The sequence below is a fragment of the Hyalangium sp. genome (assembly GCF_045802625.1).
Taxonomy (GTDB): Bacteria; Myxococcota; Myxococcia; order Myxococcales; family Myxococcaceae; genus Hyalangium.
The window spans coordinates 1-41,476 of record NZ_JBJMQP010000032.1; the positions used below are offsets into that span (position 1 = coordinate 1).

The 41,476-nt window shown below is 68.1% G+C and carries 38 protein-coding genes and 1 tRNA gene; 22 read left to right on the top strand and 17 right to left on the bottom strand.

The window, feature by feature from the left end; translation table 11 throughout:
- Both ACJ8AT_RS05235 and ACJ8AT_RS05240 read right to left on the bottom strand, forming a co-directional pair.
- A partial coding sequence (locus ACJ8AT_RS05235) for a hypothetical protein (RefSeq protein WP_407736468.1) occupies positions 1–362 on the bottom strand: 362 nt, incomplete at its 3' end.
- Positions 359–2,602, bottom strand: a complete 2,244-nt coding sequence (locus tag ACJ8AT_RS05240; RefSeq protein ID WP_407736469.1) for a glycosyltransferase — start codon at positions 2,600–2,602, stop codon at positions 359–361. The genes ACJ8AT_RS05240 and ACJ8AT_RS05235, both read right to left, overlap by 4 nt.
- Positions 2,603–2,643: 41 nt before the next feature.
- Here ACJ8AT_RS05240 and ACJ8AT_RS05245 point away from each other — a divergent pair, with 41 nt between their 5' ends.
- Positions 2,644–3,735: a glycosyltransferase family 4 protein gene (locus tag ACJ8AT_RS05245; RefSeq protein ID WP_407736470.1), complete on the top strand. Its 1,092-nt coding sequence runs from the start codon at positions 2,644–2,646 to the stop codon at positions 3,733–3,735.
- Between the two features lie 39 nt (positions 3,736–3,774).
- Here the strand turns inward: ACJ8AT_RS05245 and ACJ8AT_RS05250 are convergent, their stop codons facing one another.
- The gene (locus ACJ8AT_RS05250) at positions 3,775–4,191 is read right to left on the bottom strand and encodes a hypothetical protein (RefSeq protein ID WP_407736471.1); all 417 of its coding nucleotides are present in this window, start codon (positions 4,189–4,191) and stop codon (positions 3,775–3,777) included.
- 290 nt (positions 4,192–4,481) lie between these two features.
- Between ACJ8AT_RS05250 and ACJ8AT_RS05255 the strand changes: the two genes are divergently transcribed.
- The 3 genes from ACJ8AT_RS05255 to ACJ8AT_RS05265 all read left to right on the top strand — a co-directional run bounded on the left by ACJ8AT_RS05255 (position 4,482) and on the right by ACJ8AT_RS05265 (position 8,332).
- Complete coding sequence (locus tag ACJ8AT_RS05255; RefSeq protein ID WP_407736473.1) at positions 4,482–5,738, top strand: myxosortase-dependent phytase-like phosphatase; 1,257 nt, start codon at positions 4,482–4,484, stop codon at positions 5,736–5,738.
- A 45-nt stretch (positions 5,739–5,783) separates the two neighbouring features.
- Positions 5,784–7,604, top strand: coding sequence for a bifunctional metallophosphatase/5'-nucleotidase (locus ACJ8AT_RS05260; protein WP_407736474.1), 1,821 nt, complete (start codon positions 5,784–5,786; stop codon positions 7,602–7,604).
- A 227-nt stretch (positions 7,605–7,831) separates the two neighbouring features.
- Positions 7,832–8,332 carry a hypothetical protein gene (locus tag ACJ8AT_RS05265; RefSeq protein ID WP_407736475.1) on the top strand — a complete coding sequence of 167 codons (501 nt, stop codon included), beginning with the start codon at positions 7,832–7,834 and terminating at the stop codon, positions 8,330–8,332.
- Positions 8,333–8,437: 105 nt separating this feature from the next.
- On the opposite strand, the gene ACJ8AT_RS05270 is transcribed toward ACJ8AT_RS05265, so the two are convergent.
- Complete coding sequence (locus ACJ8AT_RS05270; RefSeq protein WP_407736476.1) at positions 8,438–11,215, bottom strand: Hsp70 family protein; 2,778 nt, start codon at positions 11,213–11,215, stop codon at positions 8,438–8,440.
- Positions 11,216–11,466: 251 nt separating this feature from the next.
- Here ACJ8AT_RS05270 and ACJ8AT_RS05275 point away from each other — a divergent pair, with 251 nt between their 5' ends.
- Positions 11,467–12,891, top strand: coding sequence for a hypothetical protein (locus ACJ8AT_RS05275; protein ID WP_407736478.1), 1,425 nt, complete (start codon positions 11,467–11,469; stop codon positions 12,889–12,891).
- 351 nt (positions 12,892–13,242) lie between these two features.
- Positions 13,243–14,301 (top strand): response regulator transcription factor, encoded by a 1,059-nt coding sequence (locus ACJ8AT_RS05280; protein ID WP_407736479.1) that lies wholly within the window; start codon positions 13,243–13,245, stop codon positions 14,299–14,301.
- 42 nt (positions 14,302–14,343) lie between these two features.
- Here the strand turns inward: ACJ8AT_RS05280 and ACJ8AT_RS05285 are convergent, their stop codons facing one another.
- Together ACJ8AT_RS05285 and ACJ8AT_RS05290 are read right to left on the bottom strand one after the other, a co-directional pair.
- Positions 14,344–14,994: an iron-containing redox enzyme family protein gene (locus tag ACJ8AT_RS05285; RefSeq protein WP_407736481.1), complete on the bottom strand. Its 651-nt coding sequence runs from the start codon at positions 14,992–14,994 to the stop codon at positions 14,344–14,346.
- Between the two features lie 116 nt (positions 14,995–15,110).
- On the bottom strand, positions 15,111–15,914 hold the full coding sequence (locus tag ACJ8AT_RS05290; protein ID WP_407736483.1) for a GNAT family N-acetyltransferase: 804 nt from the start codon (positions 15,912–15,914) through the stop codon (positions 15,111–15,113).
- 277 nt (positions 15,915–16,191) lie between these two features.
- On the opposite strand from ACJ8AT_RS05290, the gene ACJ8AT_RS05295 reads away from it, so the two are divergent.
- The 8 genes from ACJ8AT_RS05295 to ACJ8AT_RS05330 all read left to right on the top strand — a co-directional run bounded on the left by ACJ8AT_RS05295 (position 16,192) and on the right by ACJ8AT_RS05330 (position 23,963).
- The gene (locus tag ACJ8AT_RS05295) at positions 16,192–16,797 is read left to right on the top strand and encodes a hypothetical protein (protein ID WP_407736484.1); all 606 of its coding nucleotides are present in this window, start codon (positions 16,192–16,194) and stop codon (positions 16,795–16,797) included.
- Entirely contained in the window at positions 16,784–17,161 is a 378-nt protein-coding gene (locus ACJ8AT_RS05300; RefSeq protein ID WP_407736486.1) for a hypothetical protein, read from the top strand. The genes ACJ8AT_RS05295 and ACJ8AT_RS05300 overlap by 14 nt, the downstream gene beginning before the upstream one ends.
- Entirely contained in the window at positions 17,158–17,892 is a 735-nt protein-coding gene (locus ACJ8AT_RS05305) for an ImmA/IrrE family metallo-endopeptidase (RefSeq protein WP_407736488.1), read from the top strand. Before ACJ8AT_RS05300 ends, ACJ8AT_RS05305 begins: the two co-directional genes overlap by 4 nt.
- Before the next feature lie 2 nt (positions 17,893–17,894).
- Positions 17,895–19,070 (top strand): hypothetical protein, encoded by a 1,176-nt coding sequence (locus ACJ8AT_RS05310; protein WP_407736489.1) that lies wholly within the window; start codon positions 17,895–17,897, stop codon positions 19,068–19,070.
- 168 nt (positions 19,071–19,238) lie between these two features.
- Positions 19,239–21,260: an ATP-binding protein gene (locus ACJ8AT_RS05315; protein ID WP_407736490.1), complete on the top strand. Its 2,022-nt coding sequence runs from the start codon at positions 19,239–19,241 to the stop codon at positions 21,258–21,260.
- A 113-nt stretch (positions 21,261–21,373) separates the two neighbouring features.
- On the top strand, positions 21,374–23,008 hold the full coding sequence (locus tag ACJ8AT_RS05320; protein ID WP_407736491.1) for an adenylosuccinate synthetase: 1,635 nt from the start codon (positions 21,374–21,376) through the stop codon (positions 23,006–23,008).
- Positions 23,005–23,682, top strand: a complete 678-nt coding sequence (locus tag ACJ8AT_RS05325; RefSeq protein WP_407736493.1) for a DUF7002 family protein — start codon at positions 23,005–23,007, stop codon at positions 23,680–23,682. The genes ACJ8AT_RS05320 and ACJ8AT_RS05325 overlap by 4 nt, the downstream gene beginning before the upstream one ends.
- Positions 23,683–23,759: 77 nt before the next feature.
- Complete coding sequence (locus ACJ8AT_RS05330; RefSeq protein ID WP_407736494.1) at positions 23,760–23,963, top strand: YjzC family protein; 204 nt, start codon at positions 23,760–23,762, stop codon at positions 23,961–23,963.
- A 314-nt stretch (positions 23,964–24,277) separates the two neighbouring features.
- Here the strand turns inward: ACJ8AT_RS05330 and ACJ8AT_RS05335 are convergent, their stop codons facing one another.
- The 3 genes from ACJ8AT_RS05335 to ACJ8AT_RS05345 form a co-directional block, all read right to left on the bottom strand.
- Positions 24,278–24,451, bottom strand: a complete 174-nt coding sequence (locus ACJ8AT_RS05335) for a hypothetical protein (RefSeq protein WP_407736495.1) — start codon at positions 24,449–24,451, stop codon at positions 24,278–24,280.
- A 79-nt stretch (positions 24,452–24,530) separates the two neighbouring features.
- Entirely contained in the window at positions 24,531–24,986 is a 456-nt protein-coding gene (locus tag ACJ8AT_RS05340) for an immunity 26/phosphotriesterase HocA family protein (protein ID WP_407736497.1), read from the bottom strand.
- Between the two features lie 3 nt (positions 24,987–24,989).
- Positions 24,990–26,021 (bottom strand): hypothetical protein, encoded by a 1,032-nt coding sequence (locus tag ACJ8AT_RS05345; RefSeq protein ID WP_407736498.1) that lies wholly within the window; start codon positions 26,019–26,021, stop codon positions 24,990–24,992.
- Between the two features lie 1,005 nt (positions 26,022–27,026).
- On the opposite strand from ACJ8AT_RS05345, the gene ACJ8AT_RS05350 reads away from it, so the two are divergent.
- Positions 27,027–27,977: a hypothetical protein gene (locus ACJ8AT_RS05350; RefSeq protein ID WP_407736499.1), complete on the top strand. Its 951-nt coding sequence runs from the start codon at positions 27,027–27,029 to the stop codon at positions 27,975–27,977.
- A gap of 56 nt (positions 27,978–28,033) precedes the next feature.
- On the opposite strand, the gene ACJ8AT_RS05355 is transcribed toward ACJ8AT_RS05350, so the two are convergent.
- The 3 genes from ACJ8AT_RS05355 to ACJ8AT_RS05365 form a co-directional block, all read right to left on the bottom strand.
- Complete coding sequence (locus ACJ8AT_RS05355; protein WP_407736500.1) at positions 28,034–29,887, bottom strand: Hsp70 family protein; 1,854 nt, start codon at positions 29,885–29,887, stop codon at positions 28,034–28,036.
- A gap of 26 nt (positions 29,888–29,913) precedes the next feature.
- Positions 29,914–30,507 (bottom strand): DUF2760 domain-containing protein, encoded by a 594-nt coding sequence (locus ACJ8AT_RS05360; protein WP_407736502.1) that lies wholly within the window; start codon positions 30,505–30,507, stop codon positions 29,914–29,916.
- Between the two features lie 95 nt (positions 30,508–30,602).
- Positions 30,603–30,678: transfer RNA gene (locus tag ACJ8AT_RS05365), tRNA-Ala, on the bottom strand.
- A 178-nt stretch (positions 30,679–30,856) separates the two neighbouring features.
- On the opposite strand from ACJ8AT_RS05365, the gene ACJ8AT_RS05370 reads away from it, so the two are divergent.
- Genes ACJ8AT_RS05370 through ACJ8AT_RS05385 form a run of 4 tightly spaced genes read left to right on the top strand, consistent with a single transcriptional unit; the run spans position 30,857 to position 36,573 of the window.
- Complete coding sequence (locus ACJ8AT_RS05370) at positions 30,857–33,253, top strand: tetratricopeptide repeat protein (RefSeq protein ID WP_407736503.1); 2,397 nt, start codon at positions 30,857–30,859, stop codon at positions 33,251–33,253.
- A gap of 44 nt (positions 33,254–33,297) precedes the next feature.
- On the top strand, positions 33,298–34,182 hold the full coding sequence (gene cyoE / locus ACJ8AT_RS05375; protein WP_407736504.1) for a heme o synthase: 885 nt from the start codon (positions 33,298–33,300) through the stop codon (positions 34,180–34,182).
- A gap of 29 nt (positions 34,183–34,211) precedes the next feature.
- Complete coding sequence (locus ACJ8AT_RS05380) at positions 34,212–35,018, top strand: carboxypeptidase regulatory-like domain-containing protein (protein WP_407736506.1); 807 nt, start codon at positions 34,212–34,214, stop codon at positions 35,016–35,018.
- Between the two features lie 55 nt (positions 35,019–35,073).
- Positions 35,074–36,573, top strand: a complete 1,500-nt coding sequence (locus tag ACJ8AT_RS05385; protein WP_407736507.1) for a lipase maturation factor family protein — start codon at positions 35,074–35,076, stop codon at positions 36,571–36,573.
- Here ACJ8AT_RS05385 and ACJ8AT_RS05390 read toward each other — a convergent pair.
- The 4 genes from ACJ8AT_RS05390 to ACJ8AT_RS05405 all read right to left on the bottom strand — a co-directional run bounded on the left by ACJ8AT_RS05390 (position 36,521) and on the right by ACJ8AT_RS05405 (position 39,481).
- Entirely contained in the window at positions 36,521–37,858 is a 1,338-nt protein-coding gene (locus ACJ8AT_RS05390) for an ATP-binding protein (protein ID WP_407736508.1), read from the bottom strand. The genes ACJ8AT_RS05385 and ACJ8AT_RS05390 overlap by 53 nt on opposite strands.
- Before the next feature lie 128 nt (positions 37,859–37,986).
- Positions 37,987–38,667 (bottom strand): response regulator transcription factor, encoded by a 681-nt coding sequence (locus tag ACJ8AT_RS05395; RefSeq protein ID WP_407736510.1) that lies wholly within the window; start codon positions 38,665–38,667, stop codon positions 37,987–37,989.
- 15 nt (positions 38,668–38,682) lie between these two features.
- A complete protein-coding gene (locus ACJ8AT_RS05400; protein WP_407736512.1) occupies positions 38,683–38,943 on the bottom strand; it encodes a hypothetical protein in 261 nt (86 codons plus the stop codon).
- Positions 38,944–38,980: 37 nt separating this feature from the next.
- Positions 38,981–39,481, bottom strand: coding sequence for a Spy/CpxP family protein refolding chaperone (locus tag ACJ8AT_RS05405; protein WP_407736513.1), 501 nt, complete (start codon positions 39,479–39,481; stop codon positions 38,981–38,983).
- Between the two features lie 269 nt (positions 39,482–39,750).
- Between ACJ8AT_RS05405 and ACJ8AT_RS05410 the strand changes: the two genes are divergently transcribed.
- From ACJ8AT_RS05410 to ACJ8AT_RS05420, 3 genes are all read left to right on the top strand, one after another.
- On the top strand, positions 39,751–39,954 hold the full coding sequence (locus ACJ8AT_RS05410; protein WP_407736514.1) for a cold-shock protein: 204 nt from the start codon (positions 39,751–39,753) through the stop codon (positions 39,952–39,954).
- A 119-nt stretch (positions 39,955–40,073) separates the two neighbouring features.
- The gene (locus ACJ8AT_RS05415) at positions 40,074–40,250 is read left to right on the top strand and encodes a hypothetical protein (protein ID WP_407736516.1); all 177 of its coding nucleotides are present in this window, start codon (positions 40,074–40,076) and stop codon (positions 40,248–40,250) included.
- Positions 40,251–40,428: 178 nt separating this feature from the next.
- A complete protein-coding gene (locus ACJ8AT_RS05420) occupies positions 40,429–40,794 on the top strand; it encodes a cupin domain-containing protein (protein WP_407736517.1) in 366 nt (121 codons plus the stop codon).
- 86 nt (positions 40,795–40,880) lie between these two features.
- Here the strand turns inward: ACJ8AT_RS05420 and ACJ8AT_RS05425 are convergent.
- A partial coding sequence (locus ACJ8AT_RS05425) for a hypothetical protein (RefSeq protein WP_407736519.1) occupies positions 40,881–41,476 on the bottom strand: 596 nt, incomplete at its 5' end.

Consider the following 41,476-nt stretch of genomic DNA (forward strand, 5'->3'; position numbering starts at 1 on the left):
CGGCGCAGGCGGAGGACCTCGGCGGAGAGCTGGGCGTAGGAGTCCCGGACGTGGCCGTTGAAGACGCGCTGGCGGGCGAGCGTCTCGTTGATGAGCACCTGGCACGTGGTGCGGAAGGCCCACTTGGCCACCACGACGAGCTGGCCCACCCCGCCCCGGTGCGTGTGGAGCGGCATCGGCCGGGTCGGGTCCGTGTGCTCCTCGAGCGCCTGGAGGTTGAAGGACAGCGGATCCACCCGGGGCTCGACGCCTTCCTCGGGCACTTCGGCGGCCTCGGAGGTGGGGAGGCCGCGCACGCGCAGGCGCTCCTCGATGCGGGAGATCAGCTCACGCGCGGGGATGTCTCGGCCCAATAGCTTCATCGGCGCTTCTCCTCGAGGATGCGATCCATCTCTTCCTGATAGGCGGCTACGACTTTGGGCCACGAGTACCGCTTCGCGTAGGCGAGGCCCTTCTTGCCCAGGGCGTTGCGCTCGTTGCCCACCTCTCGCAGGCCGGTGATGAACGAGTCGAGATCCTTGTACGCCCGGCCCGCGCCGCTGCGCTCCACCTGACCCACCAGCACGTCCGAGTGTCCATTGACGAGCACTGGCGTGGACTGGGCGAAGGCCTCCAGCGTGAGCAGCGACAGGCTCTCGAAGCGCGAGGGCACCACCACAGCGAGCGCGCCCGCCAGGGCGTCGTGCTTGTCCTGCTCGTCGATGCGGCCCACGTAGCGCACGCCCTGGCCGGTGACGTCCATGTGAGCCTCGCCCGCGAGCACGAGGTCCGGCGCATCCGCGTACCGGGCTCGGAGCGCGCGGTGGTGGGAGAGCAGCTCGGGGATGCCCTTTCCGGCCTCCAGGCGGCCCACGTAGAGCAGGTAGGAGCGGTGGATGCCGTGCCTCTCGCGGAAGCGCTTCGGAGTTGCGGCCGGGCGATCCACGCCCACGCCCACCACGCGGGCGCGAGCGTGCTTCGGGTAGTAGCGCTGGATGAGGGAGATCTCCTCCGGGGTGTTGCACATGAGCGCGCGGGGGCGCTCGAAGACGTCCGCGTACACGCCGAAGCGGATGGGGGGCTCGTCGTGCGCGGTGGGCACGAGCAGCGAGCGGTCCGCCACCATGGGCAGGCCCCACACGGTGGGCGCGTAGAGGTAGGTGAAGAAGACGAAGCCGTCGTACTCCTCGCGCGCCGTCTCGAGGTGGGCGAGCAGCCCCGGGCACAGCGGGCCCTGCTCGGCCACCCAGTGCTCCTCGCGCAGCCGCTCGAGGCTGTGGTTGAACACGCTCTTCGACAGGGTGTTGAAGGGGCGGATGTTGCGAGTGCGCGTCACGGGGAAGCGCAGCACCGGCAGCCCGTCCACGCGATCCGGCCCCGGAGGGAAGACGTTCTCCCAGGAGAGGTGATTCTTCGCGCAGGTGGTGAGCAGGGTGAGGTTCCAGTGGGGCGCGAGGTGCTCGGCGAGCTGCTGGGCATGGCGCTCGGCGCCTCCGGTCACCTCGCCGTAGCGCTGCACCACGATGGCCACGCGCGGGCGCTGGGGCTTGCGTACGGTCCGGCGCGGCTTGGAGCGGGAGGGGGCCTCTTCTCCGAGCGCCTTCGCCAGCGCCCGCTGGGTGTTCTCCGCGGAGAAGTGGGCGAGGCGCCGGGCCTGGCCCGTGATCAGGCGGTGGCGCAGGTAAGGGTTGTCACTCACCTCGGCGACCAGCTCGGCGAGGAAGGCGAAGTGCTTCTGATCGAAGGCAATGCCCGCGCCACCGAGCGTCTCCGGGACGGCGGCGGCGCCGAAGGCGAGCACCGGCACCTTGGCGGCCATGGCCTCGATGAGCGGGACGCCGAAGCCCTCGTGCTCGCTCATGGAGACGAAGACCTGGGCGGAGCGGTAGGCCGCTACGAGCTCAGCGTGGTTCAGCCGCCCCAGGAAGTGGACGCCCGGCAGCTCCCGGGCGGTGCGCAGGAGGGACTTGAAGTAGCGGCTGCCGGCCTCGTAGCCGCCCACCAGCAGGAGGCGAGCCTGGGGCCGTAGGCGTAGCAGCTCCCGGTGGAGGGCGAGGAGATCCTCGAAGCGCTTGTGGGGCGCCACCCGGCTCACGCTCAGCACGGTGGGGCGGGCACCCTGCAGACGCTGGTGCATGGCCGGATCCGCGTAGGCTCGCGAGAAGCGCTCGGGCTCGATGAAGAGGGGGACGGTGTGGACGTTGCGGTAGCCGGCGGCGCGCAGCTCGGCGGAGTTGAAGTCCGAGACGCCGAGGGCCACCTCCACGAAGGGCGCCATCGCGGCGAGCTGGGCCCGTCCGGAGACGAGCGCCTCGGCCAGGGGAGTGCCGGTGTAGAAGCGCGCGGGGCTGATGTTGTGGAAGACGAGCCCTCGGCGGCAGGGCAGGTGCATCAGGTGGCTGCTCAGCGGCGAGGCGATGCCATGGTGGTAGAGGACGAGATCCTCTGGAGCGGGGCGCAGCGCGGAGACGGGGTGCGCGAGGGACTCGAGGCCGGAGCCCACTTCGCCCGCGTAGAGCTCGCCGAAGTGGCCCATGCGGCGCAGGAGCAACTGCAGGTGCAGCGCGGCCTGTCCGGAGGCATCACCCGCGACGAAGCTGGGAATCAACTGATGGACCGCCATGGGGCGCCTTGCCTATCACAGCCCGTGGTATGAGGCGCCCCGTGTCCATCGGCCCCATCGCTTTCGACGCGAGCCTCTGGGACGAGCCAACGACGGGGATCGGCCTCTACACCCGGTGTCTGGCCTCGGCCCTGGAAGGGGAGGGCGTCCAACTGGAGCGCTTCGGCGCGCGAGTCTCGGGAGAGCACCCGCGAGGGCGGATGGGGCGCACGGGCTACACGTTGGCCCGCCTGCCGAGGGACTTGAGGGGCTCCCAGGCACGGCTCTTCCACGCGCTCGGCAACTTCAACCTCCCGCTCACGCGAGCGCCGGGCAAGGCGTACGTCGTCACGGTGCACGATCTGATCCCATTGACGATGCGGGAGACGGTGTCCACGGCGTTCCGGTGGCAGTTCCGCCTGTGGCTGGCACGGAGCCTGATGGTCGCGGATCGGGTGATCTGCGTGAGTCGGCACACGCGCGACGAGCTGCTGGCGCGCTTCCCGGAGGCGGCCGGGCGCACGGAGGTGGTGCACAACGGCGTGGACCACGTGGATGCCGAGCGCCTGGACGTCACGGGCGAGGCGTTCGTGCGAGCCCTGGCGCTGCCCAAGGACTTCGTGCTGTACGCGGGCTCGCTGGACGTGCGCAAGAACGTGGGGCTGGTGCTGGACGCCCTGGAGCGGTTGCGGGCCCGGGGGCGGACGGCATCGCTCGTGCTGGCGGGACAGAGCTGGTTCGGCTCCGGAGCGGTGGAGATGCGTGTGGGGCGGATGCGCGCCGAGGGCTTCGACATCCGTCCGCTGGGTTACCAGTCCGCGCCGGTGTTCTACGAGCTGATGCGGCGCGCGGCCCTCTTCGTCTTTCCGTCGCGAGGCGAGGGGTTTGGGCTGCCCCCGTTGGAGGCCATGCGGCTGGGGACCGCCACCATCGTCTCGAACGTGGGCTCACTGCCCGAGGTGTGCGGAGCCGCGGCTCCCGCGGTGGGCCCAGACGACGCGGAGGGATTGGCGGAGACCATCGACCGGCTGCTGCGCTCTCCGGAGGAGCGGCGGAGCTGGGCGGAGAAGGGCCGACGCCGTGCTGCGGACTTCACCTGGAAGCGCGCCGCGGAGCAGACACTTGCGGTGTATGAGGCTGCACATCAGGAGTGATGCCCGAAGGAGAGCACCACTGTTCGTAGGGCTGCCTCTTCAGTGCGAGTGAGCGCGAGCGATTCGTTGGGCGGTGCGGAAGAGCTGAGAGCAGGAGAAGTCCAGAGGCGCATCGGGCCCCTGAAGGGAATGGCGGGCGCGGAGGAAGGGCAGCCAGGCCTTGTCGCCCACCACCACCGCAGCTTCCTCCAGCTTCTTGCGCGGCAGCCAGCGCCCTCCGAGGACTTCCACCAAGTAGCGGCCGAGGAAGGCTCCCAAGGCGGCGACAAGCGTTTCCCGTTGCTCAGGGGAGAGGTTCTTAAGCGGATCGGTGCTCAAGCAGAGATCGGTGAAGCTGTGGCCCAGGCCGAAGGTGAGGGGGAGGCGGGAGGCGAGAGCGCGCACGAAGGAGACGAGGTGCTCGGCGCGCCGCTCACCCTGTTCCGGCTCGCGGAGGAACGCGAAGGGGCTCAGCATGATCTCCACAGAGGAGATGGGCTGGGTGTCATGCTCCCAGCCATGAAGCGAGACAATGACTTCGAGAGCGCTGGGTCCTCTCTTCCTACCTTCTGGGAGTGCATGCCGTGGACGGGGTGCTCTCGGCCGCCCCTCCACTTCAGAGGATCCGGAGTCGCCCCAAGTGTCTCCTGAGGCGAAAGCCGCCCGCCCGGGCCCGGCGCTCTGACTTGCGCCAACTCTTGGCACGGCGGATCGCTTGCGCCCCCCCTCCCACGTGGCTAGGTAGGTGCGCACCCCAGGAGGCCGTCATGCGCATCCCTACCGCTCTCGCCGTGCTCGTGGTCCTGGCTGGACTGCCCGTCGCAGCTCAGCCGGTCAACGTCGGGCCCGTGGCCGAGACCCAGCCGGTCGTCCGCGGTGGCAATGCTGCCCAGGATGTCGCCCTCTGGACCAACTCGGGCACTCCAGGCCAGAGCCTCGTCATCGTCGCGGACTCCGCGGTGGGCCTCATCACCTTCCGGCTCGATGGCAGCGAGTGGCAGGCGCTCCTGTCCGACGGCGTGGCCTACGGCGTGGACGTGCATGACGGCTTCTCCCTGCCCGGAGGCACCGCACCCCTCGTGGTGGTGGCCAATGGCACCCTCCAGGCGCTCACCGCGTACGTGGTGGATCCGATCTCACTGCAGCTGCGCCGGGTGGATACGGGCACGCTGATCGTGCCGAGCTTCGCCCCCCGCACGGTGACGCTGTACCGCAGCGCCGCCACCGGCACCTTCTATGCCTTTATCTCCAACACCTCCGGCACCATGCAGCAGCTCGAGCTGCGCCCCAGCGGGGATGGCGGCGTGGACGCGGTGCCCGTGCGCAGCTTCGACGTGGGCGGCGCCATCGCGGGCGCCGTGGCGGATGATCAGCAGGGCTTCCTCTTCGTCGCCCAGCAGAACCAGGGCATCTGGCGCTACTCCGCCGAACCGGATGCGGGCACCGCGCGCACTGGCGTCGCCACGGCCACCTCCCCGCTCACGGCGCCGCTCGGGGGGCTGGGGCTCTATGCGCTCCCCAACGCGAAGGGCTATCTCCTCGCCGCGAGCGCCGGCGGGGACCAGGTCCTCGTCTACGATCGCCAGCCACCCCACGCCAACGTGGGCTTCTTCGCGGTCGTCCGGGATGGCGGCATCGACGAGGTGACCGGCCCGACCACCGTGGAGGCCACCGCCCTGCCGCTGGGGCCGAACTTCCCCGCCGGGCTCGTGGCCGTCCACGACGCGATCAACGAGCCCATGCAGAACGACAAGCTCGTGTCCTGGGCGAACCTGGCCAACGCCTTCACTCCCTCGCTCCAGACGAGCCAGCTGGACGGTGGCACCGATGGCGGAACCACCGATGGAGGCAGGGACGGCGGCACGGACGGCGGCACCGGTACGGGCACCCTGCCGGGCTCGGGGCAGACCTTCCCTCCCTCGGACACGGGCGGCAGCTGCGGGTGTGCCACGGCCTCGGTGCCTGGCACCCTCCTCTTCGTGGTCGTGGGCCTCGCGCTGCGCAGCCGCCGGCGGCAGGCGTGATGGCGGTTGCCAGCGGGCAGGCTCCGCGCTGAAGTGCCCGCCCCCATGCTTCGACTCCGTCTCCTCTTCGTGACGGTGGCCCTCGCGGCCGCCTCCTGCCGTAGCGCTCCCCAGCCCGCCGAGCCCTCGACGGCCGCGCCGACTCCGGCCGCCGCCGCCGCTCCCTCGGGGCCCATCCGGCTCACCATCGTGGGCACCAATGATCTGCATGGCTGGATTGCTCCCATGCGCACCCCGCTCAAGGCGGGAGGGGAGGTCCAGGAGGGAGGCGTCGCCACCCTGGCGGGCTATGTCACCCGGCTGCGCGCGGACAATCCGGGCGGCGTGCTGTGGCTCGATGGCGGCGATCTCTTCCAGGGCACGCTCGCGTCCAACCTCACCGAGGGCTCCATCGTCATTGACGCGTACAACCGCCTCGGGGTCACCGCCGCGGCGGTCGGCAACCACGAGTTCGACTATGGCCCCGTGGGACCTTCCCCCGTCCCCGCCAAGCCCGGAGATGATCCGCTGGGCGCGCTCAAGGCCCGCATCCAGCAGGCGCGCTTCCCCTTTCTCTCCGCCAACATCCGCGAGGCCGATACCGGCAAGCACCCGGCGTGGCTCGGCAATGACGGCACGTTCCTGGTCACCGTCCAGGGCGTGAAGGTGGGCATCGTGGGGCTGTCCACGCCGTCCACTCCGACGACCACCAACCCCACCAACGTCACCTCCCTGCGCTTCGAGCCCCTGGCCCCCGCCGCCGTGGAGGCCGCTCGGAGCCTGCGCGAGCGGGGCGCGGAGCTCGTCCTCGGCGTGATGCACGCGGGCGGCAAGTGTCCGCGGCTGGAGAACCCGAGGGATCTCTCCAGCTGTGACATGAAGGATGGGGAGATCTACTCGGCCATGGATGCGCTGCCTCCGGGCACCCTGGACGCGGTGATCGCCGGGCACACCCACCAGGTCATGGGGCACTTCCTCCACGACGTGCCCGTCATCGAGACGTATGGACTGGGCCGGTCCTTCGGCTACCTCGAGCTCTTCGTCGATCCGAAGACCCACAAGGTGCTGCCGGAGCGCACGCAGATCCACGCGGGCATCCCCCTCTGCGCCCAGGTGGACGCGGCGAGCGGCTCGTGCGATGGGCGCAAGCTCAAGGACAAGGCGGACGTGAAGCTCGGGCCCGCCACCTTCCTCGGCGCGCCGGTGGTGCCGGATGCCTCCATCGAGGCGCTCATCGCCCCGGCGCTCGCACGCGTGGAGCAGGAGCAGCACCGCGAGCTCGGCGTCGATGTCCCGGTGGCGCTCAAGCGTGACTACCAGGGCGAGAGCGTGCTCGGGGACGTGCTCGCGGACGCGCTGCGGGAGGCGGCTCACGCGGACGTGGCGCTGGTGAACCCGGGAGGTCTGCGCGCGGACATCGACGCCGGCCCGCTCACCTTCGGGGATGTCTACGAGGTGCTCCCCTTCGACAACACCCTGTCCATCGTCACCCTGTCGGGGGACGAGCTGAAGCGCCTGCTCCAGGTCGCCTACGGCGGCAGGAAGGGCCTGTTTCAGATCTCCGGCCTGAAGGTGACGGTGGCCCGCTGCCAGGGACCGGAGCGCTTCCAGGGCGCCACGTTCACCGACGGCAAGCCCCTGGAGCCGGCGAAGCTCTACCGCGTCGCCATGCCCGACTTCCTCGCTCGGGGTGGAGATGGGCTGGCCCCTGGCCTCGATAAACTCCCCCCCGGGCGGATTGATCTCGGTCAGACGCGGCCCGGGACGCTCCGGGATGAGCTGATCACCTACTGGCAGAGCCGCAAGGCGCCGCTCACCGCGCCCCCCCTGGGGCGTATCTCCTACGTGGGCAGCGCCGCGGAGTGCCCACCGTCCCAGGAGCCGTAGCGGATCCGAACTCCCTGCCGGGTAGGGCGAGGGAGCGAGCGGGGGTGGGAGTTGCCCCGCAACTCGGCGAGATTTCAGTGGAATCGTCCCCCGGGCCGATTTTTCGGCCTGGGAGCAGTTTCCAAAACCTGATTTCCTCCTTACTCTAGGGCATGCCGTGCTCGGTCGGAGGGTTCTGTCCGAGCCTGGGAGACCAGGGCACGTGCCGGTAGTTCGGGAGGGATGACATGCTTTACAAGGTGACCCCGATGATGGCGCCTCCGGCGCCTGAGAAGGCCAAGCCGCGCGAGCCGGGTCAGCCGCGCAAGAAGCGCAAGTCGGCGGTCTATGACGCGGAGGGGCACGAGGTGCTCATCTCGCTGATGTGCCTGAAGTGCCGCACGCTCAAGCCGCTGGCGCAGTTCGGCCTGCGGAAGATGGCGGATGGCGCGATCCGGAACCAGCCGTGGTGCCGCACGTGCCGCTCGGGCGCCGGGACGAAGAAGCCCAAGGGCAAGGCGGGCGAGGCGGAGGCCGTGGTCGAGACCGCCCCCGAGGCTGCCGAGGCCCCTGAGGTGACCGCGACCGCCGCCGAGGACGCCTCGGTCGCGCTCCAGGCCATGGCCGCCGAGGCCGAGCTCCCGGAGTCCGCGATCGCCGGCGTCGCGCTGGCGGACTCGCAGCTGGAGGAGGCTGGGGGCGAGGAAGAGCCCGCGGCCGAGCCCGCTCCGGCCCCGTCCGAGGGCTGAGCGCCCACGAGCCCTGATCCCCTCTGAGGTGGAAGCTCGCTTCCACTTGCGGGAGGGATCTGCCCGCGCGCGAGGCACCCAGGCGGAGCCGATCCGCCGGGGTGGCTACATCGACAGCCGGAGGCCCGCGGGCAGCGTGTCGCCCAGGGCGCGCGACTCGTCGGCGGCCTCCAGCGCGAGCACCTCGTTCACCATCCGCACCCAGGTCTCGGCCGCGTTCGCCGCGGTGAGCGCCTGGGCGGTCCGGGCCCGGAGCGCTGGATCGATGTCTCGCGTCCTGTCTCCGGTGAGCCGCGCCAGCTGCGCCGCCGCGAACGGGGCGCCGTCGATGCGCCGAAGGTCCAGCTCCAGCAGCAGCGTGAGCCAGGCCTCGGCCGTGGGCACGTCCACCACCTTGTGGCTGCTGCCATAGAGGGGTACTCGCGCGCCTAGTCGCCCGAGCGACCATGCCCAGGGGCCCCCGGACTTCGCCTCGGCGCGCAGCCGCGAGGCCACCCAGCCGCCCAGCTGCGCCTTGTGCTCGGCGGGCAGGTGCTCCAGCGAGGCGGCCGCGCGCACCATCTCGTCCAGGCCCTCGGGCACGATGCCCTTGAGCTTGCCCCCGGGCGGCGCGTCCGGCGGCACTTTGCGCGCCAGGTGCGGCTCCAGGTACGTCCAGAGCTTGGCCTGCTGGGCCTCGGTGAGCCCGCCGGAGATGCGCCGCCACATGACCCAGAACTCGATCCACACCGCCTTGTCCGTGTGGAACTGCACGAGCTGCTCGAAGAGCCCGAAGGTCTGCTCGGCGCGCCAGTGATCCAGCGGATAGCCGAAGCCGGGGCGCAGCGTGTAGCCCGCGAGGCTGTAGAAGACGCGCTCGTGGTCCGCCGAGCGGCGGCGCTTGCTGGCCCCCGCGAACAGGGAGCTCCACAGCTCGCGCAGCACGGGCACGCGCCACGTCTCGCGCGGGCCGAGCACCTTCTCCAGCGTCTTCGACAGCTGCTTCACGTCCTTGGGGCCGATGGGCAGCGGCTTGTTGCCGTAGACGCGCTCCACGTTCTCCTTGGCCTCGGCGAAGCGCGCGGGCATGGACTCGGTGACGGTGAGGTCCTGGCCCGAGCCCGAGCCGCGCAGCTCGAACTCGAGCCGCCAGCGCTCATCCGCCACGTTGGAGACACAGAACAGCTCCAGCGTGCCGATCTCCGTCAGCGCCGCTCGCAGGTGGACGGGCACCTCCGCCGTCTTCCCCGAGGCCCCCTTGAGCAGCGTGTGGATGGGCGGCAGCGGCTTGAGATCCTCGGCCAGCGGGACGATGTCTCCCGGCTTGTCGATGCGGTCGCTCGTCGTCGAGTAGAGGGTGAACTGCACGGGCCGCCCGAGCGTGAGCGTGAAGGGGCGCTCGCCCAGGTCCACCGCCTGGCCCTCCTCGAAGCCGCGGGGGATGAGGCAGAGCACGGGCTGCTCGCCGCTGTCTGCTGGGCGCTCCAGGCCCACGTAGTAGGCGCGCGCCGCGCCGCCGCCGATGCGCAGTCCGTGGCCGCGCCGCACCAGCCCGTAGTACGCCGCCCCGCGCGCCACCGCCTTCTCCAGCGAGTCATGGCGCAGCAGGGGGATGCGCGGCGCGTTCGGCCACCACGCGGAGATGGCGTCCACCAGCCGCTCGGAGATGCGGGGCGAGTTGAAGACGCCGCCGTTGAGGAGGATGGCGTCGGGGCGGGGCAGGGCGCCCTCGGAGGCAGGAGCCTCGCCGAGCGCCGCGAAGCCTCCCGCCGCGTGCTGGGCGAGGAAGGCGGCCAGGTGGCGCGTCACCGCCGCGTCCTGAGCGTAGGGCAGCCCCAGCTCCTGCAGGGCCATGCGAGCCGCGCGCCGGGGCCTGTCGGCCGAGCTGGACAGGGGGAAGAAGCCATCGAGCACGAGCCCCTCGGCCTCCGCCCGAGTCAACTCCGTGGACAGCGCGCCGCCGAGCAGCCGGCTGCCCTCGGCCACCAGCGAGATGCCGTAGCGCTCCGGCGGGTTCGGGCCGAGCAGCGCCTCCTTCGCGGTGCGCGCGGACTGGATGGCCTGGGTCCACTGGGTGGCGGACAGGCGCCGGCCATCGGAGAGGAGCTTCTCCTCCACGCGGCGGGCGAGCGCGGCGTCCATGTTGTCGCCGCCGAGCATCAGGTGCTCGCCCACGGCGAGCCGCCGCAGCATGGGGCCCTCGGGGGAGACACCCGCGTGCACGAGCGTGAAGTCCGTGGTGCCACCGCCCACGTCCACCACGAGCACCAGGCGCACGTGGGCGAGCACCTTCGCCAGATCCGTGCGGTGGCGAGCGGTGTAGTCGTAGAAGGCCGCCTGCGGCTCCTCGACCAGGGTGAACTTCTCCAGGCCCGCCTTGCGCGCGGCGCTCACGGTGAGGGCGCGCGCCGCCTCGTCGAAGGAGGCGGGGACGGTGATGACGACCTCCTGCTGGGCCAGCGGGGCCTCCGGGTGCGCGAAGTCCCACGCCTTGGCCATGTGCGAGAGCAGCAGGGCGCTGGCCTCCACCGGCGAGAGCTTGGCCACCTCCACGGGAGCGCCCCACGGAAGAATGGGAGCGGAGCGATCCACGCCCGGGTGGCACAGCCAGCTCTTCGCGGAGGCGACGAGCCGGCCGGGCACTCGAGCGCCCTGCCAGCGAGCGAACTCGCCCACCACGTTGGGGCCGGCCTCGCCCCACGGGAGCTTCAGTGACTCCCCGGCCAGCTCGTGGCCCGCGGGGACGTAGATACACGAGGGCAGCAGCGGGCGCGGCGCCACTTCTCCCTGCCGGACGAGCTGGGGAATGGGAAAATCCTCGATGGGGGCGCCCGCCCCGCGTGCCGGGTCCACGGACGCGACCGCGCAGTGGGTGGTGCCCAGATCGATGCCGATGATGCGCATATGCCTCCCGTGCCGCTTCTTACAGTAATGCGCTGGCGCCGAGTGGCTGCACAGGGGGGGTGACCGCGCAGCTCGCGAGCCGGGGGCGCCGTCCAGTCCGGGACGCTTCCGTCAGCTCGACGCTGGCGCCCAGGAGCGGGAGCAAGCCAGAATAGGTAGAATTCCAGGAAACCAGGGGCTGACCCTTCTCCTGGCGAGTGGCCTTCCTTCTTCGCGCGCGCGTCATGCCGTCCTCCTCGCCTCTTCGCACCGTGGCCCTCCTGCTCGCCTTGCTGGCCGCGCCGCTCGCCAGCGCGGGCAAGGAGGACCTGCCTCCCGAGGCGGAGGTGATGGACATGCTGCGCAAGATCGAATCCGCGCGCATTCGTGGCTCGCTGAGCCCTCTGCGGATGCAGCTCGAGGAGCAGGCGCTGGAGCACCCCTCGGACGAGATGCTCTCTGTGTACAAGGCGTGGCTCGCGTTCCCGGCGGACACGTGCTGGAACGAGCTCAAGGGCCTCTCGTCGCAGCACCCGGACAACCCGTGGCCCCTGGTGGGGATGGCGCTCATCTACGTGCGCTGGAAGATGCCCGAGGAGGCGCGAGGGACGATCGCCCCGCTGCTCCAGCAGGATCCGCACTTCGCGCCCGCGCTCTGGGCCGAGGCGCTCCGGCTCCAGGCGAAGGGGCAGCTGACCGAGGCCGAGGCTCGCTTGCGCCAGGCGCTCAGCTCGCGCGAGGAGCCCTGGATCCGCGCGGAGCTGGGGTTGCTGCTCGCGAGACAGCAGGGGCGGGAGGCGGAGGCCCGCAAGGAGCTGGCGCGTGCGGTGGAGGGGTGGCCGGATCAGCCCGAGGCCCTGCAGGTGCTGTCCCGGCTGGCGCGCGAGGCGCATGATCAACGCACGGCCGCCGAGGCGGGGGAGAAGCTCGTCGCGCTCAAGCCCTACGACAAGGAAGCGCAGCGGCTCCAGGCGAACCTCTGGCTGGAGGTCGGAGAGAAGCAGAAGGCCGTCCAGTCCTGGGAGCGGTATGTCGCCCTGGGCGGGGCTGATCCCGCGGAGCTCGCCAGGCTGGCGCCGCTCTACGCGGAGCTGGGAAACGCGGCGGCGGAAGAGAAGGTGCTCACGAAGCTCGCCGCCGTGCAGACCACCGATCCGGCGCCGTTGCTGCGCTTGGCCGAGCTGGCGGAGGCTCGCGCGGATGCCGCCGCCGAGGAGTCCCTGCTGGTGCAGGCCGCGACGCGGGCGCCCCGGCGCGCGGACCTCCTGGTGCGCCGGGCGAGGCTGCTCGTGAAGCAGGAGCGGCTACGCGAGGCGCTGGAGCTCTACCGGGCCGCGCTCGCGGCTCCCGAGAGTCCGGTGCCGGAGGCCGCCGCGGAGGCCGAGGCGCTTGCGCAGCGCTTCCACCTGCCGGCCACTCCCGCGAAGGGAGCGGAGGACAAGATCTACAGCCGGGTGTCGCTGGGGCTGGTGGCCGTCTACATGGAGCGGCTGAAGGAGAAGCCGGAGCTCTCGGGCGTGCTCAAGGTCCGCGTCCAGGTGGACGAGGAAGGGCACGCCACCCAGGTGACGATCGTCCAGGACTCGCTCAAGGACGAGCTGGTCGCGGGCCATGCGTACTTCGCATTCAAGGACGCGCAGTACCTGCCCGCGCGCGCCGAGCCGGTCTTCACCTACGTCTTCCGCCCGCCGAGGTGAGGCCCATGGGCCGCTCCAAGGCGCGCTTGATCGCCTCGGAGACACAGGCCACGCCATTGAGATTGCTGGGCTTCTGGCCTGTCTTCCCCGGTCTCCCAGGGCGCACGAGAAGCCCGTGACAGGCACTGAACCGGGACAAGCTCACGGCTCGAGTGACCCACTGAGTGGTTCCTTTAGTCCGGTCTCAGACAGTCGAGACGACACACGTGCACTGAGGGACTGGGGACGTCCCCCTGCGTGAGTAGGGCGGTGCGACATGGGGCCTTCCGGTTGCAGAGCGGTGCGCGGTATCCTCCCAGGTCGGGTGAGCCGTAGGGGGGCCACGCCTCGGGCAATGGAGGAGCCGTGACCATGAGCCGGTTGCCGCAGCAGACGTTCCTCGACTTGACGTGCGGGCTGGTCGGATCACAGAGCCTCGCGCAGTTACAGGAGCGCACGGAGTTACTTCTGGCGAAGCTCTTTCGAGCGGACCATGTGGCGTTCTGCCGAATGCATCCGGAACTGCCCACGGGGTTCGATTGGAAGGCGAGCACGACGGAGCATTTCCTCCAGAGCTATTACCAGTGGTACCAGGACGACTTCGTTTTCCGTTGGCTCTCGCAACATCCCAACATCGCTTCGAGCGACACGGAAATGCTTCGGGGTCGGAAGCTTGAGGAGACGGAGACGTATCGACGCAGCCGGGAGTCGCACTTGGGCTTGCGGCATGTCCTCGCGGTCTTGCTGGCTCCCGAGCACCAAGTGGGTAGTGGTGCGGTCGCGCTGTACAGTGAGCGAGCTAGACCTTTCTCCGCGGAGAGTCGGCGCTTGTTGCAAGGACTCACCCCCGCCCTATCGGGGGCGTTCCAGAACTTCGCACGATTCGGTGCGCTGTCCTCTCACAACCAACTCCTGGAGGAACTGCTTCGCCAGCAGGGAACCAATGCCATCGTGTTGGATGCCCAGCGGCGGGATTTCTTCCGGACGGAAACCGTCACAGCGTTGCTGGAGAAATGGTTCCCCTCGCGATCTGACCGGGACGAGTGGGGAATCCCTCGGACCTGGAGAGATCGGATGGACGCGTTCATGGCGGGGAGCGTCCTTCTCAATCCCACCACGCACTCGTGGAGGGAGAAGCGGGAGATGAGTACCTTAGAGGTATGCTTCACCCGGCTGCCTCGCATCGATGGCCGCGACCTATGGGAGTTACGGCTGGAGGAGGTCCATGTGATCCCCGAAAAGTGGCGGGAGATACTGACGTCCAGACAGTTCGAGGCGGCAGCCCTCGTTGTTCAGGGCCTGGCGGACAAAGAGATCGCCGCCAAGCTCGGTATCGCCGAGGACACGGCAAAGGAGCACGTCCAGTCGGCCTACAAGAATTTGCATGTGTCTGGCCGGGCCGGACTCATCGCCCTGGCCCTGCGTCGCTGAGACACTTCCTCAAGCGGTGTGCGCTGTGTTCTCTCGTGCCCCCTACGTGAAGAGGCCCAGGTAGAGGACACGGGTGGTGCGTGCGGACAGCAGCAGCGCGGTCTGTTCCTCCCGGTCTATCAGGGGACTCAGCAGCGACGTCAGCTCCTCCACGTGCCTCTCATCCTCGGTGCCGTGCGCCTTTAGGAAGGTGACGGCCTTACGGATGTTGGGAATGGTGTTGGCCGCGAGCATCCGCTCCACCGACTGGCTGGCGCGGTGCACGGACAGGTACTCCAGCACATAGGCCGTGCCGAGGAACGCCTCGGGCCGGCCGCAGCGCGAGGTGAAGCGGTTCCAGGCGACATAGGCAGTGACTGCGGGGGTGGGCATCTGCCGCTCGACGCGGTCGGCCGACCAGCCCAGGTTCTTCAGGTCCGCCAACAGCCAGCGCTCATGCCCGCGCTCCTCGTTGGACTTCTGCAGGAGCAGGTTCCCCAACTGGGGGTGTAGGCCCAGGCGCTTCATGCGCCGACCCGCCTCGGCCATCAGCGGCGTGGTCCACCGCGCGTAGTGGTACGTCTGGATCAGGTAGTGGACGTAGCGGTCCTTATCGACGCTGCCGTCGAAGAGCCGCCGCGCCTCAGGGTGAGTGTCCAGTTCCTCAAGCAGCGTACGCGCCTCGTGCTCCAGTGCGGTGAGCCAATTCATCATGGAGGGTGATTCGGTGTGCGAGTTCACGGACGTCTCCTGTTCGGGTCCCGGGATGGGGACCGTGGGTGTTGATGTAAAGTGGGTGGGAAGGGTGATTCGGGCGCGAGCGGCGCGGTTCAGATGCGCGAGGTGCGGGCGGTCATCTTGTCGAAGAACTCCCGCGTGCTGGCGGGAACATCATTGAGCGCCGCGACGAGTGGCAGGGAGAAGCGGCGGAAGCGCGCGTCATAGAGGGGCTCGGCGATGAAACGAGCCCCCATCTTGCCGGAGAAAAGCGACAACACTCGGGGGAGGCACAAGCCTTCGAGCTGTCCCTGTCGAGCGCGCTCCCTCTCCTCTGGGGTGTAGATAGGCGCGGCCGGCGCATCCGGGGACTTGGGGTAGGCGAGCGTCCGCGCACGCCACCAGGTGCTCAGCAGGCCCTGGTGGGTCGCCACTTGGAAGAGGATGCGCGCGTCCTCGGCCGAGTCCGTCTCCGTATTCGCGGAGGCGATCCAGTGCGTCACTCCCCGGCGACGACTCTCCTGATGGAGCCCAGCGTACAGCCACATAAGGACCGCGGAGTGGCGCCAGCCCTTGAGGATGCAGAAGCGGGTGGTCTCGGCGAATACCATGTTCGGGCCCCCTAGGTCCGACAGGTCCACCTTGTCCTCCAGATCGATGCCCAGCCGGCCTCCGGTAGCGCGGGCCACCTCGGGGTTGGGCAGCAACAGGCGGGTGGTGGCCACGGGCACGCCATCCGCGTAGACGATGACGTGGGCGGTGGTCGCCAGGGTGTCGAAGCCATTGTTCTCCCGAGGCACGGTATAGGCCGGGCGTTCGAGCAGTTCCAACTCCGTACCGAAGACCTCCCAGCGCACGCGCAGCGCATCATCAAGCTGCTGCTGGGTGGTGGCGATGTGACAAGTCAGTGTTGTCATGAACTCCTCCTGACGGCCCGGCGTCGTGCCGTGCCTTCACGAAAATGTTCGGGGCCAGAGGCTCGAGTTCGCTGCGGTCTTCGTTTTTGTTCGGGCGGATGGGATGGAGTAGGTTGCGTTTGTCAACCCCCCCAAGGGGGTAGAGGCGTCGATCTCCCGAATGCTCCACCCTTGAACTTCACGCGCGAGGTGCCTGTCGAACTCCACGGCGCTGCATCGAAGAACTGGGTGAGACGCATGGAGTGCATGAGCGACCGAGTCCTGGCGAGGAGAGGGGATGCGCAATCCATCACTGGAAGAGGAAATGGTCTTGCACCAACGGCTCCTGGATCACGATCCGTTGGCCTACTTCGACGTCTTCCCGATGTATATGGAGCGGCTCGCGAAGAAGTTGGAGGGGATTGGCTACGACGTCGATGTCGCCCGCGATGCCGCCCTTGAGGCGGTGTTGGCCTACCGTAAGTGGCCGGAGCGCTACGATCCCCAGAAGGTTCACCCGTTCACATACATCATGGGGGTGGCCAAGCATAAGGCGGTGGACCGGTGGCGCTCCGTTCAGGCGCAGGCTCGCCGAGATAAAAGACAGGGCGATGTCGAACTCTTGCTGAGGACTCCGAAGGATCCAATGGAGAGGATGGAGACCTACGTGAGGGTGAGGCAGCTCGTGGATCTGCTGGAAAAAGGGGAGATTCTGAACGAGCGGGACAAGGCCATTCTCCGGCTTTTCCTGATTGGAGAGGGCTCCACCGAGGAGGTGGCGAAGGTCTTGCGGTTGCCCCCGATGTCCAAGGAGGACCGGCAGTTGGAGGCGAAGCGGCACCGGGACCGCCTCATGAAGCTGCTGGAACGTTTCGGAAAGGAGGATTCAGATGACGACCCCTGAGTGGCTCAAGGTCGCGGCTGAACGCAGCGCGCAGGACCCCGCATCGCTTGGCTACGTCTTCGAGCAATACCGGAAGCATGAAGGCAAATCCGCCGAGGATCTTGCTGCGATGCTGGGCTGCTCCCTGAAGGTGCTCGATGAACTCTCCCTGTGTCGGCGTCCCGTGCAGGAGCGCTTCGCCGAGCACCTGCGGATGATCGAGAACCGTTTCGCAGTGGATCCCCGTCGGCTCGCGGCGGTGCTCAGGCGGGTCGAGGTGTTGGACATTCTTCCTGCGGACGAAGAGGGAGGGTCCGCCGTGCGTGATGACACCTACCTGCTGGCGGCGCGAGATCACTCCAGCGATGACGAGACGAACTCATGAGTGAAGGCTGGCTGCAAGAAGCTGTGAAGGACTGCGGCCTGCCTGCCTCCACCGTGTTTCCCAGGGATCTGGCGGAGGACATCCCCCTGGCGTTGAAGCTCACCGTGGTTCCCCTGCCGGGCCTCACTCCCCGGAAGGGGCTCGAGTGGCTAGTGTCTCACAAGCGCGCGCATGGGGGGCTCGTGGGGACGAGCGATCTCAAGCATGGGTTCACGGTGGCCCACGCAGGTGCGGGCGTGCTCTTCCTCAACAGCACGGACCGGCCGGACGAGCAGCGCTTCACGCTGGCGCATGAAGTGGCCCATTTCGTCCTCGACCATCTCCAACCCCGGCTGCGGGCTCTGCGTGCGCGGGGGAAGAGCATCCTCCCAGTGCTGAATGGTGAACAGGAGCCCACCGTCGCTGAACAGTTGTCCTCTGTGTTCGAGCGCATTCCTTACCGCACCCAAGCCAACTTCATGGACCGCAACGATAAGGGAAAGCCCCGCACGGGGCAGGTGATGGAGTTGGAGCAGCGAGCGGACCGTCTCGCCTTCGAGTTATTGGCGCCTCGGCAGGAGCTTCTTCCTCTGGTCAAACACGCTGGGCGGAAGGAACTGGAGGCCGAGCTCATGTCCCGTTTCGGGCTGCCGGCGAGAGAGGCGCGAACCTATGCGTGGTGGCTGCTCTTGGAGCGGCCTTCCCGGCGTCCCTTCTTGACGTGCGTACAGAATGATGAGGAGCGTGACTGAGCATGGCGCGTGGTGGCACGGGGGGACTAGGGCGCTTCATTGGAGATGATGATTACCGGTCGAGCTTCAAAGAGGACCTGGAATCCACGATCGATCTCAACACCTGGTCGATTGGGCTGGACATCGAGAAACTGATTGCCGACATCCGGGCACAGATCTCCCATTCGGCGACAGCCGAGGAGACCATCCAGGCGACTGTCCGCACCGAGATTCTTCGCAAGCTCAAGGAGCACACCAAGCTCGACGTAGCGGGCGTCTATCCGGCCAGTGAGGAGCGGCTGCGGACTGTCTTCGAGGCGTTATTATTCCCGGGACGGGTCGAGGCAGTGACCAGCATCGTCGCCTCCCATGACAGCTTGCCTCTGGGAATCACCCAGCTGGGTGTCGCCGTCGTTGGCTATGGCGGCACGTCTGGAACTTTCTCCCAGCGCCTCTTCCGCAAGGAGCTATCCACGGAGGACGAGGATCCGGTCCGAGCTGCCATGGAATGCATGGGCGAGCGTCACGAGCGCTCCGGAATGGGGCGCCGCGACATTCTGTCCATGCTCGCGCGCCGAGGACTTCGGGACTACGCCGAGCGGGCCATCCTCCTGGACAAGGCCCAGGCGGAGTGGCGCATCGGCCAGGGCAACCCCTGCTCCCGGGAATTGCTCTCCGGTTCAGGCTATCCCCGCCTGTTGATGGCCTCCCTCAAGATGTTGAGCAGGCTCATCGGAGGGCACAAGAAGTTCGTATTCGTCCCTCATGCCATGGAGGAGCGAGGTTACCTGACACTCGGACACGCTCTTCAGGCAGGTGAATACGCCATCATCCGGTCGATCGAGTCCGACAGCGCCTACTTTGTCGAGCGTTGGGGCTATCCCAGTGAGGAGATCAGAAGCGAGGCGCTCGCTTTCGTGAAGAAGTATTGCCGGGACATTCTCATTGGCCTCTTCCGGTCCTCCGCGCACGCACCACCCTGTCTCTTCTTCGCGCACCGGGAGCATGTGCATGTCGCGGCACACATCGTGATGGCGGACAGTCTCATCCACCCCAGGCGGGGCTTCCCCATGCTGCTCGAGGTTGCAGACTCCTCCTGCCGGGGCGTGTTTGGCACAGACTCCTTCCAGGGTTTTGTCCGGGATGCCTACACGCGAGCGGGTGGCAAGTACGAGTACTTCAACGAGCGCCACTGGTAGCGGCGGGAGATGTAGGACATGGCGGATGACAATTCTCCGAAGTCCTCGGGGGTATCACGGGGCAACAGGCCCTCGCGAGTCGTGGGGGGAGATCCCAGGGAGGTTCCTCACTCCGCAGAGGGAGTCCTGCCTGAAAGGTCTACGCGTCTGAGGTCCGCGGCAGGAGCCATGAGGGAAGGTCGGCTACCCGCGACGACGTCCCCTCCGACTGCTGGTACACGCCAGACACCTCGGCCAACGGAGGCACGTGTACCGCAGCCTCCGGAGCCCGACGGCAGCCCCAAAGAGGTTCTCCGGAAGCTTCCAGAGGCGGAGCTCGATACGTTCACCGAGCTGCGCTCCCAGGCTGATGAGGCTGCGGCGGAGCTAGATCCTGAACTCAAGAACGCGGTGGGGTTCACTCATTTCGACACAGCGTCGAGTCAGGACAACCTCATCACCGTGCTGATGACCCGGGACGATCTGCACAAGTTGCCCTCACAGACTCTCGTGCGGGTGAAGTCCCTGGAAGACAAGCGCTCCTATTTGGGCGTAGTCGTCCGCGGTCCCTTCTCTGAGCCGGATGCCGTGGCCGCCAACTCCAACATTGCCGTGGGAGTGGTCGTCCAGGGCAAGAAGCTCTCCTACACCTTTGACTACCACGGCCGGGCCGAGATCGAGCTCCTTGGGGAGGAGAGCGACAGCAAGCTGATTCCTCCCGGCCACCGTCCCCGTCCCAAGAGCCCCGTCTTCCTGCTGGATGATGAAGAGAGCGAGCACGTCCTTGGGTTGAAGGGAGAGCTGTGCCTTGGGATGGTCGTGGGCTACAAGCAGATGGAGGCGCGTATCGATGCCTTGGACAAGTCCGTCCTGCCCCGCCATACGGGCATTATCGGGACCACCGGCGCTGGCAAGTCCACCACCGTCGCGACGCTCGTCCACCGTGCCCAAGCTTCTGGAGTCGCCACCATCGTCTTCGATGTGGAAGGTGAATACACCCATGTGGATCAAGCCACCGACGAGCCGACGATGCTCGCGTCACTCATGCGCAGGAGGCAATCTCCCGAGGGGGTAAAGGATCTGCACATCCATCACCTGACAGGCCGTGACACCCGCAACCACCGTCACAAGCACCGGCATCCCTTCGCGTTGCGCTTCTCGAGCCTCTCACCCCACGCCATCGCGGAGATCCTCGAGATGACGGACGCGCAGCAGGAGCGCTTCCACAAGGCCTATGAGGTCACCAAGCTGTTGTTGGAAGATCTCAAGATCTTCCCGAAGACTCCCGACGAGCATCGGCAGTTGCTGGAACTCGATGAGCTCTCCACGGGCTATCCGCGCATGACCCTCCAGCACCTCTTGGATGTCGTGAACACGTACCTCTATGTCCTGAGCAGTGAGGGAAGAGCTGAGAGCAAGCCCAAGGCCAAGGGGGCCTCCCGGCAGGCTCCCTTGTCCAGTGAGAACACCGAGGAGTTGGCCGCTGAGACGGCACCCTCCAAAGGTCCTCAGCTCTTCAGCGAGTTCAAGGAGCACATGCACCGGGTTCTTGCCCGAGTGCATGAGCAGAGCAGTCGGAACGAGGTGAGCTGGAGGGTCTTGTTTGGCAGGCTCCTGAGCCTGCGGCGCCTCAAGGTCTTCGACGTGGGAGCCGCACCGGGCGTGGATTATGACTCCATGCTGACCCCGGGGCGGGTGTCGGTGATCGATCTGTCGGACACGGACTCGCCCCAGCTCAACAACCTCGTCATCGCCGACATCCTCCGGGGGCTCCAGGAGCGGCAGGAGGAGCGCTACCAGCGAGCCCAGGAGCAGAACCGCCCCGTCGATCCGGTTCTCATCATCATCGAGGAGGCCCACGAGTTCCTCTCGGCCAGTCGAATCACGCAGATGCCGGTGCTCTTCGAGCAGGTAGCCCGCATCGCCAAGCGCGGCCGCAAGCGCTGGTTGGGGCTCGTCTTCGTTACCCAGTTACCCCAGCACCTGCCCACCGAGGTGCTCGGCCTGCTCAACAACTTCATCATCCACAAGATGACCGACAGCATTGTCATCTCCCGGATGCAGAGGTCCGTGGGCGGGATCGACGAGAGCCTCTGGAGCCGTGTCCCCCGGCTTGCCCCCGGGCAGGCCATCGCCTCGTTCAGCTCCTTCAAACGGCCTCTGATGATCACCGTGGACCCTGCCCCCGTGAAGCGGTTGCTCGTGGACTGATACCGCGAGGTCACTTGGGCAAGTTCGTGCTGGTACCCTGCGGAGATCCCCCCGAAAGGGGGATAGGCCCTCCACGGCGCCTTTCCTAGGTTGTCTGTAGCTGGGAGGCGCGAATGTCAGTGAGAGAGCGGGTTCTTGTCATCTCGGGTCCGATTGGAGCAGGCAAGACCACGCTCGCCCAGGGACTCGTCGAGCGCCACGGAGCACAACGTGTCAGCTCTCGGGAGTTGTTGCTCGCGCGCCTGGGAGAACGCAGCGGGGACCGACGCTCGCTCCAGGAGGCCGGCGCGGCGCTGGATCGCGAGACGGGTGGGCATTGGGTGGCAGACGGGGTGAAGGAAATCCTTCGGCGGCAGGAAGGGCCGCCCCATCTACTCATCGTGGATTCCGCCCGCATCGCATCCCAGGTAGAGGCTTTGCGAAGAGCCCTGGGAGCCCGGGTGATGCATGTGCATCTGTCCGCGCCAGAGCAGGAACTTGCGACGCGTTACGATCGACGGCGTGCGCACGCGGTGTCCGATCCCGAGCGAGCCTCGTTCGAGGAGGCCCGCGCCGATGCCACGGAGCGAGGGGTGGAGGTACTCGCGGATTTCGCGGACCTGGTGCTGAACACACAGCGGCATCCCCCCGAGGCCGTGCTGGTTCAGGTCGCATGCCTGCTCGGGTTGTTCGGCCGAGACGTGGAGCGGCTCGTCGACGTGCTGGTAGGAGGCCAGTATGGAAGCGAGGGCAAGGGTCAGATCGCTTCCTATCTCGCGCCCGAATACGACGTCCTGGTGCGTGTGGGGGGGCCCAATGCCGGACATCGCGTGTACGAGGATCTGGTCCCCTATACCTTCCACCATCTTCCGTCGGGGACGCGGGTGGCGCCTCGGGCGCGGGTGGTGCTGGGGCCTGGAGCCACTCTCTCGCTGCCGGCTCTTCATCAGGAGATCGCCGACTGTCGACTCAAGCCGGATAGGCTCTTCATCGATCCCCAAGCGCTCCTCATCGAACCCTCGGACGTCATGTTCGAGGAAGAGTCCCTGCGGAAGCAAATTGCGTCGACGGCTCGCGGTGTGGGAGTTGCGACGGCGCGCAAGGTGCTGCGCACGGCGGCGCAACCGCTGGTCCGGCTTGCGAAGGACATAGAGGAACTCGGGCACTTTCTCTACCCGACGCGGGAGGTGCTGGAGGATACCTATGCACGTGGGGGCAGAGTCCTCGTTGAGGGAACCCAGGGGGCGGGCTTGAGCTTGCACCATGGGGATTATCCGTATGTAACCTCGCGGGACACGACGGCGAGCGGGTGCCTGGCGGAGGCCGGTATTGCTCCAGGTCGGGTGCGTAAGACGCTCCTGGTATGCCGCACCTATCCCATTCGGGTGCAGAACCCCGACGGAGGGAATGGCACCTCGGGCCCCATGGTCGGAGAACTCTCCTGGGATGAGATCGCCCGGCGCTCGGGCTTGCCTCTGGACGAACTGCGGACGCAGGAGCGTACCTCGACGACGAACCGTCAGCGGCGAGTCTCCGAGTTCGATTGGGTCCTGTTGCGCAAGGCCGCCTCGCTCAACGCCCCCACGGACGTGGTGCTGACCTTCGTGGACTATCTCGCCGTGAGCAACCGGTCCGCCCGGCGCTTCGAGCAATTGACCCCCGAGGCGCACCTCCTCATCGAAGGCATCGAGCGGGTCGCCCAGGCCCCAGTGTCGATCCTGTCCACGGGTTTGGGTTTCCGGAACATCCTAGACAGGAGGGCGTGGTGAGTGGCATTCGCGCGGAGGCCTTCTCCGAGCGCTTTCCCCGCCTCTTCCACATGGCGGAGGCAGGTAGCTGGCCGAGCATCCAGCGCCATGGGCTGCTCAGCACCTCGGCGCTCCTGGATCTCTTCGAGGTGTGGGGCGAGCAGCGGATGGCATTGGAAGCACGGCATCGGCCCGAGTCAGTCACACTCCATCACCCCCGGCACGGGACTGCGGTTGTTCGAGACCAGAAACCCATGGATGACGCAGGGCTTCTGCGGAGTCTGAGTGGGGGGCTATCTCCGACGGATTGGTACCAACTCCTTAACGCCCGGGTGTTCTTCTGGGTCAGCCACGAGCGGCTCACGAAACTTCTCAATGCCCGAGCGTACCGTGACAAGCGGCAGACGGTGCTGACGGTGGACACCGCGCGGCTGCTGGCTCGCCATGAGGCGCGCGTCCTGCTGTCTCCACTCAACAGTGGGGCGACGAAGCCGTTCCCCGCGCGGCGTGGACCGGACACCTTCCTGCCGATGGCGCGGTACCCGTTCTCTTTCTGGGACCAGAAGCGCAAGCGCAGGGAGCCGGTGGTCGAGCTGACCGTCGCTCATTCCGTGCCAGACATCCGGGACTTCGTGCTCCGCGTCGAGGAGTACATGGGGGGCCAGCCAGACACGCTGCTCTTCGAGGCGAGGTGAGCAACCCCCCGAACGAGGGATATGCGTCTCTGTCTCTGGTCTCTATCTTGTGTCTTGAAACAACCAAGGAGAAGTCAATGGCGACTGTAGGACAGGAGTTCAAGACCGGTGCGAAGTGCGAGACCAGTGGTACATACACGTTCATTCGGTACGTGGACAATCCGCAGGCCCCCGCTCCGACAAGCAATGAGCGGGATATTCCTCTCGCCAAGGGGGAAACGTTCCCTCCGATCAGATCTCAGAACAGGGCAGCTTGGTGGAGGCTCACCCGTCTGACGTAGATGGCGAGCGTCGGAGCCCGTGTGCCCTCACGCTCGAATGCGAGCAGTGACGAGCCATTCATCCGCCCTTGGATGCTTGAGACTGCCCCAGTGCCGTGGCTTTCCCGCACTTTGTGTGGATCCCCCGCTCAAAGTGGAGAAGCCCGAGCCTGATTCCGCGCGGAGCGGCATCAGTCTGCGCAGGTCGCGGAACGTCAAGCACACGGGGCTTCGTCACGTGCAGCAGAGGAACTGGCGCAATTCAGAGGACTCCTCACAGCCAATTCACACAAAGTGCGGGAGAGCCTGAATCGGGGCCAATCTCACCGCCCGCGCTACTCCTTCATGCGGACGTTGAGCTCCAGATTCCAGCGCCCCGCGCCGTTCTTCTCCAGGCAGCGCAGCTCCAGGGTGCACTTGGCACTGCCCTGGCAGCCTGGGAGGCTGGCCCCGGCGCTTCGGGCCACCCCAGAACTCGGGGTGTTGAGTCCCAAGCGGCACTTGCCCATCACCTGCCGCCTCCTCATGGGAGGGCGGCTTGAGGAGGTCTCACCGTGAGACTTTGCAGGGAACGAGCATGAGGCTCCCCTATTTCAGGCGGACCTTATGCCGCTCCACGGTGTCGTTGGGCCGTCCTATGAAGGTGTCGAGCAGGCGTTCCTCTACTCCCAACTCTTCCCAAACAGAGGCGCGCTCAAGCCCGATGCATTCTTGCGGTTCCGCGCTCCTCTCATTACCCGCCGTGTCGAAGATCAAGCAGTCGCGGAAATTTCCCCGGTCCTGCATGAACTGAACGATGGGTTGAGAAAACGGCTCCTCCAGTTTCCTCCACCCAATGAGTTCCCACCCTCTCTCCTCCAGATGACGGACAGAAATCTTGAAGAGGATGGGCTTGGAGGCAATCCGGTCCAGGTCGGAATCCGGAGTCTCGGTCCTGTAATTGTAATAGGCGTCGTGCGGCAGTTTCAGCACCCGGCCGTATCCAAAAGAGCCGTCAGCGAGGGGAATTCTCAAGAACGACCCTGGCTTGTAGAGGCGCGGCATCTGCTAATATCCTGTGTAAGGGTGAAGGAGGCCCCACCCCTCCGTGGCGGCGTCGTGAAATCGTCGGCCTCGCGGATTGTCCTTCGCCACGCCGCGGATGGCGTTCTCGGTGCGATAGGGCTCTCCGGTGTCAGCGCGGGCGCATCCCAGGGAATCAATCAACTGCTGCTCTCTGCCACGAATCCGCCAGTACGCGATGTCGTCGTATCTCTGGTCATAGTCGATGGCGCCCCCAACATCGAACCTATCCATTTCCGCATCGGTGAACGCAGCGTTCTTCGGCTCGGCGTTCTCATCCTCCATATGGTGATTTTTATCGCGAAGGAGAACGGCCGCTATCGCTTGAAGCGCGAGGGACTGGGTGAGATCAACGATCATGCTGGTCCGCCCCGCGTAGTAGTGGTGAGTCGTCTTGTTGAGCTTCGTGTAGGTGACGTAGATGCGCCCCAGCCGTTTCTTGTCACCCTTGTCAGGGACTGACTTGGGCGCAGCGCTCGGAGGAGCCTGGGCCGGGTGTTGACCTTGGACCCAGCCCTTCACATCGCCGAAGTGCGTGCCGTAATACTTGTCCGCGATGTCGATGGGAGTCTTCTCCCCATTCGCGGAGGCCTTGGCCGTCAGGCATACCAGCAGGCCGCTGCCGACCGCCGCCACCACCGCGCCTCCCACCACCACCACCTCTCCCGCCGCGCCGCCAGCCCCGGCCTCCACACCTGGGCCGCCCTCGGGCACGAGCCGGAGCACACCGCGGGGGACCCCATCCCCCAGGCCCTCGCCCGATAGCCCCTGCAGGGGAGGTGCCGAGCGTGGAACGAGCGGTTCCACGGGAACAGACCCCGCTGGCGCCGTCACCAGCACCACCCGCCTCCCCGCTCGCGGGGCCTCCACCGCCTCCTTGCGCGCCCCGGCCGCACCATCACGGCGCGGGACATAGACACAGCGCTGAGGCTGCTCCGGGGCCTCTCGGACGCTCGGAGCCGTGCCGCTACACCCCACCAGCACCATGCACAGCAGCACTACCCACCCACGCGTCACGCAGCGACTCCAGGCGTTGGCACCCGTCGGCATGTATTCGAGCTTACAGGCACGCCGCGCGTTCATGCCAACGCCAAGCCCCGAGGCGGAGAACCTACGGTGGTCTTACCGGTAAGACCTGCGTAGGGGCTGGCGCCGCCCGGGCTCTCCCGGCCACGCGGTACAGCCGGGAGCGCGGATGGCAGGCTCACCGCCTGGCTCTTATGCGCTCCGGGTTTGGTCCAAATTGGGGTGCGCCGTGAAAGGTGCACTGTCACCTGCGGGTGAAAGTCCCGCCCGAGGAATTGTCGATGCACTGGTCTTCAAGAAGACCGGCAGCCGGTACCTGGGAGCCCGACCCTCGAAGAAGGCAATGAGCACAGTCTGATTCATACCGAGCTTCATGGCGGGGGCGTGGGGCTGGAGTTGGGCTGGCGTCCGTGTGGCAGGACCGGCATGTAACACTTGTTCTTGAACATGCTGCCCATGTAGCCGCCGAGCGTCATTGCCTCGCAGGTCTCCCGGTCCAGAGGAGTCTCTATCCAGCAGCCTCCGTTGAGGACCACCTCTTTCTTGTGAGGGCAGCGTCCTTTGGAATCAGGCCGAATCTGATCTGGGAGCGGCGTGGGCAGTGGGTCCTCCGCCAGGCCTTTTGGCTCCTGGAGGGGAGGGGAGGCTCTCGTGGACGTGGACACGGCTGCATGACCGAGCCCCGCCGTCTCCGCGTCCGTGTGGCCCGCTGCCGCTGTCTGGGTTTGCGCGAGGGAGGGCGGGCCCCCAATCCGTTGCGTCCCCACCCACCACGCTCCCAAGGCCAGGACCGCCACCGCCGCCAGGAGGCCTGGGGGCTCATCTCGGAGGATGAAGAGGCCGGCTGATCCGACTGGCCAGGAGCGCCACCGCCGCCAGGGCGAGGCGCGGTGCTGGAGCGGCTGAGCCCCCGGGTGCGCGTCGGGCCCTGGCACAGCGTACAATCCGGGGCAGTGCGCTCCATCGCCGGAGCGCTCAAGGCACGCGAGGGCTGCGATGAAGTGCAAGGTTTGCCAGATGCCGCTGAACCACAAGGGGCAGTGCCTCAATGAGGAATGCTCCGAGTGCCCCAAGTGCGCCAAGCACCAGCTCCCGTTCAAGATTGGCAGCAAGTGCGCGAAGTGCCTCGAGGAAGATCGCAAGGCGAACGAAGAGAATGAACGCCTCGAGGCCGCCTTCCATGCGAACGCCCTCTTGAACTTCGGGACGCATGGCTCGGACTGGCTCAATGGCCAGGGGATCCGCCTCGACATGCCCGGCAACACGGGCAACGCGGGCGAGACCCAGCTCAGGGTCCTCGCGCGGGACTACCCCTGGACGAAGCTGGAGGGGGAGGATCGCTTCAAGAAGGTCCGGTTCACCTACACGCAGCAGCACAAGACGGCGCGCTTCGATCTCGACGCCAACGGCCCCAAGAAGTGCTTCTTCCTTCCGTGGCGCTCGGACTGCTTCTTCTCCATGAAGCTGGGCCCCGCGGCTGATCTCTTCATCACCGCCGCCATGAACGGGTGCTGCGTCATGATCGCCGGCCCCCGGGCGACCCCCACGGTGTTCCACGTGAACTTCAAGGAGGTCATCCCCGACGTGAACTCCTCGGACCTGGGGACGATCAAGCAGCAGCAGAACCCGGAGTACACCCGGCAGTACAGCGCCGCGCTCAAGCTGCTCCAGCAGCGCGGGCTGCTCGGCGAGGATGTGACGATCTTCGATCCCGCGTTCTACATGGCCCTCAACGCCAGCAATCGGGGCGTGGTCTGGGGCGTACGCGATGGCTCGAACAACTGGACCTTCTACTACCAGATGGATGTGGTGACGGAGACGCAGGAGGCCTGGAAGTGGCCGGTCCTCGGCGTCGAGTGGGGCAAGAAGGGGGACTGGACGGGCGTGAAGCCCAAGAAGCAGGTCTCCCTCTCCAACCAGCTCTGGCCCGAGCGGAAGGATCCCTGAGCGGCACGAGGCCACGCCGCTCCCTCTGAGCACGCCCGCTCGCTGGCGCTGGGGAGCTACTCCTTCATGCGGACGTTGAGCTCCAGCTTCCAGCGCCCCGCGCCGTTCTTCTCCAGGCAGCGCAGCTCCAGGGTGCCCACCTCTGTTACAGCCGCCTGGAGGTTCACCGGCGTCAGGTCCCCGTAAGGCTGAGGCTGGCCCGGCAGCGTCGTCTCGATGGGCGCCAGCTCCTCCAGATCCTCCCGGCCGGCCACGTCATCGATCATATTGCCGACCTTGTCGTCGCGGCGGACGGACGAGGCGAAGAAGCGGAACTGCGTGGGCTCGCCGGTGACGAGGCCGAACTCCTGCGGAGGCACATCCGCCTGGGTGCCTTCCTCCATGCCGAAGGGCGCCACGCACAGCGCCTTCACCGGGGGCTCCATGCCGGGCACCGCGGGCATCGCCGTCTCCACGCCCACGTAGTAGGCGCGAGCCGTGCCGCCGCGGATGCGCAGCCCGTGGCCCTGGCGCACCCAGCCGTAGTACGCCGCGCCGCGCGCCACCGAGAGATCCAGATCTGCCCCCTCCAGCTCCTTGGCGGGCTCGCCCCCATCCGCGCGCAGCCAGCCGTTGAGCACCTCCATCACGCGGGCCTTCAGCGGGCCGGCCTTGAAGACGCCTCCGTTGAAGAGCACGGCGGTGGGGTGGAGGAAGGACTTGCCGCTCACGTTCACCGGCGCATCCGGAGAGGACGCGAGCGCCTGGGCCTGCCGCGTGAGGAAGGCGGCCAGGTGCCGGCTCACTCCCGGATCCTGCGCGTACGGCAGCGCCATCTGCGCCAGGCCCGTGCGCCGAGCCGTGCGCGGCAGCTCCGTCACCGGCGTGCTCGGGAAGAAGCCATCGGTGAGCAGCGTGTCCAGCTCCTCGCGGGACAGCTCCGTGCGCAGCGTGCCGCCAATGAGCGACGAGCCGCGCCCCGGAATGGAGATGGGCGCCCGCGCCATCTTCGGATCGCCGTACAGCGTCTCCTTGGCATGGCGGCAGCCATAGGTGAGCGCGTTGAACTGCCACGGATCCAGCTTCTTGCCCTCGGCGGCCATGCGCTGGTTCAGCGTGTGCGCCAGCGCCAGATCCATGTTGTCGCCACCCAGCAGGATGTGGTCGCCCACGGCCACGCGGACCAGCTCCACCTCGCCGCCGCGCTCGCGCACGGTGATGACGGAGAAGTCCGAGGTGCCGCCGCCCACGTCCACCACGAGGATGACTTCGCCGGGCTTCATCTTCTTGCGGAACCCCTCGCCCTGGGCCTCCAGCCACGCGTAGAGCGCGGCCTGCGGCTCCTCCAGCAGCGTGAGGTTGGGGATGCCCGCGGCCTGGGCGGCCTCCAGCGTCAGCTCGCGCGCCGCCGCGTCGAACGAGGCGGGCACGGTGATGATCACATCCTGCTGGGCCAGCGCGTTGCCGGCCTCCTCGCGCGTGCGGGCGAAGGTGTGGTCCCACGCCTCGCGCATGTGGCGCAGGTAGCGCGCGGAGGCCTCCAGCGGCGACACCCGCTGCACCTCGGGCGGGGCCTGCCACGGCAGCATCGCCGAGCGCCTGTCCACGCCCGGGTGGCTCAACCAGCTCTTCGCCGAGGACACCAGCCGCGTGGGCACCTTGGCGCCATGCGAGCGGGCAAACTCGCCCACGAACGCGCTCGCGTCCGGCTTCCACGGCAGCCCCAGGCTGCCCGCGGGGAACTCCTGCTCGCTGGGCAGGTAGAGGAAGGAGGGCAGCAGCGGGCGGGCCTCCACCGTGCCCGGCGCCGTCAGCTGCGCGATGGGCAGCATGGACTGGGCCGAGCCCCGGGGCTTGCCCTCCTCGAGGTTGAAGTACGACACCGCGCAGTGCGTGGTGCCCAGATCAATGCCGATCGCGTAGCGGGCCATGGGCGGCTTTGCCTCCTGGGCAGGACTCAGGTCAGCTCGACTTCAGCGGGGGCCAGCACGCGCGGATCCAACGCCGGGCTGACCGAGGGGAACTTCACCTCCGTCGTCACCCACCCGTGGTGCTTGAGTGAGCCGGAGAACGGTGGCTGGCCGGCGACGTTGCCCGTGAGGCGGATGCGCTGCGCGTCGAAGCCGGCCGGCACGGAGACGGTGGCGCCCTCGGACTCGGGGAGGATGGGCTTGAGCGCCAGGTACTGCTGCACCACCTTGCGGCAGCCCTCGTGGACGATGCGCGCCGCGGCGCCCACATCCGCGTCCGGGAACCCGGCCACGTTCTCTTGGAGGAAGTCCACCAGCCGGCCCTCGCGCTGCAGCATGGACAACAGGAGCAGCGCCGAGGCGTGCTCGCGCTCGGGGGGCAGGGCGGGCGGAGGCTCGGGCTTGGGCTCCGGCTTGGGGGCGGGCAGCGAGGGCGCGCCGGCCTTCAGCGAGCCCGCGTCATAGGCCTGGCTCAGCGGGTGGACGGCCTGCGCGAAGGGGCGGGAGACGAGCACGCGCCAGAAGCACAGGAACGCCAACCAGAGCCGGGCGAAGAACGAAAGCGAGGGCTGTTCGGTCATCGGCTCCGGATAACAAAGCCGGGGGCCTTTGCAATTCGCTTGTGGCCCAAATGCAAAGGGCCTCACTGTCTCCAGTGAGGCCCTCTGTCACTTCCTGGTGGAGGTGACCGGGATCGAACCGGTGACCTTCGCATTGCGAACGCGACGCTCTCCCAACTGAGCTACACCCCCACAACTGACTGGCCTGCTTGCGGCGCTTCGGCCCATTTGGGGTCCGCCGAAGTGGAACGGGCAGATACCGGACCCCTGTGAGGCTGTCAAGCGAGAGCGCGGAAACGGATCCATCCCATTTGACGCGCAGCGTACTGGGTGTCATAAAAACCCTCCTTCTCAGGCGCATCTTCCGGAAATGTCTACCTCTCCCATGAAGACGTTGAGCCCGGCCGAGCTTGCAAAGCTCGAGCACGCGTTCGCCGCTGACCCGTCATCCGAAGCATACAAGCCGCTGGCCGAGGCCTACCTCGGCATGGGCCGCTTCATGGAGGCGATGGTCGTCTGCAAGAAGGGCGTCAAGGCGCACCCGAACGCGGCCGATCCCCGCCTCCTGCTGGCCCGCGTCTACCTCCAGCAGGGCAAGGACAAGAAGGCCCTCGAGGAGGCGCTCGGCGCCCTCCAGGTGCAGCCCGCCGACAAGTCCTCGCTGCGCATGGTCGGCATGCTGCAGCTCAAGACGGGCGAGGCCGAGCCCGGCAAGGCCAACCTCCTGAAGGCCTTCGAGGCGGATCCGACCGACTCGGAGACGCTGGCCTTCATGCAGCAGTACAAGGTGGAGCAGCCCAAGCCCGCCGCGCCCCCGCCCGCTCCGGCCCCTGTCGCCGCGCCCGTGGCCGCCCCTGTCGCCGCGCCGGTGGCTCCCACGGCTCCCGTGCAGCAGCCGCCTGTCGCCGCCGCGCCCACGCTGACGGCGGTGGCCAGCCCGAACCCCGCGCCCGTGGCCAGGCGCCCCTCGGCCACTGGGACGCCCGCGGTTCGCCCGGTTGCCACGGGCGCTCAGCCCGGCGCGGCGAACCAGCCGCGCCCCGTGGTTCGCCGTCCGGCCGTCGTCGAGGAGCTGGAGGACGACGACGACGAGGTCAGCCCGAAGCGCCGCGCGAAGCAGAGCCCCACCAGCAAGTACATCACGCTGGGCATCGCCGTCTTCGCGGTGTTCTCCGTCGTCGGCTATGCCTGGTACTCGAACCACACCAAGAAGCTCAACCACGAGTTCAAGAAGCACCTGGACGCGGCCACCGAGCAGCTCAAGCACGACTCGTTCGACTCCTACAAGAAGGCGTGCGAGGAGGCTGACAAGGCGCTCGAGGTGTACTCGGACTCCACCGCGGCGCATGGCTACCTGGCCTATGCCTGGGCCATCCGCTGGGGCGAGCACGGCGGCGGCGATGACGCGCGCCACAAGGCCGAGGAGCACCTGGTCGCGGCCCAGAAGGGCGGCGAGATCAGCTCGCACCTGTACGCCGCGGAGGCGCTGATCAAGACCTACGGCGGCAAGGGCAAGGAGGCCCTGGGCCAGCTCGAGGAGCGCGTGAAGGCCTTCGACGCGCAGGGCAAGTCCAGCTCGCTGCTGTACCTCACGCTGGGCCTGATCCAGATGAACGCGGGCGACCTGGAGCACGCCCGCGACAACCTGGACAAGGCGCACACCCTGGCGCCGGATGATCCGCGCATCTACGCCGGCCTGGGCGCGGTGTACCGCCGGCTCGGCCAGGACGGCACCGCGTTCCAGCAGTACGACTTCGCGCTGCGCTACGAGAAGGACCACCCCGAGTCCCTGCTCGGCAAGTCGCTGCTCATCCTCAACCAGGACACGCCGGGCCTGGATCTCTACGAGCTGGCCGCGAAGATGCTCAAGAAGCTGCTGGACACGGATCCGCCGCCCTCGCCGCGGCAGCTGGCCGCCGCGCAGCTGGCCCGCTCGCTGTTGATCAGCCGCGTCTCGCTGGCGATGGATGCGCTCAAGCCGGACATCCAGGCCAAGCTCACCGAGGCCACGGGCGTGCCCGCGGAGAAGGACAAGGCGCGCGCGCTGATGCTCAAGGCCGAGCAGGAGGGCTTCGCGCTGGACAAGACCAACCCCGAGCTGCTGCTGATCAAGGGCCGCCGGCTGATGCTGGAGGGCCAGCCGGATCAGGCCGCCTCCACCATCCGCGAGGCCATCAAGCTGGACAGCACCCGGGCCCAGTCCTACGTGGAGCTGGCCAAGGCGCTCATGACCAAGCAGGGCGGCGAGAAGGAGGCCGCCGACGCGCTCACCACCGCCCTGAAGACCATGGGCGACAGCCCCAAGCTGGTGGTGATGCTGGGTGACGCCCTGCGCCGCCAGAACAAGCTGGACGAGGCGCTGACCCAGTACCAGCGCGCGGTGAAGGACCCCAAGGCGAAGAACCCCGAGGCCCGGCTGGCCATGGGCACCATCTACCGGGAGCGCTCGGACTGGGACAAGGCCAAGGAGCAGCTGGACAAGGCCGTGCAGGAGTTCATCGGCCAGCCGGACCGCGCCGCGCTGGCGCTCACGGAGCTGGGCCGCGTGTACCAGGGCAAGGGCGACACGGCCAAGGCCGAGGAGTACTTCCAGAAGGCCATCGACTCGGACGGCAACTACAGCCCGGCCTACTACTTCTACGCCACCATGCTCAGCAAGGACAGCAAGCAGCGCGACAAGGTCCGCATGCTGTCTCAGGAGTACCTGAAGATCGAGCCCAAGGGCGAGCACGCCCCCGAGCTGCAACGCCTGGCGTCGGGTGGATAGCGCTGGCGGTGCCTGAGTTTGTCGAGCCCCACCCTGGAGTCTGTGTGAGCGCGCGAGCCGTGTCCTTATCGAACACCGCGACGGATCTGCTGTCCCTCACCAAGCCTCGGCTGTCGAGCCTGGTGCTGGCCACCACCGCGGGGAGCATCTGGCTGGCCCCGGGCGAGCTGCCCATGGCCCGCGCCCTGGTGACGATGCTGGCCACCGCCGGCACCGTGGCCGCCGCCAACACCCTCAACTGCTACCTCGAGCGGCAGAGCGACCGCTTCATGGCGCGCACGCGCAACCGGCCGCTGCCCTCCGGGCGCATGGATCCGAGCGTGGCGCTGTGGTTCGGCCTGTCGCTGGCGGCCGTGTCGCTGCCCGCGCTGGCCCTGGGCGCCAACCTGCTCACCGCGGGCCTGGGGCTGCTGGCCTTCCTGAGCTACGTGCTGGTGTACACGCCGCTCAAGTCGCGCACGTCCGCGGCCATGCTGGTGGGCGCTGTGCCCGGGGCGCTGCCGCCGCTGATGGGGTGGACGGCCGTCACCGGGCAGGTGGACACCGGCGGCTTTGTCCTCTTCTCCATCCTGTTCCTGTGGCAGATCCCCCACTTCCTGGCCATCTCGCTGTTCCGCAAGGAGGAGTACGCCGCGGCGGGGCTCAAGTCGGTGCCGCTGGAGCGCGGGGACGAGTCCAGCCGGGCGCAGCTCGTCCTCTACCTGGTGGCGCTGGTGCCGATGACGCTGCTGCCGTACCAGCTCCATATCGCCGGGGCGTGGTACCTGGTGGTGGCCGCGGTGCTCGGGCTGTGCTTCCTGAGCATGGGGGCGTGGGGCTTCTTCCGGCAGCTCGGGAAGCCCTGGGCCCGACAGACGTTCTTCTTCTCGTTGCTGTACCTCACGGGCCTCTTCGTCGCGCTGATGCTCGACAGTGGCGCGCGTCTCTAGCCTTCGCTGTCTGCCAAGGGAGATCCTCCATGAAGCTGCGCACGTTCGGCCTCGCCCTGTTCGGGGTGGCTGGGTTGGTGAGCCTGTCCGCCTGCAAGAAGGATGAGGCGGCGCCCGCGCCCTCCACTCCCACCGCCACGGAGCAGGCCAAGCCGACGGCCGCCGCGCCGGCTCAGACTCCGCCCGCTCCCGTCGGGCACAGCACCATCCACGGCGTGGTGAAGTTCACCGGCGCGGCTCCGGCCGGGGCCGACATCGCCCCGCCCTCGGATCCGGCCTGCGAGGGCATGGCGCTGAAGGATCAGCCGGTGATGGCGAAGGACGGCAAGCTGCAGAACGTGCTGGTGCGCGTGAAGGGCCCGGTGGCAGGGGCTCCTGCCGCCAGTCAGTCCAGCCCGCCTGTCGTCGTGGATCAGCTCAAGTGCACGTACACGCCGCGCGTGATGGGCGCCCAGGCGGGCCAGCCGATCCAGGTGAGGAACAGCGATCAGACGCTGCACAACGTGCGCGCCATGGCGGGCGGCAAGCCCCTGTTCAACATGGCGCAGCCGCCCTCGATGCCGCCGGTGTCGAAGGCCACGCCGCCGGACGTGGAGATGATCCAGCTCAAGTGCGACGTGCACCCGTGGATGAAGGCCTTCGTGGTGGTGAGCCAGCACCCGTACTTCTCCACCACGGGCGACGATGGCGCCTTCTCCATCTCGGGCCTGCCGGCCGGCACGTACACGCTCGAGGCGTGGCACGAGACGCTCGGGACGAAGACGGCCCAGGTGACGGTGAAGGACGGCGAGACCGCCGAGGCCTCCTTCGAGTTCAACGGCTCCGACAAGGGCTAGTTCCACGAGTGTGAGCTCGGGCAACGGGCACCCTGAAGCCCTGCCGCTCCCTCCCATGGGAGAGGGCAGGGGACTGGCTCGGGTCCGCTGGCTGTACCTGCGCGGGCTCGGGCTCATCTTCTGCCTCGCCTTTGCTTCGCTCCTGCCTCAGCTCTCGGGGTTGATGGGGCCCGAGGGGCTGGAGCCCGCGGCGGCGTGGCTCGACTGGGCCCGGGAGCAGCTGGGCTCCCAGCGCTTCCTCCGCCTGCCGACGCTGCTGTGGCTGTTCGGCGCGGGGAAGGGCGCCCTCTGGGGCGTGGGCCTCGCCGGGCTGGCCTGTGGCGCGCTGCTCGTGGCGAACGTGGCGCCGCGCTGGGCCCTGGTGGGCGCGTGGGCCTGCTACCTGTCGCTCACCGTCGTGGGCGGCGACTTCCTCAGCTTCCAGTGGGATGTACTGCTGCTGGAGGCCGCGCTCGTCTCCCTGCCGCTCACGCCTGGGCACCTGCTGCCGCGTGGGAGCGGGCCCGAGCCTCGGCGGGGAGCCATCCTCCTTGTCCGGTTCCTGCTGTTCCGGCTGATGGTCATGTCGGGACTGGTGAAGCTCGCCAGTGGAGACTCGACGTGGCGCAACCTCACGGCGCTCGAGTTCCACTACTGGAGCCAGCCGCTCCCCAACGTCATCGCGTACTTCGTCTCGCATCTGCCCGCGACGCTCCACCACGCGAGCGTGGCGGTGATGTTCGCCATCGAGCTGGGGGCGCCGTTCCTCCTCTTCGGGCCGAGGCGGCTGCGGCTCGTGGGCGCGGGGGCGCTCGTGGCCCTGCAGGTGGGCATCCTCACCACGGGGAACTACGGGTTCTTCAACTTCCTGACGATCGTGCTGTGCCTCTCCGCGCTGGATGACGGAGTGCTGACGCGCTGGAGGCTCTTCCAGCGGCTGTCTCCCGAGGCGGCTCCGGCGGTACGCCAGCCTCGTGCGGGGACGGCGGCGTTCGGGGTCTTCGCGGCCGTGTACGCCATCCTCGGGCTGGCTCAAGACGCGGAACGGCTGAGCCATACCCCGCTGCCCTCACCGGTGAGCTGGACGCTCGGCCAGATCGCGGGCCTGCGCAGCATCAACACCTACGGTCTCTTCGCGGTGATGACGACGGAGCGCCAGGAGATCGTCCTCGAAGGCAGCGCTGACGGACAGACGTGGCGCGAGTACCTCCTGCGCTGGCGCCCCGGCCCCGTGAACGAGGCCCCGCGCTTCGTGGCGCCCCATCAGCCACGGCTCGACTGGCAGATGTGGTTCGCCTCGTTGTCCCGCTGCGAGGACAACCCGTGGCTGCTCCGGCTCCAGGAGCAGCTCCTGCAAGGCGCCCCGAACGCGCGAGGCTTCTTCCGAGAGGAGCCGTTCCCGGAGACTCCGCCGCGCTTCGTGCGCACGCGCCTCTTCGACTACCGCTTCACGGACCTCTCCGAGTGGAAGGCCCCGGGCGCGTACTGGACTCGGCGCGAGGTGGGGCCGTACTGCCCACCGCTCACGCTCGAGGCAGGCCAGCTGCGGCGGGCGGACCTGCCCGCTGAACGCTGAAGCCCACGCGGGCCCCGCCGCCGGGACGGTTCTCCGCGAAGGTCTCGCCGCCGTGGGCCTTGGCGATCCGCTGCACCAGCGCCAGCCCGAGCCCGAGCGAGCCTGCCTCACGCGCCTCGCCGCCGCGGTCCTTCCGATAGAAGGGCTCGAAGATGCGCGTCTCCTCGCCGGGGAGCAGGCCCGGGCCGCGGTCGTCCACGCAGAAGGCCAGACGGCCATCGCGCTCGAGAATCCGCAGCGCCTCGGCGCCCTGTCCGTGCTTGCGCGCATTCTCCAGGAGGTTGGCGAGCGCCCGGCCCAGCAGCGTCGCATCGGCCACCAGGGAGGTGTCCGCGGCCTCGACCGAGAGCAGCTCCGCGGAGAGCCCGGTCCGCTCCAGCGCGCGGATCGTCAGCTCCGTGGCTTCGAGCGGGCTGGGCGTCACCTGGCCGAAGTCCAGGCGGGAGCTGGCGAGCAGCTCGCCCACCAGCGCATCCAGCTCGATCACCTCGCGGTCCACGTTGTCGAGCGTCTTCGGATCTCCGCCGCCGTCCCGGAGGATCTCCGTGAGGACGCGCATGCGCGCCAGCGGGGTGCGCAGCTCGTGGGACACGGCGGCGAGCAGCTCGCGCTGGTCCGCCATCTGGCGCTCGATGCGGGCGGCCATGTCGTTGAAGGCCTCGGCGAGCAGGCCCATCTCGCCCGTGGCATCCCAGCGGAGGTTGACGCGCGTCTCCAGCTTGCCCTCGCCGAGCGCGGAGGCCGCGCGGGCCAGCTCGTCCATGGGCCGGGTGAGCCTCCGGGCGATGCCACCCGAGAGCATCCACAGCATGGCGCCCGCCAGCAGCAGGGGCGGGATTCCGCGCCAGGGAGTCCGGGAGTGGGCGCTCCAGGGGCAGGCCTGAACCGAGCCCAGCACGATCCCCTCCTTCACCACGGGCACGGTGAAGTCCGGCGCCTCGCAGGCGTTACCGGCGCGGACCAGCAGCGCTCCGGCCGCGTCGTGCAGCTCCACATCCACGTCCAGGTCGCGGGAGATACCCCGGACGAGCTCCTCCCGCCGCTGAGGCGAGTCCCAGACCTCGGCGAAGCGGTTGCTGGTGAAGTTGCGGGCCTTGTCCATCTGCTGGCGCCAGGCCGAGCCGCCCATGAGGTTCATCACCGTGGCGACGACGATCCCCGTGACGAGGATGGAGAGCCCGAACCAGAGGAAGATCCGGCGGTGCAGGTGGGCGAAGATGTAGCGCCCCATGCGCGTCGTCCGCCACTGGTGGGCGTACTGCCAGCGGCCGTGGGCCCGGGCCATGTGCTCAGGGTGCCAGCGGTGATGCCGGCGGCTCCGGCTCCAGGGAGGGAAGCGCCGAACGTCCTCGGGCTGGGGCCCCTGCGGCTGGGGATCCTGCGACTCGGGGGCGGGAGGGCCAGGGGGGCGCATCACGCACCCTCTTTGGCGAAGACGTAGCCCACGCCGCGCACCGTCTTGATGAGCTTGCCGCCTTCGTCCCCGAGCTTCTGCCGCAAGTGGGAGATGTGCACGTCCACGGTGCGCTCGCCCACCACGGTGTCACTGCGGCCCGCCTCGCCCAGCAGGGCGTCTCGGGGAATCACTCGGCCCGCGCGCCGCATCAGCGCCACGAGCAGATCGAACTCCAGGCCGGTCAGCTCCACCGCCCGGCCATTGACCCGCACCTCGCGGCCGGACACGTCGATGGAGATGCCGCTGGACTCCAGCCGGTCCGCCACCGCGGTGGGCTGCGCGCGCCGGAGCACGGCCCGCAGCCGCGCCAGCAGCTCGCGCGGGCTGAAGGGCTTGGCCAGGTAGTCGTCCGCGCCCAGCTCCAGGCCCACCACTCGGTCGGTCTCGTCGCCTCGGGCGGTGAGCATGAGGATGGGAACCTGCCGCTTGGCGCGGATGCGCTTGCACACCTCCAGGCCGTCCATGCCCGGCATCATCACGTCGAGCAGCACCGCGTCGTAGGCGTTGGCCTCCAGCGCGGCCAGCCCGCGTCCTCCATCCGGCGCGTGGGCCACGGTGATCCCGTTCTGCCCCAGGTACTGCGCGAGCAGCTCGTACATCCGGGTGTCATCGTCGATGAGGAGGACGCGGGTCGCCATGGCGGACTCAGGACTCTAGCGCGCGGCGGGAGGAGGGGGAGCCTCGGCGTTGTTGGCGGGAGCCGGCGCCTCGGGGCGCGAGGGCACCGGCGCCTCGAGGCGCGAGGGCGCGGGAGCCACGGTGCTGGCGGGGCAGGGCGCGCATGTCTGGGCGGCGCGCTCCTCCATCCAGGCGCGGCGGCACTGCGAGTGGTGGCTCAGGCTGGCGAACCCGGAGGCGTAGCCCCCGACGGTCCCCAGGGCGAACAGCACAGCAAGGAAGCGAAAGCGTCGCATGGTGGTATCTCCTGGAAGTTTCCGTGTTCAGGGCCCATCAGCAGTGCCGGTGCCCGCCGCCCCAGCCGCAGCCGCCGTGGCCGCGGTAGCCGTAGCCCCAGCCGTGCTCGATCAGGTCCGCCAGCTCGCGGCGCTGGCGCGGATCCAGCGCCTCGTGGATCTGCGACATCGAGGTGCGCAGCGTCTCGCGCAGCTGGGCGATCAGCGCGTCATGCTTCTCGTGCAGCTCGCGCAGCGAGTTGGCATCGAACTGCTCGCCGCGCAGCGCCCGGGCCACGGTGGCGCGGCTGGCGCTGAACTCGTCGCGCATCTTCTCGAAGGTCTCGCTCAGCTCATCCGCCGCCTTGACGAACACCTTCTCCTGGCCGGGCGAGGTGTCCAGCCGCTCGAACAGCCAGCGCATGCGGCCGCGCCAGCTCCAGCGCCCGCCGCCGCGGCCCCCGCGGCCTCCGCGCCCGTGGTAGTGGTGCCAGCGCGCGCGGCGCAGCGTGAAGATGAGGCCAGCCAGGCAAGCGGTTCCAAAGAAGAATCCAAACATGGTCCTGCTCCTTGAGGGACCGGGCGGCAGAGCGTCCGGGTATCGCGTTGTGTGGAGCAGAAGGTAGAGAGCGGGTGTAAAGCCCGTGCCCCCACCCGCGTGAAGAAGTGTGAAGCCCGGCGGGGAGGGTCCCCCTGGAATCCTTTGGGGACCGAAAGGGTTACATTTGCGGCGCTCCGGTGATACAGGGGCGGTGCTGGAGCGATGTCCGCTCTGGCAACGGGCGGGCTGGCACTGTCGGCCGTCACTTAGCGGAAAGAAGAAGAGCAATGGCTACTGGTACTGTGAAGTGGTTCAATGATGCCAAGGGGTTCGGTTTCATCGCGCAGGAGGGTGGAGAGGATGTGTTCTGCCACCACACCGCCATCCAATCGGACGGGTTCCGGACGCTGGCCGAGGGCCAGAAGGTGGAGTTCGACGTGAAGCGCGGCCCCAAGGGCCTTCAGGCAGAGAACGTTCGCGTTATCGGCTAACGCACATCATTCATCTCGCCAGACCGAGGCCTGGCCCTTTATGAGGGGCTGGGCCTTTTGTTTTCCGTCCCCAGTTCGTATCGCTGTGTAAGGAGGGTACCGTGCCACAACACCCGGGAATGTCGAAACGCCAGAAAGAACTGGCGCGCAAAGAGAAGAACAAGGAGAAGGACGTCCGCCGCGACCAGCGCAAGAAGGAGAAGGCGGAGAAAGCCAGTCAGCCGGGCCAGGACGGCGTGGATCCGGACATCGCCGGAATCGTCCCCGGCCCGCAGCCGCCGCTCGAGGGCTACTGAGGCGGCCGCTGTCGCGGCACTGAAGTCGCAGCACCCCCTGTAGGCTGAGGTCGAGCCCCTGCTTCCCTCCTTTGGGAGGGGGCAGCCGGGCTCCCTCGGGTGTGTCCCACCTCGCTCCTTCCTTACCTTCCCTCAGAGACGTTCAGCGGTGAACACCGCGAACCGGAGGAGACCAGGCATGGGCGACACCAGCGTCAAGAAAGTCGAAGCGCGCCACTCCCCTCGAGGGGAGATGGGGCAGAAGTACCTGGCCTCAGGTGTCCGCGTGGCCATGCGGCTGTGGGAAGAGGAACAGCCGGGAGAGCCGGCTCCGGCCATGGTGCGGGACTACGAGACGGTGGGCTACGTGGTGAAGGGCCGCGCCGAGCTGCACCTGGAAGGGCAGGTCCTGCTGCTGAACCCCGGGGACTCGTGGCTCGTGCCGCGCGGGGCCAGCCACACGTACAAGATCCTCGAGCCCTTCACCGCGGTGGAGGCCACCAGCCCGCCAGCGGCCGTGCACGGCCGTGACGAGACGGTGCAGAAGGGGCCGGCGCGGGCCTGAGAGCCGGCGCCCGCCGGAGACGTGAGACGCGGCGAGTGGGCCCTGGCCTGGCACCAGGGCCCATGAGGCGGACAGGCGCCTCGCGCTCAGCGGTTCGCGAGCGAGGTGCGGATCTGTCTGCGGAGCTCGAACTGGATCTCCGTGGCGCTGGAGCCCTGGTCGCGCAGCTGCTGCGCGAGCTTGAGCCACTCGGCCTTCTCCCGGTTGGAGGTCGGCCTGTACTGGTTCTCGAGCACGTAGCGGAAGGACTCCTCCACCAGCCGGTTGAGCGTGGGATCGCTGGTGTTGTCCAGGCCGTCCTTGCCCAGGCGGATCTGGCGGCGCAGCTCGAACTTGATGTCGGTGGCGCTGCTGCCGTTGGCGGCCAAGTCCTGAGCGACCTTGAGCCACTTCTGGCTCTCGGCGCCGTTGGGCAGGTGGTTGGGGTCCTCGTAGACGTACTGGAAGGACTCCTTCACCAGCCGGTTCAGCGTGGGATCGCTGGTGTTGTCCAGGCCGTCCTTGCCCAAGCGGATCTGCCGACGCAGCTCGAACTTGATGTCGGTGGCGCTCATGCCACCGGCGGCCAGGTCCTGGGCGACCTTGAGCCACTTCTGGCTCTCGGCGCCGTTGGGCAGGTGGTTGGGGTCCTCGTAGACGTACTGGAAGGACTCCTTCACCAGCCGGTTCAGCGTGGGATCGC

Excerpts from the sequence above, each read along its gene's own strand:
- ACJ8AT_RS05370 (WP_407736503.1), top strand. The coding sequence starts at position 30,857 with ATGTCTACCTCTCCCATGAAGACGTTGAGCCCGGCCGAGCTTGCAAAG.
- ACJ8AT_RS05250 (WP_407736471.1), bottom strand. The coding sequence starts at position 4,191 with ATGCTGAGCCCCTTCGCGTTCCTCCGCGAGCCGGAACAGGGTGAGCGG.
- ACJ8AT_RS05295 (WP_407736484.1), top strand. The coding sequence starts at position 16,192 with ATGCGCAATCCATCACTGGAAGAGGAAATGGTCTTGCACCAACGGCTC.
- ACJ8AT_RS05350 (WP_407736499.1), top strand. The coding sequence starts at position 27,027 with ATGAAGTGCAAGGTTTGCCAGATGCCGCTGAACCACAAGGGGCAGTGC.
- ACJ8AT_RS05240 (WP_407736469.1), bottom strand. The coding sequence starts at position 2,602 with ATGGCGGTCCATCAGTTGATTCCCAGCTTCGTCGCGGGTGATGCCTCC.
- ACJ8AT_RS05330 (WP_407736494.1), top strand. The coding sequence starts at position 23,760 with ATGGCGACTGTAGGACAGGAGTTCAAGACCGGTGCGAAGTGCGAGACC.
- ACJ8AT_RS05395 (WP_407736510.1), bottom strand. The coding sequence starts at position 38,667 with ATGGCGACCCGCGTCCTCCTCATCGACGATGACACCCGGATGTACGAG.
- ACJ8AT_RS05410 (WP_407736514.1), top strand. The coding sequence starts at position 39,751 with ATGGCTACTGGTACTGTGAAGTGGTTCAATGATGCCAAGGGGTTCGGT.
- ACJ8AT_RS05255 (WP_407736473.1), top strand. The coding sequence starts at position 4,482 with ATGCGCATCCCTACCGCTCTCGCCGTGCTCGTGGTCCTGGCTGGACTG.
- ACJ8AT_RS05335 (WP_407736495.1), bottom strand. The coding sequence starts at position 24,451 with ATGGGCAAGTGCCGCTTGGGACTCAACACCCCGAGTTCTGGGGTGGCC.
- ACJ8AT_RS05380 (WP_407736506.1), top strand. The coding sequence starts at position 34,212 with ATGAAGCTGCGCACGTTCGGCCTCGCCCTGTTCGGGGTGGCTGGGTTG.
- ACJ8AT_RS05310 (WP_407736489.1), top strand. The coding sequence starts at position 17,895 with ATGGCGCGTGGTGGCACGGGGGGACTAGGGCGCTTCATTGGAGATGAT.
- ACJ8AT_RS05320 (WP_407736491.1), top strand. The coding sequence starts at position 21,374 with ATGTCAGTGAGAGAGCGGGTTCTTGTCATCTCGGGTCCGATTGGAGCA.
- ACJ8AT_RS05300 (WP_407736486.1), top strand. The coding sequence starts at position 16,784 with ATGACGACCCCTGAGTGGCTCAAGGTCGCGGCTGAACGCAGCGCGCAG.
- ACJ8AT_RS05315 (WP_407736490.1), top strand. The coding sequence starts at position 19,239 with ATGAGGGAAGGTCGGCTACCCGCGACGACGTCCCCTCCGACTGCTGGT.
- ACJ8AT_RS05270 (WP_407736476.1), bottom strand. The coding sequence starts at position 11,215 with ATGCGCATCATCGGCATCGATCTGGGCACCACCCACTGCGCGGTCGCG.
- ACJ8AT_RS05415 (WP_407736516.1), top strand. The coding sequence starts at position 40,074 with ATGTCGAAACGCCAGAAAGAACTGGCGCGCAAAGAGAAGAACAAGGAG.
- ACJ8AT_RS05280 (WP_407736479.1), top strand. The coding sequence starts at position 13,243 with ATGAGCCGGTTGCCGCAGCAGACGTTCCTCGACTTGACGTGCGGGCTG.
- ACJ8AT_RS05390 (WP_407736508.1), bottom strand. The coding sequence starts at position 37,858 with ATGGCCCGGGCCCACGGCCGCTGGCAGTACGCCCACCAGTGGCGGACG.
- ACJ8AT_RS05305 (WP_407736488.1), top strand. The coding sequence starts at position 17,158 with ATGAGTGAAGGCTGGCTGCAAGAAGCTGTGAAGGACTGCGGCCTGCCT.
- ACJ8AT_RS05290 (WP_407736483.1), bottom strand. The coding sequence starts at position 15,914 with ATGACAACACTGACTTGTCACATCGCCACCACCCAGCAGCAGCTTGAT.
- ACJ8AT_RS05260 (WP_407736474.1), top strand. The coding sequence starts at position 5,784 with ATGCTTCGACTCCGTCTCCTCTTCGTGACGGTGGCCCTCGCGGCCGCC.
- ACJ8AT_RS05420 (WP_407736517.1), top strand. The coding sequence starts at position 40,429 with ATGGGCGACACCAGCGTCAAGAAAGTCGAAGCGCGCCACTCCCCTCGA.
- ACJ8AT_RS05385 (WP_407736507.1), top strand. The coding sequence starts at position 35,074 with ATGGGAGAGGGCAGGGGACTGGCTCGGGTCCGCTGGCTGTACCTGCGC.
- ACJ8AT_RS05340 (WP_407736497.1), bottom strand. The coding sequence starts at position 24,986 with ATGCCGCGCCTCTACAAGCCAGGGTCGTTCTTGAGAATTCCCCTCGCT.
- ACJ8AT_RS05405 (WP_407736513.1), bottom strand. The coding sequence starts at position 39,481 with ATGTTTGGATTCTTCTTTGGAACCGCTTGCCTGGCTGGCCTCATCTTC.
- ACJ8AT_RS05285 (WP_407736481.1), bottom strand. The coding sequence starts at position 14,994 with ATGATGAATTGGCTCACCGCACTGGAGCACGAGGCGCGTACGCTGCTT.
- ACJ8AT_RS05360 (WP_407736502.1), bottom strand. The coding sequence starts at position 30,507 with ATGACCGAACAGCCCTCGCTTTCGTTCTTCGCCCGGCTCTGGTTGGCG.
- ACJ8AT_RS05355 (WP_407736500.1), bottom strand. The coding sequence starts at position 29,887 with ATGGCCCGCTACGCGATCGGCATTGATCTGGGCACCACGCACTGCGCG.
- ACJ8AT_RS05265 (WP_407736475.1), top strand. The coding sequence starts at position 7,832 with ATGCTTTACAAGGTGACCCCGATGATGGCGCCTCCGGCGCCTGAGAAG.
- ACJ8AT_RS05400 (WP_407736512.1), bottom strand. The coding sequence starts at position 38,943 with ATGCGACGCTTTCGCTTCCTTGCTGTGCTGTTCGCCCTGGGGACCGTC.